Below are 57,671 nucleotides of genomic sequence, written 5' to 3'. Positions count from 1 at the left end.
CGTAACCGCGCGCCAACGCCGCCTTGCAGGTGCGGCTGTCAGGTGCCTTGCCGACGTGCCAGTCACCAGTTCCGGCCGAGGCCACATGCACCTTGTCGGCAAGCCCGGCGGCCTGCAATTGGTGGCGCAGCACGCCTTCGGCAGTGGGCGAGCGACAGATATTACCCAGGCACACGAACAGGACGCGCATCAAGCCTCCAGCAAGCGCCGTACGCGCTCCAGGTCTTCAGGGGTATCCACGCCCACGGCAGGTGCCTCGATGGCGTCCTCGACGTGGATGCGCACGCCGTGCCACAACGCCCGTAGCTGCTCCAGCGCCTCGGTCTGCTCAAGCCAGCAAGGGCCCCAGCTGACAAAGTCTTGCAGGAAGCCGACGCGGTACGCGTACATGCCAATGTGGCGACGGTATGGCACGTTCGGCGGCAGCAGGCTGCGGTCGCTGGCAAAGGCGTCACGCGCCCAGGGCAGCGGCGCACGGCTGAAGCTCAAGGCCAGCCCGTTCTTGTCGCTGACCACTTTGACCGCATTCGGGTTGAACACGGTTTCCGGCGTGTGGATCGGCTCGGCCAGTGTGGCGATGCCAGCCTCTGGGTGGGCGGCCAGGTTAGCGGCCACCTGGTCGATGATCACCGGCGGGATCAACGGCTCGTCGCCCTGCACGTTGACCACGATGGCATCGGCGGGCAGGCCGAGGTGTGCGGCCACTTCGGCGAGGCGGTCGGTGCCGGACTCATGGTCGGCACGGGTCAGCAGCACTTCGGCGCCAAAGGCCTGGCAGGCTTCAACGATGCTGGCATCGTCGGTGGCGATGACCACACGGCTGGCGCCGCTCTTGCGTGCCTGCTCCCACACATGCTGCACCATGGGTTTGCCGGCGATCTGCAGCAATGGCTTGCCCGGCAAGCGTGTGGAACGCAGCCGGGCAGGAATCACCACGGTGTAATCGAGGCTCATTTGTCCAGACGCTCGTCGTCGGTAAGGGTGCGCGCCTCGCTTTCCAGCATGACCGGGATGCCGTCGCGAATCGGGTAGGCCAGGCCGGCGCCCTTGCTGATCAGCTCGGTCTTGTCGGCGCTGAGCTTGAGCGGGCCCTTGGTGATCGGGCAGGCCAGGATATCGAGCAGTTTGGTGTCCATTGAAGGCTTCCTTTAGGCCAGGTGGCCGGAAATTGAAAACGGGCTCAGGGCTTGCGCAGCAGGCGCTGTAACTGGTTGTCGAACCAAGCGCTGAACGCCTGCGAGGGCTGCGCCTCGACGGCCAGGTACCACCAGTCGTCGGCGGCGAAGGCCCGGCACTTCACCGCGTCCTTCTCGGTCATGACCAGTGGCAGCGCCGGGCTGAAGGCCAGGCTCTGGGCGCTGAACTGCGCATGATCGGCAAACGGGTGCGGCACCGGCTGCCAGTTTAGCCCTAGCAGGGTATTGAAGAAACGTTGGGGGTTACCGATGCCCGCCACCGCATGCAGGCGCTGGCCTGGGGGGAAGTGGTCGAGCGTGCGCCGCTCGCCACTGCGCAGGTTGACCAGCGCCGACGGCTGCAGGCAAAAACCGAAGCCGTCGCTGCGGTCTTCGCTGGCGCCGTTGAACAGCACCGCATCCGCATCGTGCAAGCGCTCCGCCGGCTCACGCAGGGGGCCGGCTGGCAGGCAAAGGCCGTTGCCCAGCCCACGGGCGGCGTCGATCAGTACCAGTTCCAGGTCACGGGCCAGGCGGTAGTGCTGCATGCCGTCGTCAGACAGGATCAGGTCCAACGGTTCACTGGCCAGTAACGCCTGCACGGCTCGTGAACGGTCGGGGTCGATCATCAGCGGCACACCGGTGCGCTGCACGATCAGCAGCGGCTCATCCCCGGCCTGTTCGGCAAGCTGGTCGGCCTGGACGCGCCAGGGCAGCTGTGGCGGTTTGGCACCATAGCCACGGCTGACGACGCCAACATTCAGCCCTTGCTGGCGGCAGTGCGCGATCAACCAGAGGATCATCGGCGTCTTGCCGGTGCCCCCCACCGTGATGTTGCCCACCACGATGACCGGTACCGGGGCCCGGTAGCTGGCACTCTCGCCACTGAGAAAGCGCGCCCGCTTGCGCATGACCACACGGCGGTACAACGCCGCTAGCGGGCGCAGCAGCGCCAGCGCTGGATGCCCGGCGTACCAGGCAGCGAGCAAACGGTCGGCAATGGCCATCAGGGCGTGCCCTGAGCCGCCTCGACCGTGGTCATGCGCAACTGGCTGAAACCGAGCTTGCCGGCAGCATCCATCGCGGTGACCACAGCCTGGTGCGGGGTCTTGCCGTCAGCACTGATGGCCAGCGGCAGCTTGTTGTCGCCGCCGGACTCACGCTCGATGGCCTCGCTCAAGGTGGCCAGGTCGCTCTTGGGCAGCAAGTGGTTGTTCACCGAATACACGCCTTCGGCGCTGATGGTGATTTCTACCAGCTTGCCCTGGTCGGCCGGCGCCGGCTCGGCGCTACTGGCTTCGGGCAGCTCGACGCGAAGTTGCGTTTCGCGGGTGAAGGTGGTGGTCACCACGAAGAACAGCAGCAGGACGAACACCACGTCGATCAACGACGCCAGGTTGATGTCGACGTTTTCCCGCTGCCGATTACGCCGGAACTTCACGCCTTGCCTCCGGCCACTTCCACTTCACGGTCGCCCTGGATCACTTCTACCAACTTGATTGCTTCCTGCTCCATGCCCACCACCAGTTCATCGATGCGGCGCAGCAGGAAGCGGTGGAAGAACACGGCCGGGATACCAACCATCAGGCCGGCAGCAGTGGTGACCAGCGCTTTCGAAATACCACCTGCCAGCACTGCAGCGTTGGCGGTCATCTGCGAGCCCATGAAGGCGCTGAAGATGTCGATCATGCCCAGCACGGTACCCAGCAGGCCCAGCAACGGGGCCATGGCGGCGATGGTGCCCAAGGTGCTGATGTAGCGCTCCAGCTCGTGGATGACGCGCGAGGCAGCTTCCTCGATGCACTCTTTCATGATTTCGCGACCATGGCGCGAGTTGGCGAGGCCCGCTGCCAGGATTTCGCCCAGTGGCGAATCGGCCCGCAGCGCCTTGAGCTTGTCACTGGTCAGTTGCTTGTCCTTGATCCACATCCACACCTGGCCCAGCAGGTGGGGCGGGGTGACGCGGCTGGCGCGCAGGGTCCACAGGCGCTCGACGACGATAGCCATGGCAACGATGGAACTCAGAATGATCGGCAGCATCATCCAACCACCGGACTTGACCAATTCCCACACAGTAAACGCCCCTTCGGAAAAAGGCCGCCACTCTACCATAGGCGCGCCGGGGGCTCATCTGCCGGAGGTCAGGGAATTGGGGGTGGGGCTGACGGGTGCTTGGCGCTAAACCTGTAACGCCATACACCCACCAGCCCCCCCTAATCCCGTTGACCCCGCCAAAACCGCCGCTGCCCCCGAACGAACTCAACGTCTCCCTGCCGCCCCAACACCAACCGCAACGCCCCCTCCACCGCCGTGTCATGCACCGCCAGCCCATGCCGCTGATACCGCTCCATCACCTGCATATGCGGGTGCCCAAAGCTGTTGTTGCGCCCTCGTGAAATCAATACCCCCCGCGGCGCGGTCGCCCGGATGAACGCCTCGGTGGACGAACTGCGGCTGCCGTGATGCGGCGCCTGTAGCCAGTCGATACGCGGCGCTTCAGTCTCTGCCAGCCAGGCCCGTTCGGCCGCAGCTTCCATATCCCCCGCCAGCAGCAGGCGCTCGCCCTGCGCCTCTATCAACAGCACACAGGAACGGTCATTGCTGCTCTGCCCGTCCGCCCAGCGCCACAGCGAAAAACGCACGCCATCCCAGTCCCATTGTTCGCCACTGACGCAAGGTTGCAATTGCACAGCATCCAGCGCTTCCCCGCCGATCGCCCGCCTGACCGGCAGACCACGTTGTATTGCCGCAGCACCGCCGGCATGGTCGGCATGTGCGTGGCTGATCACCAGCAGGTCAAGGCTGCCCACCGCCAGCTTGCGCAGCGTCGGCAGCACCACCCGCTCCCCCAGGTCGCTTTCCCCCCTGGCCGGCCCGGCATCGTAGAGCAGGTTGTGATGCCGAGTCCGCAGCAGCACCGCCAGCCCCTGACCGACATCCAATTGCCAGACCTCGACCTGGCCGAACGGCACCGGCTCCCTGGGTACCCACAGCGCCAGCAACATGACCCCACCCAGCCCGCGCAAAGGCACGCCACGGGGCAGCAGCACCAGCAGCGCACCCAGCACCACCAGTAGCCAGGCCCACCCTGGCAGCGCCGGGGGCACCCACGCCGGGCGCTGCTGCGCCACCAACGCCAGCAACCGGAACAGCCCGTCCAGCAGGCCACCCGCCAGCCACAGCAACGCTTCCCCTACCCCACCCAGCGGCAGCAGCACTGTACCCAGCAACGCCATCGGCAACACCGCCAGGCTGACCCATGGCACCGCGACAAGATTGGCCAGCGGCGCACTCAGGCTCACCGGCAACCCCGTGGCCAGCAACACTGGCAGCAAGCCGATGGCGATCACCCATTGCGCACGGGTCCAGGCCTGCCAGGGCCGCCAACCGCCCAAACGGCCGCTGAAGCAATAGATGAGCGTGGCCACGGCGGCAAACGACAGCCAGAACCCAGGCAGCAGCGCCGCCAGCGGCTCGACCAGCAGCACCACGACCAGCGCCAGCAGCAGCGGCAGCAGCGCACCGAGGTGGCGAAAGCGCAGGCGCCACAACAGCACGACTGCCAGCATCAGGCAGGCACGCTGCACCGGCACACCCGCCCCGGCCAGCCAACCGTAGGCCAGCGCAGCCGCCATGGCCAGGCCACAGGACCACGGCAGCCAAGGCAACCGAGCGGGCCACAACCCCCAACGCGCCAGCCCGGCGACCAGGCCGTACAGCAAACCGGCCACCAGGCCGATGTGTTGGCCCGAGATCACCAGCAGGTGCACCGTACCGGTGGCCTGCAACGTCTGCCAATCCTCTCGGGCCAGGCCCGCGCCGTCGCCAAGCACCAGTGCCACCAATGCGGCCTGCCGGCCATTGGCGTCGACCGCCAGCAAGCGCTGGCGCAGTGCATCGCGCCAACCACCCGTTACCGGCGCCAGCATTTGCCCGGTTTTTACCGTACCGGTGGCGCCCACCCGACGCGCCAGCAGTTGCGCCTCACGGTCGGGGCCATGTGGGTTGAGCAGCCCGGCCGGGCGCTGCAAGGTCACGGCCAGCCGCCACTGCTCACCCGCCCGCAGTGGCGGCCCGTCGAACCAGTTCAGTTGCAGCCGTCGCGGCAGTTCGGCCCGCCGCGAGCGTGCCGCCTCCAGTTCGAAACGCACGCCCTGCGCAGTTCGGGCTGGCAAGCCCACCACCCGCCCCTCCAGCCACAAGGTACGGCCATCCAGGCCGGCAGCCAGTCGATCATCGAGGGCCTGCTGTGCAGACCAGCACGCCCAACACAGGCCCAGCAGGAAACAGCCCAACGGCCAAGCGCGGGTAAACACGCTGACGGCAGCGCAGGCAGCCAGCGCTATCAACCATCCGACCGATGGCAATGCGGGGAGGAAGCCCAGGCAGATCAGCCCGAGCGCGAGCGCAAACATCCCTGTGCGCATGTGGTAGAGCTCCAGAAGGCAGATCACCTGCTGAGGCATAGCCCAATTGCCGACAAAGCTCGCTAAACAATTGTCACAAACTCTAAACAAGGCTGATCGGGAATAAGGGCATACTGCCCGGATCAACGCTCCGGGAGCCTACATGCCGCGCCGACTGTTCAAACGCTACATGCCGGACCCGACCAGCATTCGGGAACACAAGTCGTTACGCTTTTTCGGCAGGTTGCTGCACGACCCGAATCTCTGGCACCTGAACCGCCACTCGGTGGCACGGGCCATGGGCGTAGGCCTGTTCGCGGCGCTGATCCCGATGCCGGCGCAGATGCTGCTGGCCGCCGCGTTGGCCATCCCGTTGCGCGGCAACCTGCCGATCGCGGTCAGCCTGGTGTGGCTGACCAACCCGCTGACCATGCCGCCGGTGTTCTTCGTCACCTACATGACCGGGGCCTGGCTGATGCAAGTACCGCCGCGCACCCTGCCCGACGCGCTGACCTTCCAGTGGATCACCGACCAGCTGTCGACGCTGTGGCAACCGTTTCTGCTCGGCTCGGTCGTGTGCGGCGTGGTGCTGGGCATCCTTGGCTACTTCACCACCATGCTCTACTGGCGCTGGTGGGTGGGCCGGCAGTGGCGCCTGCGCCAATGCCGGTGCAAGGTTTCAGGCACGCATGCCGCGGCCGCTGACCAGCAAGCGAACGCACAGCATGTAGAGCACCGCAGTGGCCACCAGCATGAAGGTGATCGCGGTGCCAATGCTGATATCCGACACCCCTAGAATCCCGTAGCGGAACGAGTTGACCATGTGCAGCACCGGGTTGGCCAGCGACACGGTCTGCCAGAACGGCGGCAGCAGGTTGATCGAGTAGAACACCCCGCCCAGGTAGGTCAACGGCGTCAGCACGAAGGTCGGGATGATCGAGATATCGTCGAAGTTGCGCGCAAACACCGCATTGACGAAGCCCAGCAACGAGAAGATGGTGGCGGTCAGCAGCACAACGACCACCGTTACCCCCAAGTGATGCACCTGCAGGTCGGTGAAGAACATCGACAGGATGGTCACGATCACCCCCACCGCCAAACCACGCAGCACCCCGCCCAGCACATAGCCGACAAGAATGGTGTGCGGCGATACCGGCGATACCATCAACTCTTCGATCGAGCGCTGGAACTTGCTGCCGAAGAAGCTCGATACCACGTTGCCGTAGGAGTTGGTGATCACCGACATCATGATCAGCCCCGGCACGATGTACTGCATGTAGGTGAAACCACCCATGTCGCCGATCTGCCGGCCAATCAAGTTACCGAAGATGACGAAGTACAGCACCATGGTGATCGCAGGCGGCAGCAGCGTTTGCGGCCAGATGCGCAGGAAGCGCCGCACTTCGCGGTAGACGATGGTGTTCAGGGCGACCCAGTTGGTGCGCAGTTCCACACTCATACGGCCACCTTCGACAGGTTTTTTTCCACCAGGGACACGAACAGCTCCTCGAGACGGTTGGTCTTGTTGCGCAGGCTTTGCACTTCGATGTTCTGCAGTGCCAGCTGGCCGAACAGCGCGGTGATGCCAACCTCCTTGTCCACCTGCACTTCCAGGGTGTGCGGGGTCAAGAGCCGGCTTGGGTAACCCTGCAATACCGGCGCCGTGGCCAGGTCCTGCTTGAGGTCGAGCACGAAGGTTTCGACATGCAGCTTGCCCAGCAACTGGCGCATGCTGGTGTTCTCGACAATGGTGCCATGGTCGATGATGCCGATGTTACGGCACAACTGCTCAGCTTCCTCAAGGTAGTGGGTGGTGAGGATGATGGTGATGCCCTTCTGGTTCAGCTCGGTGAGGAAACTCCACATCGAGCGGCGCAGCTCGATATCCACCCCCGCGGTGGGTTCGTCAAGGATCAGCAGGCGTGGTTCGTGGATCAATGCGCGGGCAATCATCAGGCGCCGCTTCATGCCGCCGGACAACGAACGCGACTGCACATCACGTTTGTCCCACAGGCCCAGTTGGGTCAGGTACTGCTCGGCGCGTTCCTTGGCCAGCTTGGGCGGGATGCCGTAGTACCCGGCCTGGGTCACGACGATGTCGAAGGTTTTTTCGAACTGGTTGAAGTTGAATTCTTGCGGCACTACGCCCAGGCAACGCTTGAGCGCTGAGGGCTCGCGGTCCAGGTCGTGACCGAACACGTTCACTGTGCCGCTGGTCTTGTTCACCAGGGTTGAGAGAATGCCGATGGTGGTGGATTTACCGGCGCCGTTGGGGCCGAGCAAGGCGAAGAAGTCGCCTTCGGCAACATCGAGGTCGATGCCTTTGAGGGCCTGAAAGCCATTGCCGTAGGTCTTGGTCAGCTGTCGGATGGACAGGGCAGAACTCATAGCGGGTCGCTTACCGAAGAAAAAGGTGCAGGGACACGCCAGGCGAAGTCACTGGCGCAGTGAGTGCGGCCCATGGTGCAAGGCCTGGCCGCACAAGTACAGTCATGTGTATTGATAGTGACTATCGAACCAGCCGCGGTGTTCGATCAGGTGAGTGCGGTCATCACGGCTGCCTGGTAGGCCGGGCGGGCCTTGAGGCGCTCGTACCAGGCCTGCAGATGGTACATGGCCGGGCGCTCGATGGGCATTTCGAACCAGGCGTAGATAAAGCTACCCAGTGGGATGTCGCCCATGCCGATCTGGTCACCGGACAGATACGGTTGCGTGGCCAGGGTTTCGTCGGCGATGGCCAGCAACTGGGCGCACTGCTTGTGCGCGGCATTGATCGCGACCCAGTCGCGCTGGTCTTCCGGCGTGCGCAGCAGGCCCCAGAACAGCGGGCGGAACGGCGTGGCGAAGGACGACGTGGTCCAATCCATCCACTTGTCGGCCAGGGCGCGTTGGCGCGGGTCTTCCAGGTACCACCCCTGCTCTGCGCCGTATTCGGCACACAGGTAGCGGACGATGGTGTTGGACTCCCATAAGGTCAGGTCGCCGTCCTCCAGCATCGGTACCAGGCCATTGGGGTTGCGGGCGCGGTAGTGCGGCTCGTTGACCACACCAAAGGCGCCACCGGCATCGATGGACTCGAAGCTAAGGCTCAGTTCGTGGGCGATCCACAGCGCCTTGCGCACATTGCTCGAGTTCTTGCGGCCCCAGATCTTCAGCATGGCAACGTCCTTTTGAATGCGGAGGTGGCACAGTCTACTCCAGACTTTCACCGCCTGTACTGGCCTCTTCGCGGGACAAGCCCGCTCCCACAGGTCCAGAATTGATCAAGCCAGTTGTTTCCCGAGGTACTGCATCAGCCTCAAGCCTGCGGGGTTGGACTGGACTGTGGGACCGCGCTGGATTCTAGAAGTTGAGGTGAATGAATGAACTGAAACTCCCACCGCCACACCCTGTCACTGTTCTGAACATACTGTTCACAGCGTGGCGTCTAAGCTGTCTGGGACGGCTCAAGCCCTTGGTTCCAAGGAGGACCGATTATGTTGCTGTTGTGGTTGGTAGTGTTGGTGATCGGCGCGGCGTACCTCACGCACCGGCGCCTGGCGCCCTTGCAAATTCTCGGCATCATGGCGGCCTATGTGCTGCTGATGGGCATTTTCAGCAGTGCCCCCGGCTGGCTGCTGGCCCTGATCTGGGTGGTGCTGGCCCTGAAGGTCGCCCTGGTTGCGCTCCCACAGTGGCGACGCAAGGTGTTTACCGCCCCGGTATTCCGCTGGTTCCAACGCACCCTGCCGCCCATGTCGCAGACCGAGCGCGAAGCCATCGACGCCGGCACCGTATGGTGGGACGGCGAACTGTTCAGCGGCCGCCCCGACTGGCGCACCTTGCTGGCCTACCCGGCACCCAAACTGACTGAAGAAGAACAGGCCTTCATCGATGGCCCTACCGAAGCGCTGTGCGCCATGGTCAGCGACTGGCAGATTGGCCAGGACCTCGACCTGCCGCCCGAAGCCTGGGCCCATATCAAGCAACATGGCTTTTTCGCCCTGATCATCCCTAAAGAATACGGCGGCAAAGGCTTTTCCGCCTACGCCCACTCCCAGGTGGCGATGAAACTGGCCACCCGCAGCGGCGACCTGGCCTCCACGGTAATGGTGCCCAATTCCCTGGGCCCAGCCGAACTGTTGCTGCACTATGGCACCGACGAACAACGCAACCATTACCTGCCGCGCCTGGCCCGAGGCGAGGAAATCCCCTGCTTCGCCCTCACCGGCCCACTGGCCGGCTCCGACGCTGGCGCCATGCCCGACACCGGGATCATCTGCAAAGGCCAGTGGCAAGGCGAAGAAGTGATCGGCCTGCGCCTGAACTGGGAAAAGCGCTACATCACCCTTGGCCCGGTCGCCACCCTGCTGGGCTTGGCGTTCAAGGCTTACGACCCGGACCACCTGCTGGGCGATGAGGAAGAACTGGGCATCAGCCTGGCGCTGATCCCTACCGACACCCCCGGGGTGGACATCGGTAAACGCCACCTGCCACTGGGCGCTGCGTTCATGAACGGCCCCAACAGCGGCAAGGACGTGTTCGTCCCGCTGGACTTCCTCATTGGCGGCCAAGCCATGCTCGGCAAAGGCTGGATGATGCTGATGAACTGCCTGTCGGTAGGCCGCTCCATCTCACTGCCTGCCGTGGGTACAGGGGCCGCCAAGTACACCAGCCTGGTCACCGGCCAGTACGCCAATATCCGCGAGCAATTCAACGTACCACTGGCTGCCTTCGAAGGTATCCAGGAATCGCTGGCACGCATTGGCGGCAACGCCTGGCTGATGGACAGCGCCCGCCTGCTGACCGCCCAGGCCGTGGACCTGGGCGAGAAACCCTCGGTGCTGTCGGCGATCCTCAAGTACCACCTGACCGAGCGTGGCCGCGAATGCATCCAGCACGCCATGGACGTGCACGGTGGCAAGGGCATCATCATGGGCCCGAACAACTACCTGGGCCGCAATTGGCAAGGGGCGCCGATCTTCATCACGGTCGAGGGCGCCAATATCCTTTCGCGCAACCTGATGATCTTCGGCCAGGGTGCCATCCGCTGTCACCCGTTCGTGCTCAAGGAAATGGCATTGGCCGGGCGTGAAGACCACGATCAGGCGCTTCAGGCATTCGATGACCTGCTGATGAAACACATCCTGTTCGCCGCTGGCAATGCGGCCAGCACCCTGGTGTTCAACCTGGGGTTGGGGGTTTTCGAAAAAGTACCAGGGGACACGCTGAGCCAGGGGTACTTCCGGGCCCTCAACCGCCAGGCCGCGGCCTTTGCCCTGCTGGCGGACCTGTCGATGATGCTGCTGGGCGGCGCGCTCAAGCGCCGGGAACGTCTGAGTGCTCGGCTGGGCGATGTACTCAGCTACCTGTACCTGTCCAGTGCCGCGCTCAAGCGCTACCACGATCTCGGTTCGCCCGAGCACATGCAGCCCCTGCTGCGCTGGGCCATGGAAGAAAGCCTGGGCCAGGCGGAGCACGCCCTGGACCGGTTGCTCGAGAACTTCCCCAACCGCTTCGTCGGCTGCGCGCTACGGGTGTTGGTGTTCCCCTTCGGTCGCCGGCACACCGGGCCGAGCGATGAGCTGGACGCCGAGGTAGCCGCACTGATCGGGCGCGGCAAAGGCGACCCTGCACTTGAGGAGCTGCTGGCCGGTTGCTTCCGGCCGCAAGCTGACGCCGACCCGGTGGCAGCCCTGCAACGGGCCTGCGACCTGCTGGCTGAGGCGACGCCGCTGCGCCACGCGCTGCATCAGGCGATCAAGGAGGGCAAGGTACGGCCCGCACCTGGGCAGTCGGTGATCGATGCGGCAGTCGAAAGCGGCGTGCTTCAGCCTGATCAGGCGCAACGCCTGCATGCTGCCGAACAAGCGCGCCGTGCCGTGATCGATGTGGATGCCTTCGACAAGGCGCAGTTGCTGCCCGAAGCCGGCAAGGTCCGCTGAGCCAAGGGGCCGCTTTGCGGTCCCTTCTGCAACCCGCGTATACTCCGCCCCCGTTTCAACCACCGCGAGGACCTGTCATGGCCAACCCCCACCTGGAATATCACCTGCAACTGCTCAACCACCTGCGCACTATCCTGGTAGCGTTGGGTGAGGCCGAGCAGGTACCGGAGGAAAGCCATGCCCTGTTCCTCGACCGCTTCGACGAGCTGCTGACCCTGCTGCCGCAAAGCCCGCTGGAAAGCCAATACCTGGGCCAGGACCTGATCTGCCAGGTCATCCAGCGCTACCCGCAGATCGCGCACCTGGTGCCCCGTGACCTGCTGTGGTTCTTCGCGGGTGACTGCCTGCACTACATGCCCGATGAAGAGCTTGAGCTTTACCAGCAACTGGAGGAGCTGCGCTTTGAAGCCAGCGAGCGCGGCGAGCCTTTCGACTGGCACAAACAAAAGCAGCTGCTGAGCCTGCCGCGCAACAGCCAGAATCACTGAGTTCGGCAGCCTCCCTCCAATGGCAAGGGGCCTTGTCGTAAATGCCCATCGATTTGCGCGACTCGGCTTACAGCCATACACCGTCGCAATCCCTACCCTGAACGGCGCACTGAAAGCATCCAGTGCCGTGCGTATGGCGCACGCCAACCAACAGCGTAGGACGTACTTCAATGAAAAAAGCCCTCATACCCCTGGCCCTGGCGTTTGCCAGTAATGCCGCCCTGGCCGCGCCAGCACCCGGCATCATCAACTTCTATGGTGGGGTGCAGCCTGCCGGTCCCTGCCCCATCGAGGTAGTCGACCCGACCACGGGCATACCAAGCCAAGTCGAGCTCGGCTTCCCGTATGCGTCGCAATTCAAGAACGAAGGCGACAAAACCCCAGCCAGGGATTTCGCCCTCAAAATCACACCTGTTGCCGGCGTGTGCGATATCGGCCCAGGCGTAGAAGTGGCTGTGGTGTTTGAATCCGTGGGGGGGGCCACAGGCTCGGGTAACGACCTGTACAAGCTACTGCCAGGCTCTACACCGGACCTGGCAATCTCGATCCTTGACAAGGACGGCAATCGGCTTGCCCCAGGGACCGCCTCGGCGATGTACCCGGTGGCCCAACTGGGAGACACTCTAATGCCATTTTCCGCGCATTACGAGGCAATCAAAGTACCAGTCACGGACGGATCTGCACTGGCCAACGTGAAGTTCGTTGTCAACATTCCTTGACGCTGCACCCCGGGTGTAAAGCACCCGGGCCCATCTCTGTTCATTGCCAGGCCTACACCATGCCCCCCATCTCAACCTGTATGCGCGCAGGCGCATGCCTCCTCGCCTTGCTCGGCTGCCTGAACAGCGCGCACGCAGCCCTTACCCTGAGCAACAGCCGCATCGTTCACGAAAGCGACAAGAACAGCAGTTCTGTCACTGTCGGCAACCCCAGCAAGAAAACCTATGCGGCTCAGGCCTGGGTGAACACCGAGGCGGACGACACCACCACAGCCGCCCCCCTGATCGCCTCACCCGCCCTGTTCCGCATAGCGCCGGGCGATGAGCAATCGGTGCAGATCAACCGCCTGCCCAACGACCTGCCGCAAGACCGTGAGTCGCTTTTTTTCTTCAACCTTCAAGAAATTCCTCAGGTCGATACGGATAGCGAGCGAAATGGCCTTAACATTGCCCTGCGCACCCGCATCAAGCTGTTCTACCGGCCTAGCCAGCTCAAAGGCAACCCGCAAGTCCACCTCAGGGACTTGAAGTGGTCAGTGCAACGCATCGAGGGCAAACAGCACTTGGTGGTCGACAACCCCTCGCCGTTCCACTTCACGTTCGGCGTACTGGAAGTCAGCGGCAACGGCAAGACAGAACAGTTGAAAGGCCGCGAAATGCTGCGCCCGTTCGATCGTCAAACCTTCGCCCTTGCCAGCACCACGGCGGTGGCCAACCTTTCAGTGACGTTCACCACCTTCAATGACTATGGCGGCAGCACGCCAGCAATCACTCAACCACTGCTTACCGCTACACCCTGAGGTGGCCATTCATCTGATAGTCAAACTGAGCATGCCGCAGTTCGGGAGAAGCGGCCAGGTTGCCCCGTCGTCATAGCTGATCTTGACGGTGACATCCATTGGTGTGTCTTCTTCCAGCTGGCGCAGGTACGATAGAGGAATGGTCACATTCCCTCGACTGCCTATACCTTCGGCAACATCTGTAGTGGTCAACTTGTAATTGGTCAGCACAGGGTAGTTTGGCTGACCAGCGGATACGCCCGATGCCTGTATCGATACCCGCTGATCGACCCCCATATGCTTCCACCCTTCCAAGGTAACTGCAGGAGCCGACGTTAACGCTCCAACGTCGAGGTCACCCCCGGATTGCCCATTGGCCTGTGGCGTGGGCATATGCGCCACAGCGATGGGCATCACTTTCACTTCACGCACAGCAGACTTCAGCGTGGTGCCGAGCGATATGACCCGGTAGTACAACTGCGCCACCTTGCCGCTCATGGCTACCACATTGCGCATCGGCACAACGAAGTCTCGCTGCCCCTCCCGGCCAGGCTGCGTCCAGCTTGCAAAGCTGCCCTCCTCGCCCCAGACCAGCTCGAAGTCCTCTCCCGGATGTATGACCGCGGCCTGCGGTATGCTCACATCGAGCGCTTTGTCGAATGTCCGCAGGTCCAGATCGACCGACGGAAGCGTGCCCAACGAAGGGGTTTCCAAGGCCGGAAGCACACGCGGCACCGGTTGCGCAGCCACGTTCAGGTCCAACGGCTGCGCGACCTGGCTGGCATTGCCAGCACGGTCCTCGATGACATACTGCGCGTAACGCACCCCGTCCCCCCGTTCACGGATCACATCGCCCGGGTAGGAAAACTGCAGGGGTTTGCCGATGTCATCGCGGGTCAGCACCCATCGGTCAACCTCGTTGTTTTCGAACAGCTTGCTGTCCCAGTAATGGATGATCACATCCCCCGGCGCAGCGTCTACATAGTCGGGTACCAGGGCTTGCAGGCGATCGTCGTGGGTGCTCAGGAAATAATCCGTCAGGTCATTGTCGCCCAGCTCGGGAAACTGCAAACGCCCATTGCCGACACCCAGGCTCGGTGAGGTCTTGTCAACCGTCAATGTCAGCACCTCCGAGTAACGTACGGTTTGGTTATAAACATGCCCGACACAGTGAAACTGCAATCTGCCCTGGGTGAAGTGGGTGGAAGGGATATTCACGAAGCGCTCGCTTTCCGGCAGGGGTTGCGTCCATGCTTTTTCGCCTACCTTGTTACCATTGCAGTAGATCTCTATCGATTCCTCGTCATCCGGTGTCGGCACGGAAATAGGCCACAGGGTGAACTCGATTCGCACAGGGCTGGTCAACGCGCTGATGGGCATCAGGTTAGGCTCACCACCCGGAATGTCCGGCAAGGCCGCTGGCGCTACGGGAGCGGGATCATCAGCGACGAAACCCGCACGAATGTCGTTTGTGTCCTGCATGGCGCTCTCCCGATCCAAAGGCAAAAAAAAGGTAGGCCCAATGCCTACCTTGTGGTGAGGTACTACCAGCTGTAGCGCACCCCGACATTCGCCCCCCAGGGCTGCTCGATGTGTTCGCCATTGCTGTAGTCGAAATCGGCGTGCAGCTGCAACCGATCATTCAGCGATACAGCCAGCCCTGCACCCAGTTCACCGCGCGAACCCGACAGGTCGTTGTCGAAACGGTTGTCATTGACCTTGACGTCATTACCGTTGACGAACTCATGGGCGTAAGCCATGCGTACGTAAGGCTGGGCAAAGCGCCCCTGCCCCAGGTCAAACGTGCGACCCACGGTGGCGCCGACCTTGCCCAGCAAGGAACGGGTATCGTCACTCTGCGCCTGCAGGCCGTTGTCCAGACGGTAGTCCTTACCCTCGATGGTGACCGCCGACCACTGGGTATAGGGCTCGACGAAATAGCCATCGCCCAATTCAATGTGGCGGCCGAATTCGGCAGACACGCCCAGCCCGAGGTTGTCGTAGTCCCCCTTGGCACGTTTGCCATCGCTGAGGGTCACATCGGATGAGTTGTCAAACCGGTTGAGCTTGACGACACCGTCGAAGTAGTAACCGCTGGCTGCATCGAGCCACGTGGCGTAAAGGCCCAGGTAGTAGCTTTTCACATCGGCCGAAGCGCCTCGCTCAAGGTTCAGGTCCGAATTGCTATGGCCCGCCATGACCCCGGCAAGCCATTGCCCATCACCTACAGGCAACTGCGCATCAGCCCCGATAGAGAAACCTTGCTGGGACTGTTGGTAGTCACTGCCGGCTGCGGACGAGACGTTGAACTTGTTGCCATACGCCCTGGCCCAGGCGCCCGCCTTGCCTTGGTCCCGGCGTACTTCGCCCATGCGGCTGCGCAAGGTGGTGAGTTCGCCGTACCAGACGGTCGGCGCGGTGTTGGCCAAGGCCAGTACCGAAGCCGTGCCTGGGCTGATGACCTTTCTCGAACCATCGAGGAACCAGTCATTGCCTCGTTGCACCAGCTGATAGGAAAACGCGCCCAGATCGACCGAGCCGTTGACCAGCGAAAACTGCGCATCGCCACTGGCGGTGTGAACCAGGTGCAACTGGTTTTCCGTCACCGGGTCCGCGCCGCTACTGCCGACCAGCAGGCTGTGCTCGCCCGTGGCAGTGCCCGTCACGTCGAGGAAGTCGGTTTGCCCGGTGCTGAAATCGGCATCCATGATGAAGGTGCCACGACCACTCAGCTCTCCCACCGTCAGGCGCTGGTACTGATCGGCCTCGCCAAAACGCACGGAGCCTGCATTCATGGCCAGGCTGCCCACGCTGCTGTCTTCGACCATGTTCCAACGCGCCTCGTTGGCCAAAGACAAAGCCTCGACGTTTATCAGGCGCCCGGTCAGGCTCGCCCGGTTGTCGAGGCTGATGCTCGCACTGGAACCAGCCTCCACGTTCACATCGCCAACCAGATCACTTCCGTCGACGGCCATGGTCGCGGCCGAGTTGCCAAGCACTTCCAACAGGGTGCCATTGCTGCCGATCAGGCGCGAACCCGGCCCGACCTGGATGTCCGCCTTGGCAGGCCTGCCAGGGAAGTCACCCACGACGATAGCCGACCCGTTCTTACCCTCCAGTGTACTGCCCACCAGGTTGACCTTTGCCGCGTCGGCGAATGGGCTGTCACCGATCACCTTCAAGCCAGCGCCTGCCCCCGTCAGGGTACTGTCCTGAGCGTTCAGCACGGCGTTGCCGAACAACACGGCAGCGTTGGACGTACCTGCTCCTACCAATGTGCTGCCTTGCAGGTTCAGGGTCGAGTTCCCCGACAGCTGCGCCCCGCCTTGTGCGCCCTCTACATGGCTGCTGATCACTGTGGCCGTGGACCCCACCAGGTCGCTACGCTGCAAACGCAAGCCTGCTCGGGCACTGACAATCTTCGAATTGCCAGAGATGCTGGCAGTGGCACTGACCAACGCCACGCCGTCGGTGACATCGCTCGTAACCGTGCTGCCTGACATCTGCAGGCTCGCGCCGGCACGCACATCAATGCTTTCAATGGTGGCATTTTCGGCGATCAGCTTCGCACCCGGGCCGACCCGGTAGCTGTCAACCGGCGTACCTGCACCGATGCTCAGCTCGTCGTCGACCACTGTCAGGGCATGGGCGACTTGTGACACCGTGAATGTCGAGGCCAGGAGTAAAGCCTGGGCGAGCGGATGCATTCCTGATGATCCAAGAACCATTGGTAAACCTCGTTAATAAACTGTTACGACGAAGCCGCCAGAGTACAAGCCCAACTCTGAAATACCTGTAGGAAATTTCTGATATGTAGAGGATTCACCTCACAAACTGGCCTTACATATCGTCCCAGTCCACATCATGGTTTAGGCCTCAACGGGCAGCTGCCGCCGCCGTCGTGCATGGAAACGATGGCCTCCTTGGTTTCGGACTCATACGATTTACCACCCAAGCTAAAGGAATACTTCACTCGGCCGCGGCCATCAGGCCTGTTATTCGCTGGATCATAAATTTGTTTCACATTGGTTTCGAATGGCACTTTCCAGACAAAACCTTTTTCCGTGGTCGCGTTCAACACAATGGCCTCATCCAGGGCAGCACCAGCAACTACATCCTCACCGGTACGACCATGAACTGCAGACCAGTGCAGGGTCACAGTGTCTCCACTCGCCAGACCATACTGGGTCAGGTCCTCCATCTGCACACTGACGGCTGCCTCGGTATCGTGCTCATCTTGGTAAATCGATGAACAGTTCAACCAACCATTTATAGCCCCAAGGTACTCAGGTGCAGCGGGATGAATACCCACAGCTTCTACCAGCACGTCGGTACCGCGCGAACGAATCGGATTTGGATTACCGGGTCGTTGCACCCAATAATGAACGGGTACGGTGTCATTGCCTCGCGCTTTGATGACATCCCAGGTCACCGTCTTGGTGATTGTCGTGCCGGGCTCACCATCTGCGACCGTATGGTCGATGCCTTGAATATGCTCGTCATCCCAATAGAACGTGAGCTCATCGTCCTTTTCGAGGGCAAGATTGACTTCAAGCGTCAGCGTTGCATCTTTGAATTCGTCTTCAGGATCTTTCAGGTGGTTCTCCACGCCAGCAGACCCCGTGATCGTCACTGTCTCCAGTCGCGGGTTTACCGGGCCTGGCCACTCCGGGTCCGGGTCCGGATCTACCGGGCCGATGCGTTCCAGGTTGACCGTCACAGAGATACCCTTGTTACCTACCGGCGCGGTGCCGCGCTGAACCTCGTAAGCCACTGGGATAGTCTTCTCTCCCGCAGTGTCGGGGCCATACTCAGCAAACAGGGTGGATGCCTGGATAGCGAATTCCTGAGGAAACGAGCCCGTATCACTGATCGGGCGCCATTGCGAGGTGTAACTACCCCAAGTGACGCGCAGCTGGTCCGAGGGCTTCCAGTTATCGAACGCCGGAACCTGCACGATGACCCCATCAGCGGCATCCTGCTGATTGATCAGCCCATCCACAGCCAGCGGCACCACAGGCTCCTTGAGGTTGCTGGGCAAATTACCCAATGCAACCGCGATATGGGTGATGTCCGACATGTGACTATTGTTGCCTGCCTTGTCCAGCAAGACGTAGACAGCCATGACACCACCATCGCCAACCTGGTCGATCGTAGTGGATGGGACAGGCAGCTTCTGGGAGCGTGCCGTGACGTCTACAAAATCTACAGGCGAGGCAGCCCATGGATCCTCCGGAATTTCCGCTAGCCACCAGTAGGCGACTTTGTCACCAGGCTGATAATCAGGATAGTCAGGCAGTTCGAGTTCGACTGTGCCTTTATTGACATCCGTGATCGTAGCAATACCCGGCATTTTGTCAGGCGCAGTCTGGTTATAAGGCGCGGCACGGTCGAACATAAGCGTCAATTCAGGTGAAACACTGTGACCGAAATTGTAGTGCTCAACCTCATAGTGAATCGTATTTGGCCCATCCCCCCACGTACTGACAAGATCTTTCGGCAGCTCAAAATGGTATGGAAACTTAGCCTCATCTCCAGGATGGAATTCTATAGTCTTGAATAGATTTCCACCTGTTTGCTTATGGTAGAACTTCACTGTATCGAAGTCGCCAGGGAAGGACGCCATCTCATCCCAGGGAGTCTCAATGGTAACAACCATTGGAAACGCCTCATCCCTGAGATATTTGGCAAGCACCGTATTATCGCTTTTGTCCCCTAGCAGTTCATCTTTAACACTCGGCGCGACCACAATTGCCCTGGTTTGCAAGCCGCCTGTCAGCACGCGGCCATCGGAACCTGACTTTCCTTGCGTTTTCATAGGTAACCTCGTGGGGAAGACTGTTCTTTTTAGGGGGCGACAACCAGTAGAATCTTTCATCAATCTTCCTATCCCCCTCCCGCTCGAGCAACTAGCATTTTTATCAGGTTGACAATACTGTCCAGACAGTAAAAAGCCCGCCATTATCGGCGGGCTTCATTCAACATCGATCGACACCAATCAATATTGCTGGCTGGTCAATCGGTCCAGGGGGTCATAACCATACTTCGCAGTTTCAGCGTCGTGCAGGGTGGTGCACCACAACAGCCTGCCACCCGCCTCACGCACGGCTGACAATGCTTCCCCGTTGGGGCCAAGCATGGGCTCCACATCACTGGCCGGATGCGTTGCAGCTGGCACATCGACCCGGATCACGTTGCCTTGCTGGTCAGCAGTAAGCCGTCGCCGGCCCTCATCCCAGACGCGATTGCCATGCTCGTCGTACGCCTCGCCAATCGGCGCGGGGAGCTCGACACTGATCAATCGCCCCAGCCCGTCATACGCCAACGTGCGACCCGCATCGTCGAGCGTGAGGTTGCCGTCAGGGTCATACTTGAGCTCGATCAGTGGCGGGTAATCCGGATGGCTGTTTTCAATGGATTTCAATTGCGCAGGGTCCTGCTCATCGAAGAAATACCTGGCGACGTTGGGACCTCCGGCGAATGCGGTATTGACTCGGATAATGTTATCCAGGGCGTCAAACCTGAAGACTTGCTCATTGATGACCTTACCGTAAGGGTCTTCAGGGCACAGGCTACCTTCGCAGTTATACTTGTACATCCGGCCGCGAAGGTCGTATAGATAAGTTTCGCGGCGTAGCAAACCTGCACTTTCGCGCAATTCCTTCCAGACGATTGCATTTTCAACATCGTAGCCCTGCGTCAGCGACTGCAGCGTACCGCCCATATTGAATGTACGTTCTACTTCCCTGTCGAACTCATCGAACGCCAATACCGTTTCCAGATAGTGGTCCCCCTCCTGGGTCGTCGTCTTGTACATCCGCCCCAAGTCATCGTAATCGAAGGTGGCAACCGTTGTGCCCAGGGTCGTCTGCCTCAGCCTGCCCTCAGTATCGTACTCATACGATTGCTGGCCGCCGAGCACATCGATGTAACCCAACTCGCGCCCCAGCAAGCTGGTCTGGTAGTGCATGGTGTGGGATTCGCCCTGATATTCCCGGGTTTCGCTCTTGACCTTCCCGTGGGTGAAATACTCGCGCGCCAGTGCCAACCCTTGCTCTTCGCAGTGCACGAGGCGCGCGTTCCGGGAATCGTGCCGATAGTCAGCCTTGATCCCCTTTTCGACAATCTGCCGCATCTGCGGCTCCTCGGTCAGCTCAGGCTTATAGAGGTATTCGATCAGCTGGTCACTTGGGGTCAGCACCGTACTGGGCTTCATCTGTCCTGGTTTGAAGTCGAATTTGCGCACGCGCCCGCCGGTTTTCGACTCGATCATGCGGTCCAGCCCGTCGAAACGCTGTTCTCCCAACACCACGCCGTTCACGCTGATCAATATGGGCAGGTCTTCGCTGCTGTGCTCGGCATAGTCGCGATGCACCACATCATCGGTGGCCAGGGTTTCATCCACCAGGCGATCGAACACATCATAGGCAAAGCGCTTTTCTTCACCACGGGCGTTGACCTCACGCGCCTTGCGCTGCAAGCCGTCATACAGCGTCAGGTTAATGCTGTACGACTCGCCGTTGGCGTCGAACCTTTCGACACGTGTTGGCTCTTCGAACAGTGTCATCCAGGTGATGGTCTTGCCACTGGCCTGCTGGCCATCAGCGGATTCGCGCCACTGGGTTTGAGTGGGCCCTTGCAAGATCGAGGTACCGATCGGGTCGTGCCGTTTATAATGGCGCACCTTGTCGACCGCGATTTCGCAATACTGCTGCCCCCACCCATCGAACAACATCTCTCGCGTCAATGCCAGCTCACGGGGCGCCTGCCCCGGATAGTCCAGCCAGTCGAAATCAGTTTCAGCGATCAGGTTGCCCAGTTCGTCGTATTGGGCAGCATAGGTCGGCCGCCAGGCAGCGCGTTGTTTCTCATCCGCGTTGTCGGCGTCCTGGCGTGACTGCGCCACTGCGCGGTTGAGCCCATCGACCACGGTGCGGGTTATGACGCCGTTGACATCCTTGCTCGTTTGCGTGGCTTCCCCGCCGGTCTGGCTGACCAAGGTATAGGTGTACTCGCGTTCAGCTTCGAAATCGCCACCTGGCGAGACCGTCTCCTTGGTCACGCGGCGCAAGGCATCATATTCGTAAGCTATTTCTACCTCGTTGTCGTCGAAGTTGAGCAGTGGCTGGTTGATCAACACATTGTGGTGCAAGGTATTGACCTTCTGCACGTGGCGAACCGCGCCATTGCCAAGGTCCTCGCCATGGTTGAAACCGGTCACGGTGCGCACTTCATTCAGCACAGCGTCGCCCAGGTCGGCGCGTTTGGTGAAAGCGTACTCGGATTTCGTTTGGTGGCCATTCATGATCTTCGTCTGCAAGGTCATGCGGCCGTGCTGGAGTGCATCTCCAGGTACGTCCTGGTATTCACGTCGGGTGTATTGCCGTTGGCGATCATCCCCACCGGCTAGCGGCAGAAGGTCTTCTTCATGGGCCTCGAGCCAGCCCTTGCCCACCGTTGCGCCTTGAAGGGCTCGCAGATACTTGTAACGGAAACGGGTCTCCAAGGTAGCCGCCTGACCTTCGCCATGGGTGGCTGGGTACACGGTGCTGGTCTTGCGGCTGCGGGTGAACAGCTGCGGGTCGGGCGGGCAATCGGCGTCGTTATGGGTAGACGGGTAATAGGTATGACGGGTATGGACCGTGGTGGCCAGGGTGGCGTCCTCGTCGATCGCATCGCCCTTGTACACCGGCGCTGCGGCCTTGGACTCCAGGGCCAGGTTGCCATGCTCGTCGTAGTAGGTGATCAGCACTTCTTCACGCAGCCGGCTGACATCCTCCTTGATCTTCCAGCGCTTGAGCTGGTGCTTGGGCATCTGGAAGTAGTTCGGCTGCAGCTTGAACTCCTCGTTGGTCTCGTGGTAGACGGTCTCGAGCTCATGCAGGCAGGTTTCGCGCCGGGGCTGCGTGGCGTGTTCGTCGTAGACCTCGTGGGCCTGCTCGGTCACTTGCAGGGTCAGCAGGTGGAAGCGGTTGAAGCTGCGAGTGATGGTGCGCGGCGTAGTGCCAGCCAGGTAAGTCGCGGTCGAACCGTAGCTGAAATCGGTGCCGGTGAACTCGTAAAGATTGTCCTCGCCGTTGTCGCGCCAGGTGATGCCGCTGCCCCTACCGAGGAAGTTGTTGCTGGTGTAAGCGTAGGTGGTGACCATGTCGGGCTGCTCGGCGCCCGGCTTGATGGTGTGCCTGGTCACCCGGGGCAGCGCCGTACGCGCGTCGCCGGGGAAGAGGTGGCCGTCATCGTTGTACTCGATGGTCTCGACGCCGCCGACCGGGCTACGCACTTTTGTCAGGCAGACCACCTCACGCACCTTGTCGTAATCGAGTTCCCAGCTGGCCTTGTCGTCGCTGGGCAGGACAATGGTATGGGGCAGGCGCACCGCCGGGCTGAAGCGGCGGTCGTATTCCAGGGTGTAACTGGCCAGTGGGGTAAAGCCGGGGCCGGATTCCGGGTGCAAATCGACGGTGATTAGGTCGTCGGTGTAGGTGATGGCCAGCAGCTTGAGCCCGGTGTCGTCCTCGATGCCGACCAGGCATGGGGCCTTCTGGAAAATGTTGTAGCTCAGGGTGATGCCATGGCCCGAAGGCGCCTCGACCCGGGTGGGCACGGCGATAAGATTGTCGCTGGGGCCTTTCAATTCGAGCAGTTCGACCAGGCCGGCCTTGTGCTCGACGCGATAGCCCGCGCCGTGATCATGGAAGTGGAAGCTGCGCAGCTTGCGCTCTTTGAACACCTTGCCGGTGCCGTCGCTGGCATCGCTGCCGGTGACCTTGAAGCTTTCACCGGTGTGCAGGTGCAACAGATTGGTGCCGGGGTCGTATTGGGTGAGGTTGAGGGTCCAGCCCATGCCAAAGCCCGAGTCCTGGGTGTTCATCGGGTTGAAACCGATGTGCAGAGGCAGCGAAGGGCCACTGAGGTTATTGGCGACCAGCTCCGGCAACTCGATGCCCAGGGTGTACTGGCCGGTGCGGGGGTCGACGCTGTTGTTGAGGAAACTGAGGAAGTTGAAGGCGTTGGAGTGCAGTAATGATTTAGTGGTCATAGCCAGAACCTTTTAGAGGAAAGCCCCGCCCCGCTTGACGAGGCGGGTGCAATTCATTGAATGGATAACACCACCTGGTTGCGACCATCTTGAATGCTGGCCGGCGGGAAGCCGATACGCAACCGATGCCGGTTTCCTCGCGTATCGCGGAGTATGAGCATCATCGGTTTATCCAGCGCGGCCCTGAACATCTTGGTTTGATCACCGTTTGCATGGACGTCACTCCAGAACGGCATGTTATCCACGCGATGCAGCACGATGAACAATTGCCCAAACCCTGGCTCCTCCCCTTCGATCAATGCCTTCTCGATGCCGGTATACTTGAGCTGTGCGGCCATGGCAGTCAGCATCGCGTCTTCCTTGAGCTCAGCGGGCTTGTCCGGCTGCCCCGGCACCGGCGACTCCCTGAAGGCACAGCACATGTAACTGAAAAACACCTCATCCCCCTGCTCGCTTTCCCAACGTACGGAGGCGGCGCCCCCCTCGAACTGAAGCGTGGCGAAGTCGATGTTTTGCATCGCCTCCGTGTATTGCAGGTGCCAGTAATCGATCGACTCCAGCATGTAACCGAAGGGATCTTGGGGCTCTTTGTCGGGTATGAAGCCGCGGATATTGGCTACGCGTTTACGTGTAAGCTTGTAATCATCTTTCCCCGGGTCCGTGGGTGCTATGGCTTGGAGCTTGACAACACTCTTTTTGTCAAGCGAATTCCACCACACGTCGTCGTCAGACTGGAACCTGGCGTAGAACTCCCGCTCCTCGGCTATGCCGCTTTGAACCCAGAGAATCCTGGCCTTGCGTGTATCTTCGGAGCGCACGGCTGGGCCGTCGCTGGATGCCGGAGCACCGTAAGCTTTGAAACGGTTTGATTTCACGTGAGTGGCCCAGCTCGCATCTCCATGTGCCAACCCGTCGTCTTCCTTATCGATAAACGGCACCTCGACCCCGGTGTTACGGTGAACCAGCCTCATGCTGGAGAGCTCGGTCGGTGTCAGCGGGATCGCCAGTTTTTGACCCATGTAATCAACTTCCGTGGTTTCCACCACAATCTCTAGCGTGATCTGCTGCATGCCATTGGCCAGGCAGATGGGCTGACCTCGCACTTGGATTTCGAATGCAGTAAGTTCAGTCCAACGGATGGGGGGGTCCTGATAATTGTGCTGGACAATCGCATAACCGCTGAACCTGTTATCGATATCGGCCATGACCACGCTGACGGGCGCTTTGGCTGGGCTCGGCGGAATATACACATTGCCTTGAACCTCTCCCTCGCCAAAAACCTTCCAGGTTGCAAGGTCGTGCATTTCTGCTGGCAACCTGAATTCAATCGGCTCGTTGCCTCTGAGCACTGGCACATGAAAAGGCGTGACCGTGAGGGTTTGCGGGTAGGCAAAAATAACCACCGTGGCGGTACCGCTGGTGTTCTTCGCCTTATTGGTGACGCGAATGTGCTGCAAGCGCACTTCAGGCACGTAGTCATCCGGTTTGAACGGTTTGAATATTCGCCAGTTGGGTTGCTCGGGATCAGGCACCAGCTCCCCGTGAACAAGCCCATCGTCCTGGATCAGCGCCCAATCCAAGTCGTCGGTCAACGAGCCGGCACGCAGCGGGATGTCCGCCATGCCAGCTGACCAAGTAGTCACACGAGGAAGCACGTTGACGCCTTGCAGGGATTCGATCAGCAACCCCGTGCGTACCTGCTCCCCGGCCGCAGAAGGAAAACGGCCGGATACCAGTATCAATTGCTGGTCACGCTTGAACTCCTCTGCCGGTAATGCCTGATAGGTCCCATTGGTCATGCTCCCGGCCGACCGCGGCAGATCCAATGCCGAAACCTCCCATTGTGCTTCGACCGCCTGCCCTTGGTTATCGATGATGAAAGGCTGGCGGCCCTCCGGTAACAGGGCGCTTTGCATCGGCTCGACGAAGAACGACTGCGCAGTGGGTTCGACACCGCCGAAAATCACATGGTCCAGCGGGTCATGACGATCCACCATGCTCACCTGGTGTGCATTGGGCAGCTTGAGCTGACGCAAGATACCTGGCGCTTGCTGGTCATCGACGAAATGGCGCAGCGGTGCAGCGATCAACGCCGTCGTGCTATAGGCAGAGGCGCCTTGCGGAGTCAGGTCGTCAGGTATCAGGTAGGGGAAGGAGCTCCCTGGCGTGTCGCCGCGTGTTTTGTTCATGCGCAATTGGCTGAACACCACGACCGCCCCTTTGCCATATTGGGTCGACTGCGGATTGTTACCCTCAGGCGCCGGCTGGGTGAGCACGCGGAAGCTGACCGGGCTCAGAGGCCCATAGTCGCTGAAATCCAGCATCGCGAAGCTATAGAGTTGCCGGTAGGCTGGGTGCGCCTGGATCTGCTCGCCCAGCTTGGCGCCGATCGCCAGCCTGGTTTCGTCAACCAACCCAAGGTTGCAGCTAAAGTGCTCCCCCACCGAAAGGTCCAGAATCACTCTGCCGCGCTCTTCCAAGCTGCCCACTCGCACGTCCAGCGCAGCAGACATTTCAAGCACAAGGCCCATCTCTTCAGTCAGCATCTGACTATGCGCCAGGTAGGGCGGACGACCAGGCAGGTGAATGGTCGAAGAATAAGTACCCGCAAGGATATTGAGCTTTACCGTGGCTTTGGAGTTGGTAAAGGTCGCGCGCTCGAATGAGAGCTGCGGAGCACCGAGCACGATATTGCTCAAGGTTATATGTTCCGCATCGCCAATGACGACTTCATTGCTGAATGGCAACAGGAAGTTCAGATCGTTGAACGCTGCCATGTACTGCTCCCGCAGCATGCGGTTGACCTGGTCGCGGTCGAACGCCAGGATGGCGCCCCAGCCGTACATGACATTGCCCTGAGCCAAACGCTCCAAAAGTTCAGCCTTGGAATTGGTTTTCATAGCTCGCCCCCCTCGTTAAATGCTGGATCGTCCGGTTCCGTCAGTTTTTCAATCAATACCTCGGGAGTAACCAACGGGAAGGGCAAGATGACGAAGGACCACAGCCAAAAATGATTGTTGGTTTCCACCGCCACTATCACTGCGTAATTGCTCAAGGGCTTGCCATCCGTTGCGACCGGGGTATAGAGGCCATCCTTTAACGTACCGTTGCCAGACACCAAGTACCAAGTCGTGAGATCAGCAGGTACTTCATACTGACCACTTTTGTTTTCACCCCAAAACTTAAGCCGCACACCGTCCCCTTCAGCCTCGTGGATGAACCAGTGGGTTTCAGGCTTCAACGGCAGCAGAATCGGAATCTGCTCCTTCCCCCCCGATTCAGTAGTCACTTCAACGGTGTCGATTGCCAATACTTCCGCCAGATCGTCCTCAATGCGCCAAGCCGCTGTAGCACGCAGGCGTCGCCAGGCTTCGCTCTTGCATGGATTCGCTTCATAGCTGCTAGCTGCCGGGGGCGCGATGTAGAGCATGCCCTGCTGTACTTCGGGATCGGGCGCAGGGTCTGGCGTCAAACTGCCTTTGGCACCGGGTAGCAGGGTGAAGGTCACCGGCTCCCGTCCTAGGGCCGCCGCCGATAGCTTGATCGTGGCACCCGTATTGACCGCCCTGACCAACGGTGCGACCGCGATGCTGCGAAGGTTCACGCTGAGCAACGCCTTGCTGTAACTTGAGCCACTGGTGGCGGTGACAATGACCCGTTTGTTGCTGCGCAACACTTCGCTGGAGGGCGGCGCGGTGTAAACCCCCGTCGCCTCATCGATCGAACCGGGGTTGTCGTCTTCTTCACCTGGCAGGTTCTCCACGGTCCATTTCATTGGAAGATCCGAACCAGCGGTGGTAACGAACTCCTGTTTCCCCCCGGCCACCACCACGGCCTCGCTGGGCTGCACCTCGAATTGCGTGCGGGCCGGTGCCAGGAACCCAGGCAGGGTCAAATCACCAGGGAAACGTACCGTCGAGGGTTGTACAGCTTCCTTACCGCCGCGGAAGAGCAAGCCGTTGAGGCGAAATGCGTCGATCTCCTCGGCCACCGTGGCGATAATACCGATCGTAGTAGCGAGATAACGGTCTATCTTGTCTTCACAAAAATTGACGAATTCTTCCATTTCGTCACCCCACAGGGTGTTCAAATCAGCATCGGGCGAAACTCTTTGGCGAAGTGTTGGCGTCCCGAACGGCTTGAGCGACAACTTACCTATCTCGTCACCGCTTGTTTCAACCACGAACTCGTAATCGATCGTATACTCCCAACGGCAGACTGCCCTCCCACTCGCTACGCGTTCAGTCTTTGTGTTGATGGTCACGGGCGAAGCCTGTTTGCCATACCATTCGAATCTCAGTTTTTCATTAACGGCCTTGACTTCGAATCGGGTAAAGTCGTCTGCCTCGTCACCTACAAGACTTAACGTCAGCCCTTGGGGGAATTCAATGGAAACGAGATTCGCCGTCGACCCTGCGACGGGTACGACTACCTTCCCCGCCGTCGCCTGAATACCGGTTATATGCGTGCTTACCCCATCGGTGGTGTATTTGACCTCAAACGGACCGACCAGAGCCGGGAATTTTTCGAGACCACGCGTCACCATTCGTGCGATCAGGAACTTGTTTCCTAGCAAAAAATTCATCGTGTAATCTACGACCGCATTGGGCAGTAGGTAATGCATCTCTTCGGGTATACCCGCGTCTCCGTTGTCGCTGCCTTTCATCGTTACGAACAGCAACACGGCACCTTCGCCGTATTGGTCTGAACCCCGTACCTTGCCAGACGGAGCAGCATCGGTTCGAACCACAAATTTTTCCGGTTGCAGAAAGTCGGTTTCCATCATCTGCAATTTATTCAGGACATAAATCTTCTTTTCATCCGGCCAGCTATCGAAAATCCGCTTGTAGCGCTCGCCTCCGATCATGTTCTCTTCGTCAGTGTCGGCAAAGCTCAGGTAGAACGCACTGGCCTTCTTCAAGTCGATGTACACTGTACCCGCTTGGGTGACCGATCCTGAGGTGCTGTCCAACTCTATTCGCATGTGCAAGGCCGGGCCATCGAGCGCATCGCCCATTTTAACCCCGGAAACTTTCTTAACGGCAGCGCCGGACGCCTTGTCTAGCGTCAGTTGATTGCCACCGGTAATTCGCATGGTCAAGTCAGCCCTTGAACTCGACAGGCTGGAATTTTCGAAGGAGAGCCGAGGCTTATCCAGCAAAAAATCAATCGACTTTTCCCAGCGGACGCCCGGTGTGATGACCGTACTGAACGTCACAGGCTCGAAGTATTGGTCACTGTCGAAACGGTCGATATACTCTTGCAGCAACAATGTGTTGGCACGAAAACGGTCATACGCGAGAATGGCATCATACCTGTGTGTGGATGGCGCTTTCTTTAGAAACTCCACCAGCTCTTCCAGCGTTTCTTTTTTAGCCATGATTGCACCTCTAATAGTTACATAAACACGTACATGTACTTACTTGCGTAGCGTCAATGACATTTCCGGGAACAGCGTCCAACTGTCATCGAACGCGTCGCCCTCGAAAGCAATACTGACTGTAAATACCAATGGCGAGTCATCATCGAGGGACTCGAGCGTTGTCTTCAATACCTTGGCGGTAACGAGTTTTGCTTCCACTTCAGGCTGGGACACCATTTCATCGCGGATGGTAAAGAATACGTTCGCGCCGCCGCGAGCACCCTTCAAGATAATCCCCAGGCGTTGCTTTTCGCTCATGAATGGCCAACTGGCCAGCGTGAGATCGGCGTGCGGGCCGACGATATCGGCCAGGTGGATTTCGGTGTCTCTGCGCGGGTAGCACTGCAGTGTGGGATAACTGCTTCTAGCCAGCGGAAGAATGCGCAAATGCAGCTTCTGAGACTCATGCCCCACGGGTAATATCCGGTAGTAGACCGGGAAGCGTTTTAGCGAGGTGTCGCCTAACTCCATGTTGGCTGCGACCGCCGCTGCCGGTATAACCAAGGGCTCAGTGGGTATTGTGCTGAACGTGAACTTTTGGTTACCCAGTGCGGAGCGGCCCTCCCAGTAAACTTCCAGCGTCTCTGAAGCGGCCAACTCGATATCCGACAGGTCAATTAATGCCCCTGATAATGCCTTGCTCGCGGGCAGATACGCACTCACCCCGGCTTCGCTCCCTTCACTCTCAGCGAAAAGCACTTTCAACGGCGCATCTTCACGACGAACCACCAAGTCGACCTGCCGCTCTGTCGCACGGTACGCAACACCTTCCCGAGCGACCTGATAGCCCAGCGTGATACTCGCCAGACCTCGAAGTCTTTCTGCGGGCAGGTTGAATGCAATCACCCCACTTTCAAGGCAGCTCAAGTCGATACGCAGTTGTTGCTCACCGAGTACTTCATTGAAGTTGAGCAACACCCAGTCACTCACCATCAGCTCTTCATTGGCGGGCACGCGCAATACCAAACCATTGGGAAACTTTTCCGGGTCGAGCGGGCCGCTGGAATAACCGTCTATTTCCAGTTGCGGGAGCAGGGGCGGGGGGTTAACAGGTATCGGATCGATGCGGAAGGTCTGCATGGGTGCTGTCAATGTAGCCGGCAAGTCGGCAAACGCGATTTCGTAGTGAACTTCAGCGCGCCCCCCGCCAAGGAAGGCGAACTGATCAGGAGGTACTTGCCACCGCAATACCTTCCCGACGTCCTGCTCCCCGACTTCTGTTGTCCTTGACCAGGTTGTATCTTCCGTGCCGTCGCTTTCAAAGCCCACGAATGTGAGCGTTACCTTGTCTTTCGCTTGCATGGCCTGATAGGCCGGCACCAAGAACGTAGCACCTGCACCGCCCAGCGAGCTGGGATCGATGAACAGGTTGTGGGACTGCGGCGCCTGGGCCACCGGCATATGCTCCAGCCGCCGCGGGCGCACCCCCACGAAACAAAATGCGCGCAGCGAAGGCTCCAAAGCCGGTTGCATGGGCTCGAATGCCACAAATGCATAGCCATTGGTAGCCGCCACGACGAACCTGTTTGACACCGAAATACGCGCCCGTAGGGTTTTGGGATCGAAATTGTTGTCATCAATATCTACAGCCCCTTCAAAACTCGATGCCACACCGTGTTCATCCGCGCCAATCCATTCAACTCGAACTATTTGACCTGGGCCAATAGTGTCGTAAGTTATATAAAAAACCAGGTCTTCATCCCCCAGCTTATCTAGATCAACCTCATCGTACGGCGTGAGGCCTTCAATTGTGGGGCGCGGGGGTGGCGCCGCGTTGCTCCGCTCGGCAGCTGGGTGCGTATTCATTTATTCAGCTCGGCATTTGGGTGAGAGATGCCCACACACTAGCGCCCGCCCCAGGCGCTGCCTACTGGCAAAAATAACAGGTGGGTTTCGATCGGGCTGCTGTGATAGATCGCGCACCGCACTTCAGCACGCGGGGTACCTAGCATTTTTGCTAGCTGTCGCACGCTGAGCCTTTCGCTAGACTCGGCTGGTGAACTTCTTACAGCGCCAACGAGGAACCTTGATGAATACTCAACGAAACTTACTTACCGCTGCAAGCTTACTGTTTCTTATGTCCAGTACGGCGCACGCTGCGGTCGCAACCATACAAAAGGACACTAGTTGGACCCGGTTCGAGAAGGAATCAGCTCATGACTTCAAATGCCCTGACAACAAAGTCTTGGTAGGCCGCGGCCACGACGGCGACGAAAATCAGCCCACCACGTATTTATGTGGAACCGTTAGCCAAAACGGTACTGTACTCAAAAAATTCAATGAGCAAAAGATTTCCAGTGATTGGCTCGGGATGTGCCCTGCTGGAAAAGTCATGACTGGCCGGGGTAGAAGCGGCGATGAAAATGAGCCTTTCTGGGTTTATTGCGCCGAGTTTCGGGACGCGTGGGAAGACAATTTGGTGGTTACCCCCTCGCAAATTCTAGAGGGCGATGAAAGTGACCACAAACTGGAGTGCGCCACTAATGGGGTATTCTGGGGAACGGTACATGCCGGTGATGAAAATAAAAATACCTCTTACTTTTGCGCCAAATTATTCTAACCCACTTCCCGAGACCCCACCATGCAGACCTCAATAAAACTTGTCACCCTTGCCCTCCCCGTGCTGCTGAGCATTCCGCATGCTGTGTACGCGGAGGAGAATACCGGCTCAATATTATTTTTGGACAAAGACAATGGTCAGTGTGTAATCGCCGCTCCCGGCGAAGGCACAGGCAAACGAATCCAGAACGAATTCCATCACACGGACGGCTACTCCGAGTGCAAGGGTTTTGCAGCGCGAAAAATGTCGCTCGATGGACTTTCCTCTGCCGTCCAAATACTGATCACCGGTGATTCAAATTGCAGTAAAGAACCTGCACCGGGCAAATGGTGGATGGAACTTCGAACCACCCGAAGGTTCACTTCCACCGAATGGTTCGAACTCGATGACCTTGCTTCCCGCGAGAATGGCAAAATTATTACTCCCGGCTTAATAATGGTTGACAAAAAGGTCGAGCCTTCCAGCGCTGCCAGGGATAGCACTGCCTGCGTACGCGTGATCGCCGGGAGGGCCGCAGGCAGTGCCCCCAAGGACACTGAAACCGCCAAACCGAATAAAATATTCGTCTATGAGAACATTGATCCAGTCGGGGTATTCACCTGCAATGCCGACCAAATAATATGGGCGCGCGGGCACGAGGGCGATGAGAATGACAAAAAAACCACTTACAAGTGTGCGACTTACAAGCATGGCTCAACTGAGCTTAGTATAAGCGATAACGAGTGGACGCCCTGGATCCATGAACACTACGACGAATGGTTCATGTGCCCGGAAGATACCGTCATGACGGGCCGCGAGCACGAGGACGATGAAGAAGGTAAAACCCGCTATAGGTGCGGCAAACTAATGAAAGGGACTCAGCAAATGTCGATTCACAAGTTCACTGAGTGGTCTGGCGATACAGATGAGCCTGACCATTTTTACTATTGCGACCTCGAGCGGTTCATGGTGGGCCGCTGGCATAAAGGTGATGAAAATAAACCGACCCGATACCGCTGTGCAACGGCGTGGATGCAGGGAGCTGAATAATCATGACTACTACCTCGAATACAGCATCCAACGCCTTCAACTTCCTGAGCTTCGTCAACAACAGTGTCGACCCCCGCACCGGGCAGTACACCCTGGGCATCGAGTTGCCGGAGCTGGTCGCCAATAACCTCAGTGGCCCTTCGCTGCCGCTGCACATCGGCTTCAACCCGATGAACACCGAGGACTCGGGCTTTGGCATGGGCTGGACGCTCAACCTCACCCAATACGACCCCGGCACCAATCTGTTGCACCTGCACACCGGTGAAAGCTTCAAGGTCACCGGCAGCGATGCCAGCGACGGCACCGGCAAGCAGTTCAAAGAGCGCAAGCTGCGCAGCTTCCACTTTCATGACCACGGGGCGGGCTATCGCGTCGAGCACAAGGCCGGCCTGGTCGAACTGCTCGAACTGAAAGGCCCCAGCGACAATCTTATCGCCGTGCCCACCCGGGTCGAGACGCCTTCAGGCCATGGCATCACCCTTAGCTACGACACTTTCCAGAAGGCCCCATGCCTGGTCGGCATCGAGGACGACACCGGGCTCAAGCTGCTGGCCATCACCTACACCGACGACCTAATCACCGTCGATTTGCACCCGGAATCCGGTCCCGGCTTTACCCCACTGGCCCGTTACACCCTGGAATACGACCGCCGCTTCAGCCCGGCGGTGCGCCTGCCCCATACCATTGTCCTGCCCAGCGACGACAAGGCCAGCTGGGGGCTCGATTACGACAAGGTGCGTGAGGTGGTCTGCCTGACAAAAGTGCGTAGCCCGGTCGGCGGCGTCGAGACCATCGAGTACAACGATGACGGCCACCTCTTCCCCGGCGACGTGCGTGACGCGCTGCCCCGGGTGACCAAGCACACCATCAAGCCTGGTGCCGAGCAGCCCGACATGGTCACCACCTACGCTTACACCAGCAACAACTTCCTTGGCAGGGGCAGCGGCATCACGTGGCGCGACAACGGCGAGGACAACCTTTACGAGTTCACTGGCACCGATTTCAGCTACGGTTCGACCGCGACTTACCTGGCTGACGCTACCCCTCTGCGCACCATCACTCGCAGCTTCAACCGCTTCCACCTGCTGACCCGGCAAGTGACCGAGCAGGTCCACGAGGTCTACGACGAAGGCGCCACGCAGCCCCGGCGCGAAACCTGCCTGCATGAGCTCGAGACCGTCTACCACGAGACCAACGAGGAGTTCAAGCTGCAGCCGAACTACTTCCAGATGCCCAAGCATCAGCTCAAGCGCTGGAAGATCAAGGAGGATGTCAGCCGGCTGCGTGAAGAAGTGGTCATCACCTACTACGACGAGCATGGCAACCTGGCCCTGGAATCCAAAGCCACAGCGCCGGTGTACAGGGGCGCTGAGATCGACGAGGACGCCACCCTTGCCACCACGGTCTATACCCGGCATACCTACTACCCGCCTACCGACAATGGCGACGATTGCCCGCCCGACCCGCAGCTGTTCACCCGCAGCCGCAAGACCAGCACCGTGTACCCGGCCGCCGATGGCGAAGGCTCGGCGGCTACCCTGCGAACCCGTTACCGTTACCAGCACATTGCGGCATTGAGCAGTGCCAAAGGGGCCATGGGCTACGTGGTCGCCCATAAGGAAGACGCGCTGCAGGTGGACGGCGACCAGGAGCAACTCCTGCACAGCACCACGCGCCGGTTCTTCACGGAAGCCACAGACGGTAAGTTCCTGCATGGCCGCCTGGATCAGGAGACCAACACACTCAAGCACGCGAGCGATGCCAGCAAGGACAAGACCTCGACATTGACCTTCTTCCATTCGCTGGTCGAAGACGACAACCAGAAGAAGACCTTGCTGCAGGTGCGCGAGACCTTCAAGGGGCATGACCTGGCAGAGCGGGTGACGGCCAGCGCGACGTCCATCCATAACGGCCTGGTGTGTCGCACCCAGGATGCCGACAGGGTCGAAATCCACTTCCGTTACGATATGCTCAAACGTTTGATTTCCGAGACCGTCGCCCCCGGCACCGCCCACGCCGCGACCCGGGAACGCACCTACACGCTGGGCGGGCAAGCGAACGAAACAGCGAAAGATGTCAACGGCGTGGTCACGCGGACCTGGTTCGATGGCTACAACCGCCCCATCCGGGAAGAGCGGGAAACCCTGGATGAGCAAACCGCCCAGCGCAACTGGCGCGATGTGCAGACCACGCAGTACGACAGCGCAGGCCGGGTCGAGTCGGAAATCACTTACGACTACCTGGAAAGCGAAACACTCACACTGACCAGCCAGTTTACCTATGACGGCTGGGGCAACCGTGTCACCAGCCTGCTGCCGGACGGTGTCGTGGCGTGCACCGAGCGCTCCCCCTTCGGCAAGGAAGGGTTCATCGTACAGCAGTGGCAAGAGCGCGCGGAGGACGCCAGGCCACGCAAGCGCCGCCAGTTTACCAGCACCGAATTCAACCGTTTCGACAAACCCCTCAGCGACAGCCGACTGGACCTCGATGGCATACTGGTGGGCAGCAAGCGCTACTATTACGACGGGGCCGGCCGCTGCGTACGCGAGGTCCAGCAACTGCGTGACCCACTGTTCCCCGATAAAACGCTGGAGCAGACCACCCAGTTCGGCTATGACGTGTTGAGCCGCATGACCAGCACCACACGCCCTGACCGCAGCGTGCTGCGACGCCGCTTCGCCAGCCACAGCGTCGCTGAGCTGACCACCGAACTGGAACTGACACCAGCAGACGGGGAAAGCACGATTATCTGCAAGCGGGCATTCGATAGCCTGGAACGGCTCACCAGCCTGACCGTCGGCAACCGGACCGAGACGTTCCGCTATCAAGGCCAGACAACGCTGATCGACGAACATGACAAGCCTTCGGGACGCACGTTCAAGTATACCTACACCCCCGAACTGACCGGGCAACCCACCTCGATCACCCTCAAGGGCGCAAAGGCCGCCAACGGCGAAACCACCTTCGGTTACGCCAGGCCCGATGCGGAAATCACGTTGGCAGACAATGGCGCTGGCACACGGCACTATGCCTATACCGACCAGGGGTACCTGAGCAAGGAAACCTGGACGGATAAACAATCGGGTGAGAACTACACCATCACGCACACTGCATCGCTGCTAGGCCGCCCAATCGAACGCAAGAGCAGCGACGCCCCCCTCACCATCACCCGGTACAGCTATAACGACAAAGGGCAGCTGCAAACATCGACGCAAGGCGATCTTGGCGCAACGTTCACCTACGACCTGGATGGTCGCCTGCACACCACCACCACCGTTGACAGCGTCAGTAAGCGGCAGTGCGTCAGCACCGTCCTTTATGACGACCTGGGCCGTGAGTGCGAACGCACTGTGGCGCTGGATGACGGCAGCACGCGAACGGTAAAAATGGTGTGGCGAGACGACGACCTGCTGCATAGCCGGGCCACGCTGCGAGACGGCGAGAAGCGCTTGGTCGAAACGTTCAGCTATGACCAACTGAACCGGCTGAGCACCGTAGACTATACCCTCGAGAACGCGAGCGATGCCGAAGACTACCTGCCGCGTAACCGGGCCGGGCGCTCCATCAAAGGCCAGATTTTCCGCTTCGACGACTTCAACAACCTGACTCGCTGCCAGACCGCCTTCCATGACGGCGCAACGGATGCCGCCAAGTTTGTTTATGGCGCCGCGAGCGCGAACGACCTGCATGACATGTTCCAGTTGCGCGAGCTGACCCACACCTTGGCGCCGGACTACCCGCTGGCCCAGACCTTCACCTATGACCCTGACGGCAACCAGAACAACGATGAATGGGGACGCCAGCTGACCTACGATGACCATGGTCGTCTGCAACAGGTGAGCAGCAAGGATGGCAATACCGTGCTCACGCGTTATCGCTACGATGGGCATGACCATCTGGTGGGCGTGACCTACGATCAACAAGCCGAGCAACTGCGCCGCTACGAAGGCTACCGCCTGAGCACCGTGAGCCAGGGCGATGAGCAGATCAACTACCTGCATGGCGACACGCATCCGCTTGGGCTGCAGAACTCGGCCAATAAGCAGGACACACGCCTGCTGCTGACCGACAACGCAGCTTCGGTCACTGCCGAATACGGCGCTGCCGGGGTCAGCGAGGCGCACTTCAACCTGTATGGCGAACGCGGTGATGATGACACGCTGCGGAGCCTGCTGGGTTTCAATGGGGAAATACGCGAACAGCAACTTGATTGGTACCTGCTGGGACGGGGCTACCGTGCCTACAACCCCGGGCTGATGCGCTTCCACAGCCCCGATTCGCTGGCTCAGGAAGACGTTGGGGTAAACCCTTACCTGTATGCCCTGGGCAACCCGGTGAACTGGCGCGACCCGACCGGCCACAGGTCATCGCCGATACCGAGTCGAGATCCAAAGCCGCCCTATATCGACCCGGTAGAAGAGCCTAAAGGACCAGGCTTGTGGCAAATACTTGGGCTTACAATCGGTTCTATTGTGGGCATGTTACTCGGGGCGGTCGCTGGCGCCCTTCCCGCGACAATTGCGGTGGTGGGTGGCGTTATGGCGGTGGGGGCCGGCATCGGCGCAACGGTGTGGGCTACCAAGGTGGAAAATGAAGTCGTTTCGGGCATCATGATGGGCTTGGGGTCACTCCTCATAACAGCTGGCACGGGGGCGGTCCTGAGGGGGGGATGGAAGATGTGGAATGCCCGCAAAGCTGGAGCGCAAGGGGGTAAGCTTAGTGTGTCAGATCCTTCTGGTGAGCCACCAATTAACACTCCGCGAAACTCGATACATAACACACCACAGAACACACCACAGAACACACCACAAAACATACCACAGAACTCACCTAGAACCAGTGTACACAATAGTCTAGACAATTCACCTCGAAACCCACCTCCACCCCAGCCGATTGGGGAGCCTCAACCAGACTATTCTCTTTCAAGTCAACGCACTAGTTTGGATCAGCCCGTACCTAATCGAGTTCCAACTCCACCGCCGCCTCCGACATCAAACGCAAGACTTCTACGCGGCGACTGGACACTTACGAGCAACGGGTACCGATACAGACCCAGGGCATATGAATTTAGGGAGCAACAAATAATATTGAGCCGCAGTTCACACTAAACCTACAAAACCCCATGTACATCATGGGGTTTTTTTATTGCGGCCAAATCCCCTCATATCTCAAGACTAATCCTACACCCCGCTAGGCCATTCACTTTTATCCTCCTCACCCGCCAGCCCTATGGAACTCGCCTGCAATCCGCAAGCGAGTATTGATAAACCGCCTGTCTCCAACCCTACGCTCTCCATCGCCGGGCATTGGATGAGGACTTCCGCCGTGCCACGAACACAATGGCCAAAGCATCATCCTTTAAGGGTGTGTCTGTTTTCCATGATGACCTCGAGCGCAATTGTTCCGTGGCAACTTTTGCCACGCACCGCTGCTGCCGAGTCTCAACCCAATCAATTCGACGCCAGCTTCATGCGCCAGGCCCCCGACCAGCCTGCCGAAGCCGGCGCCTTGGCCTTGAAATCCCTGGCTGCCGAAACCCCACTCGCCGCCGGCCGCTATCGCCTGCAAGTCTGGGTCAACCTGGCGTTTCTCGCCGAGCACGAGGTGCTGCTGCAAAGCACCGACAGCCAGCACACCCTGCAACCCTGCCTGAGCGCCGCCCTGCTGCGCCAGGCCGGCCTGCGCGAACAAAGCCTGGCGCAACCTTTGCCCGACGACGACCGCTGCCTCGACCTCGAAACCATCGCCCCCGGCGCCACCGCCAAGCTCGACAGCCGGCGCCTGCGCCTGGAGCTGTCCATCCCTCAAATTTTCCTCAGCAGGGATACGGCGCGCATGCCCAGCGCCGAGCAGTGGGACTATGGCATCAATGCCGCCTTCATCAACTACCAGGCCTCGGCGCAAATGCGCAGGCAGGCCTACGGTGGCAGTACGAGCAGCCAGGACCTGTACCTCAACAGCGGCCTCAACCTAGGCCCCTGGCGCCTGCGCAGCAGCCAGTCGCTGCGCGAGGACGAACACGGCAGCCGGCGCTGGAGCCACACCAACACCTACGCCCAGCGCGACCTGCCCGGCAGCTTCGGTACCCTCACGCTGGGTGAAACCGGCAGCAACGGCGAGGTGTTCCGCAGCCTGCCCTTCAAGGGCATACAACTGGCCTCCGACCTGGGCATGCTGCCCGATGTGATGCAAAACTACGCGCCCATCATCCGTGGCGTAGCGCAGACCCGGGCCAAGCTCGAAGTGCTGCACAACGGTTACCCCATCTACAGCACCTATGTCGCGCCAGGCCCTTATGAAATCGACGACCTCGCCGTGGGCAGCGGCAGCGGCGAACTGGAAATCGTCCTGACCGAAGCGGACGGCCAGGTCAGGCGCTTCATCCAGCCCTATTCCAGCCTGAGCAACCTGCTGCGTGAAGGCGTGTGGCGCTACAGCGCCACGCTGGGCCGCTACAACGGCGCCGAAAACCTCGACTCACCGCTGCTGTGGCAAGCGACACTGGCCCGTGGCGGCGCCTGGAACACCACCCTGTATGGTGGCGTACAAGGGGGCGACTACTACCGCGCCGGCACCCTGGGCGTCGCCCGCGACCTGGGCACCATCGGCGCCCTGTCCTTCGATTTGACCAGTGCCCAGAGCGACCTGGGCAGCACACTGGGCAAGGTTCACGGGCACAGCTTCGCCGCACGCTACGGTAAAGCCTTCGACACCGGCACCAACTTGCGCTTCGCCGGCTATCGCTACTCCACCGAAGACTACCGTGACTACGATGAGGCCGTACGCGAACGCAATGCCTACAGCGCCTACCACGGCAGCCGCCGCAGCCGCCTGGAGGCCTCTGTGCACCAGCGCCTGTGGAAAAGCAGCTCATTGAGCTTCACCATGACCCAAGACGACTACTGGCAAAGCAAGAAACAGTTTCGCCAGTACCAGTTGCAGTTCAGCACCAACCTGCACAATGTCACCTACAACCTGTACGCCTCCCAGTCCCTGAACGATCAGAGCCAGAACGACCGCATGTTCGGCCTGAGCGTGTCGTTGCCGCTGGGCTTCGGCAGCGCCTCCAGCGCCAACCTCGACCTGCAGTCACGCAACGGCGCGCACAGCCAGCGCGCCAGCCTTTCCAGCAGCGCCATGGACCATCGCCTGAATTATGTCGCCTCGACCAGCCGGGACGAACGGCGCACCCAGACTTCCGCCCTGTCGGTTGGCTACCAGGGAGCCAGGGCCAGCGTGGGCGCGGGCTACACGCAAAGCGACGATTACCGTGCGCTGTCGCTCAACGCCAGCGGCAGCCTGCTGCTGCATGAAGGCGGCTTGACCAGTGGCCGCTACCTGGGCGAAACCAATGCCCTGGTACACGTCCCCGAAATCGCCGGAGTCGGCGTGAAAAATGCCCCTGGCAGCCTCAGCGACAACAGCGGCCACATGCTGGTGCCTTACCTTCGGCCGTACCGTTACAACTCGCTCGAACTGAACACCGACGACCTCGGCCCACAGGTGCAGATCGACAACGGCGCCCAGCACCTGACACCGCGCCGCGGCGCCATCGTGCTTGCCGAATTCCAGGCACGCAAGGTCAGCCGGCTGATCCTCACCCTGCTCCGGGCCGATGGCCAGCCATTGCCTTTCGGCACCCAGGTCAACGACGCCACCGGCACGTCGCTAGGGGTGGTCGGCCAGGCCGGCCAGGCCTTGCTGGCGGTCGACGACAAAGCTCAGACGCTACACGTGCGCTGGGGTGAAGCCAGCGATGAGCATTGCCAGTTGCAGATCGAGCCCGCGCAGATGGACCAAGCGCAGGGCTATCACCAACAGACGCTGACTTGCCCCACCCCCCTGACCTAGCTCACCCGGCACCGGAACCTATCCCCATGAACGCTTCATTCATCCGACGCGCGATCCTGCCCCTGGCATTGACAGCCTTGTTGGCCAGCAGCAACGCACTTGCACTCTGCAGATGGGACGGCGGCCTCCCCAGCGGGCAACTGCTGTACAACATTCAACTGGGTAACCTTTGGGTACCGCGCGATGCGCCTGTGGGTAGCGTCATCCGAACCGCCAGTAGAATGTCGACGCCCAACGACACAGGCCATAAACTCCTCTGCCCGGTGGCTGTCGCGGGCGACCGTGCCGACGTGAACCTGCCGAACACAGCAAGCATCTTCCCCGGCCCGTTGCCACCCATCAGCGGTGTCGAAACCGACCGCGTGCTCGAAACCAACATACCCGGCGTCGGCATACATGTGCGCCTGGGGGCACCGTACGAGGGCGGATGGGACAACTATTGGATACCACGGACCCCGGTTTCCGTCCCCTACTCTGGCTACCAGGACAGGCCGTCCGGGCTGGCCATCACCACCACCTATCTGGACACCTACATCACCGTGATCAAAACTGGCGAAATACCGCCGGGGCCGCACAGCTTTGCCGGCCAGGAGCTGTTCACCGGCAATTTCACCGGCGTTGGCAGCGTGCTCAAGGCCAATTTGCATGGCACCGTGACGCAGGCGCAGTGCTCGTTGGGGGCCAACCCGGTCAGCGCCGACCCGGTAGACCTCAAACACCACGAGCTGAGCAGCTTTAGCGGCGAAGGCTCGACCACCCCTGCAATCCCGTTCCACATCAACCTCAACCAATGCGCTGACGACAGTGGCATGGCACGGGTGCACATTCAGCTGGACGTTACCAAGGGCGCGACCGTGATCGATGCCGACAAGGGCCTGTTCAGCCTCATACCCGAAGTTGGCAACGCCTCCGGCCTGGGCGTGCAAATACTGCGCGCCGACGGGGTGACACCTGCCAAGCTTGGCGAGGAGCTGGACGTAAGCGCGATCACCCCCGGAGACATGCGCATAGACTTCAATGCCCGCTACTACCAAGTGGCGCCCCAGGTTACGAGCGGCCCCGCCAAAAGTGCACTCAACTTCACGATCTATTACAAGTAGGACGGGCCAGGATCATGGGTGCAAGGGGCAGGTCTGGCCCCTTGCACGACCGACTGCCAGTGAGGGCAAAGAGAAACAGGCGTGAAGAATCGAACGCAAGTCGCTTTGTTCATTTCTCGATCCGGAGCGGGCTGGCATCGGCCACCCGCTCCTCCCCCGTCAACTTGCAGACGCCCCGGATGACTGCGGCAGCTCGACATTGTCCGCCTCACGCTGGGCGCCATCCTCTTCCAGCATTGGCACGGTCAACGCCCACATCAGCTGACGCCGTGCAGCCTCACGCTCGTCGCGAACGCGGTTCATCTCTTCCAAGCGCTCACCGTCCAAAACGTTGCGTTCATCCATCAGTGCCCCCAGGCGGCTGTGGAAAGGTGCATCAAGCGCTTCCAGCCGGTCCCCCTGCGTACGCTGTAAATAGCGCTGCCAGAAGGCTCTCTCCACCATCGAGGTCGCAACGCTTGCTGGAGATTCAGCGTCCTGGACCTGCGCCAGTGCAGCCGCCGTTCTTCGTTCGTCTACACCTGAAATCTCACCAAACAGCATGTCGCTGGGTTGCGCAGGCAGGTCCAGCGCATCACGCAACGACAGCCGATAGGCTAAACCCACCTCGACTTCGTCCGGGTTACCGCCTGCCTCACGCCTTGCCCGGATGTCTTCCAGGGCAATGCGGTCAACCTGCTCCAGGCGCCACAGCTGCCTTCCCAGGTGCAACAAGCCATCCGCCGGATGGTCAGAACGCTGCTGCGCCTGCCATACCAACATGCGCACCTCCAGATTACTGAAGCACAGCGCCGCATCGTCCTGGCAATTGACCTCAGTCACCTCAGAGAGCACCTCCTCCCGCAGGCTGGACCATTCAGCCATGGCCTCAACCATGGTACATACCCGGTCAGCCAATGCCTGGGGCGCGCGCTGAAACTCCGCTGAGCGCAAAAGTGTCGTGAGCACGGCCAAAAACGCACTGGTATCAGGGTCGCTTTGCAAGCTGTCCCACCTGAGCGAGAACTCGCCGCGTCGCGCCCGTTGGCAAGCATCCAGCCATTGCCGCCTCGCGTCAGAGGGTTGAACCGTCAACGCCTCTTGCAAGGTACCTAAGGGCCCCAGCGAAGCGTCCCAGCGCTGAAGCTCCACCTCGGCCAACGGGTTGCCTCGAACCAGGATGCTACGCCGAACCCAGCCGGGAGCCCGGTAGAATGCTTCAGGTATTGCCGCTATCTGATTATCACGAAAATCTGCGAGCATCAGATCGGGGCGAATCGCCAGCGCATTTGGGAAATCGTTGATGCCGGTACTGCGCATATGCAGATGGCGCAACCGGCTCAAGCCACTGACAGAAAAAACACGCCCTAACGGGTTGTAAGACAGGTTGATATATTCTAACGATTCGCAGCACGACAAAATCGTCGCCTGCCCAGCATCCAAGGTAATGTGGTTACCAAACGCGTCCAGGCTACGCAAAGACCTGATCTGCATCAGAGAAGACGGCAACCGCGTCAATTGATTACCAGGCAGTTCCAATGTTCGCAAATGTGGGAATGCCTCTATAAACCGCTCTGGCAACGACGTCAGCCCCAACTCGAACAACGCCAACTCGGTGACGTGGTTGAAACTGACCCTGGCGGGTAGCTCGGGTAGTGTTGGCAAGGACAAATTCAAAACAGCCCAGCGGTAGCTCTGGCTCTGATCACTCGCTGATCTGGAGAAGGTAATACGTCGCTGCCAGCACCCCCGCAACGCCTCCCTGAACGCGCGCCTGGCACTGCGCTCAGTTCCCATGGGTGTTTGCATCTGCCACTGGTAAAGCGCTGTGCTCAATGACTGCAACTCCCTCCCCTGCCTGTCAAGCTCTGCTTCAAGATTCAGGCCCGATGCCTGGATGTCCGCTAGCCAGGCATCGGCCTGCGCCACTGTGAACGAGGGGTACAAGGCACGAACCATGGCGAGCAACGCTTGCGGCCTTGGTCCTTGCGAGCTCCCAGCAGCTCCACGCCCACTCAGCGGGTAACCCACACGTCCATCGCTCAACCGACGAACAGGCTTGAACCAGGCATTGGCATCGTGCTGTGGTGCAAACAGGTTCTCGACCTCCTGCCGCCGCAGTTGAATCTGCCTGCCTAACAAAACCCGAAGATGGTGTGCGCAGGGGTCTGCGATACCCAGTTGCTGCCGCTGCTCTAGGCTATAAGCAGCGGACATGGTTTCGAATAATTCGCCGGGAGTGCCGATGGCATTACCCTGGTCATCCAGCAACTGGAACTTCCCGGCACGGTGAAGCAAGCCTCGTGGCAGGCTGCCCAGTTCACCCTCCGTCAAGACGATATCGGCACCACTGCCGGCGTCGAGCAAACGCCAGCGAATCCCTGCGGCGGCGTTGGGTAGGTGTTTCAACATCGCCACCGCCACGCGTGCGGTATCCGCATCCTGGGGAGATTCAATCAGATATGCTTCGATCACCCGCGCAACGCGGATACGCTGCACGCTACACCGCGCAGCCTCGGACAATCGCAAAGCAATGCGGGTGCCGCTCTCGACCAACCGCTGGTCGGCCACGCTGGCAGCACGCAACAACCCTCTTGCTGCAGCCCCGTGCAAACGTGTGAACGCCCGGCGAAGAAACGCCACGCCCGGTGAATCGCTCTCCTGGGCACCGTCGTACAAGCGCTGGAACAATTCACGACGGCGAACCGAAATCCGATCGGCCAAGTCAGCACCATGGAGTGTGGTGCTTTCCAACAAGCGCTGTGCCTGCTCCACCAGCACCTGATCGGCTACCTGGGCACCCTCCCGCAGATCACGAATGGCGCCCTGAATTCGCTGGTCGATCTTGATGCGCAATACCGTGTCCATGAGCTCAGGATCTACCCGTTGACCATAGACATGCACAGCGCGCAGGTGATCCGCGCTCATACCATGCGCGGCCAAGGCATGGGCTATCTGTTCATCCTCCAGTGTTTGGGCATCACCTCCCAAACGCCGGAACATCGCAAAGGTATCGTCCCATTGAGCAGGCTGCTCACTCCACAAGCGCCAGGCACCGGCGCCGTTGTGGCACAACAACGGTGCATGTCCATGCTGCGCAACCAACTTCCACTCACCCGTCGACGCCTGCTGTGCAACAGCGTAGAACCCATCATCGAGCTTGATCCATGCATGCTCCCCTGCGCGGTAGATCCCCTGACTATCGCGAACGGCCCCTGCCCCCGGCGCCGCGCGACGAAACGATGACAGGTCCTGGTTCCACAGTTTGACAGTACCGTCTTCAAGGTGGGCAGGCACCAGCTCGTCCACCACCGTCGCCCCTTGCCATAGGCGCCGCGTCAACAAGAGACCCGCCGAGGTCGCCGCTACCGCTGCCACATCGCCCCCTACATTGATCAGGTGGCGCAGCGCCTCGTTATCATCACCCTCGCGCCATGCTTCCAGGCCATGGTAAACCTCACCCAGCAACTTCCACGCCGTAACCGCGAGCAACCCCGCACCAATGATGGGTACGAACAGCCCCGCCAAATTCAGCAGTGTCCACCCTTCTGCAGCCATGCGCCGGTTATGCGCAGCTTCGACCTCCCGGTCCAGTTTCGCTACAGGGACGGCGATCATCGCCGCGTCATCTTTGATCTGTTCAATACGTGCCATCGCCAGTGTGTTGAACAGCGGCATTCGGTACGGCTCGAGCTCTTCATCCAGATCGTAATTGGCCGTCATCACCAGGTCTGAATAGGCCGGAATGATTTCGCCGAAGAAAGCCTGGCTGTCGCGTCGTCGTACAAAGCGGCTGAAGAACCGTTGATAGCCAGGGTCGCGCAACCGTCGGCCCAAGGCATTCGCGAAGGTGCGCAAACTTTCGAAGGCGCACCAAGCACCATGACCATCGCCCGGAATATGCACCAGCACCCGCTTGATCGTATTTCGAAGCAAGCCTTCATCCATGACCGCAAGCACCACCACCTGCTGTATCGTGAAGCCCAATAGCTGGAGACGGTTAGCGACTACAAGATCACCCTTCAGTCGCCCCAGCGTATTGTCGGCACAAAGGCTTACGATGAGGTGAAGCTCGGCCTGCGTGAGTTGTCCATTCAGCTTGGCCTGGTAAGCGTCGACCAATAGCGCCTCTCGATGAGCCTCTGCCAATAACCGTGGAGCACCTGTGGAATCGTCGAAACCGGCAGCAGGCTGAAGCACTGCGTCCAGATGACGCTGGTATTGCCCGCCAAGATCCACCTGACGACAGAACCGTGCAAAATGGTCGGCACTGGGGGGCGTAACACTTCCCTGTCGACGGTTCTGCAAGCGGTTCCCCCTGGGCTGGGCGCCCTCCCGGGTTCTATCCGAAGCACACTCTGCCTCAGTGAAGTTTCGCAGGGCTGCCTCCACAAGTGGTATCGGCGCATACTCCACTTCGGTAAGGTGCGCGCCTACGGGTACCGTATTGATCACCACTTGCCGGTTGCCCACCAGCATCTCCCAACGGCGTACCTGATACTCATGCCCGAACTGCACCAGCATCTGCGACTCCAGCAGCGAGGTCGCAAACGTGTCGATCCCTTGGATGCGTGCCATTAGCTTGGACAGGTTGCGGCGCGTCTCCAGGCTGCGCTGCATCGCCCCGCCCAGCTGCTGCAGTTCCTGCTGTGACGCTGCCTTCAGCCAACCTGGCAGGCGCTTGGCAATGAGGTTGTCTTGGTAAGCTTGCGCTAGAACAAGGGGGTCAGGAGCAGTCGTTATTTGGTCTGTCTGCATGGCATAAGCCCGATGGATGATTGGGCAATCAACCTATCGAGGCCCAGAGATCAGAAGCTCTAAACATGTAATACCTGTTTGAGCCTTTCTGCCGCGCGCATGACTCAAGCACTTGGCTGCAACGGGCGCAGGCATCTGAATAGCTCAGTCGCGGCTTGCCGATTGATCGGGCATCGCGAACAGTAGTGCTCGCGAATCGCCTTTGCTGATCGCAGCCAGGCTGACCCAGTTCCGCATCATTGTACGTTCGATCTCCGTCACAGGGCCGCTGGTGACCCACCAGACTCTTTTGTAGCGGTGCTCCAGTGTTCGTGGGTCATTGACCACCCGTTGTGCGACGCGCGGATACAATGCAGTGGCAGGATCGGTGTAGTAAGGTTTGTAGACCAGCGGTGCGGTACCAGTCTTGTTGTAGAAATCAATAGTCAATGACCAGACTCTGTCATCGGCGAGCAGTGCATCACCTTGCAGCCATCGTGAGTTGACTTGAGCCATGACAGCGTCGAGCCGGTTGTCGACCCATTCACTGCCGCCCCGCAGATTAAATTGCCGACAGTATAGATTTACCATGCCTGTCGCTTCGAAGAACACGCAAAGAACCAGTAACAGCACACGCCAGCTCTGACGGAGTTCAGCCAGTGCACTGGCCAGCAGAATGGGTAAGCCCAGCAAGGCAAACAGCAAATAGCGCTCCATGAACAATGGTTTCACCCAGGAAACCAACCAGGTCACCAGCAGCGGGATGAAACAGTAGATGACGAGCATTGATCCGGGTCGGGACAATGCGAGGTCCCGCCACCAGAGGCGCGTTGCGCTAGCAAGCAGAATCAATGTAAAGGCCACTGCCAGCAAACTGGCGCCTGCCATGTCGGTGTCTAATGCGAATGCTCGCAAAAAAGCAAACGGCACCGTCATCGGTGTCGCTGCGGCTATCCACGCTATCAGATTGGGGCGACCGGTCTGCTCGATCAATGTGGGTAGCCAGGGCAAAAAGGCCAACGCAATCCCCACGTTGTAGATCCACCAAGGCCTCGACCAGATGAGCAATCGCCCGTTCTGCCCCCTGGCCAACAGTACGTACAACCAAAAGGATAATGCACACAGTACCGCAAAGTAGTGTGTGTACAATCCCGCGACCATCAACAGGCTATAAGCGAGCAAGTATCGATGCCGCTGCTGCTGCCCCCAAAGCAGTACCGCATACAGAGCCGAAAGCATGAGCAAGCCGAGTAGCGAGTACATGCGGATTTCCTGGCTGTAGTAGACCCCAATAGGGAAAACCGCCAAGAGCAAACCCGCCATTGCACAAGTACGCCAGCACGCAAACTGATGTGCAATCTGCATCCCCATGGCGACAGTGGCAACACCTGTCACAGCACTCAGACTACGGACGGCCACAACACTATCACCAAAACAGTCCATCCAGACATGCAATATCAGGTAGTACAAAGGGGGATGCACATCGCGCGCGGTAAACAGGATGACTTGCCTTGGGGACATTCTGGACAGCCACACACTGTAGGCTTCATCGAACCAGACGACCTGCAGTTCAATCTGGTAAAGCCTGACCGCGAGCGCAAGGAGCAAAATGCAAACGACTGCTAACCCATGGGCAATGGATTTACGCTCGATTTCTAGGCGTATCATCAATCTTCCTTTAAAGGATGACGAGCCTTCTGCGACGTGCGCCCCCCTGCCATACCTTTGACCACATATCGCGGCCGGTGCTTGGATTCCATATAAATTCGCCCAATGTACTCGCCCAATACACCGATGCCGATCAATTGCACACCACCCAGAAACAAGATGGCTGTCATCAGCGAGGGATATCCCGGCACCGGGTTGCCGAAGAGCCATTTGTCGATAACCTGCCAGGCCGCTGAAGCCAGCGCGAGCAAGGCGATGGTGCCTCCCACGTACGTCCAGATTCGCAAGGGCACGGTACTGAAGGAGGTGATCCCGTCCAGAGCCAGGTTCCACAGTTTCCAACCGTTGAAACGGCTTCTTCCTGCCGTTCGCGAGGAACGCTCGTACTCGACCACTGCGGTCCTGAACCCTGGCCATGACAGCATGCCTTTCATGAAAAGTTGCTGTTCGGGCATCGACTTGATTACGTCCACGACTTGACGGTCAAGCAAGCGGAAGTCACCGACATTCTCCTCGATACGAATCTGCGATATGCGATTCAACAGGAAGTAGAAAATCGCCGCCGTATATTGCTTCCAGTAACTGTCACATGAGCGATCACGGCGTTTGGCAAGTACGACATCGAAACCCGCCCGCCATTGTTTGATCAGCTGTGGAATGACCTCGATCGGGTCCTGCAGGTCGACGTCGATTGGAATGACTGCATCGCCGCTGGCCTGATCCAGCCCAGCGAACAACGCGGCCTCCTTGCCGAAGTTACGTGACAGGTCGATCAGCGCAACATCGGGGTCCCCTGCGATCAGTTGGCGAATCTGCCGTTCAGTTCCATCCTGGCTGCCGTCATTGATGAAAATCAGTTCGACCTGATCAGCCTCATTGGCAAGCGCCCGGCGCACCGCGTCATAGAACGGCCTGATCGCCTTCTCTTCATTGAACACCGGCACGATCAGCGAAATATGCATCCGCGCTTCTCGATGAAGACCCAACGGGAGAACAAGAAGCCCAGCACCAAGCTGAGCAAAGAGAACAGCGTTACCGTGAACATTGGCTGCCAATCCAAACGGTCGCCGAGATAGCCCAATGCCACGGCGAGGCTGCCCATCCCACCCACGAACCTCAGGTAGCGTGGCAGAGACACCGAGGCCTTGAAGGTGAACCTAGCATTGGCCAGAAACGAAAATGACAGCGCCATGATGAAGGCGACCAGATTGCTCACAGCCTGATTGTTGCCAGTCATCAGCATCGCGATGAATACTGCTACATGGATGGCAGTGTTGCAGACGCCCACAAGCACGTACTTGAAGAACGCAGCCATGGATCAGACCTTTACGTTTTGACTAAAGGCCAACATAGATAAAGCCAATGAGATGCACCACTGGCAAAAATACCAGTTGACGCTGCGGGTCAGCGCGCGCTCGAGGGAGCTTCTGGGATACCCATGGATCCTGATAGCTTTGACTGAAACGAAAAAAGACGCCGAAGCGTCTTTTTTTGAGCGACTTACAGACTTCCGTGGAACTCTGTAGATCGATATGTGGAGCGGGAAACGAGACTCGAACTCGCGACCCCGACCTTGGCAAGGTCGTGCTCTACCAACTGAGCTATTCCCGCAATTTGAAGCTTTACCACTATCGGCGTGAAGCGCCTTTACAGCCTTCACCACCACTGCACCGCATAGACGCCACAGTATTTAAACTGGAGCGGGAAACGAGACTCGAACTCGCGACCCCGACCTTGGCAAGGTCGTGCTCTACCAACTGAGCTATTCCCGCATTTGGCGTCCCCTAGGGGACTCGAACCCCTGTTACCGCCGTGAAAGGGCGGTGTCCTAGGCCACTAGACGAAGGGGACACACAACACTTTTCAGTGCACCAGAACATGAACCTCACGATTCAGCCTGGATTTTCTTTTCCTGCCCCGCCGTTAAGCAGTGCCGGAGAAACTGGAGCGGGAAACGAGACTCGAACTCGCGACCCCGACCTTGGCAAGGTCGTGCTCTACCAACTGAGCTATTCCCGCATTGGCGTCCCCTAGGGGACTCGAACCCCTGTTACCGCCGTGAAAGGGCGGTGTCCTAGGCCACTAGACGAAGGGGACACGCTGCTGGCATTACTGCCTGCTTTCACTCCCTGCCGCGTTTCGCTGTGTGCTTTACGCTGCAAGTGGCGCGCATTCTATGGATGGTTCGGGAAGGCGTCAACCCCTTTGTAGAAATTTATTTAAATCAATGACTTCCGGGTACACCCAGCGCTGTTTCGGTAAGCCTGCAAGGGTTTGGCGTTGATTTTCTGGCGTCAAGTCAGCATTAATGTGCCAGCATCCAGCCATGGCACAGTTCGCCGATAGAAAAAGAGAATGGCTGTCAGGGCCTCTCGCGAGCAAGCTCGCTCCTACACTCAATCATGCAAACCTTTTCATGAGGCATTAACGGTGACACCACTTCTGATCACCCTGCTCATCGTGGCGGGCATCGCGTTGCTGATCGTGATCGGCTACCTCAACAATGTGGTCGAGAATGGCAAGCTGGACCGCGCCCGGACGAAGGTCGAGCTGGCCGACCGCCTGCGCCGCTGTGGCGAGATCACCGAGACGTTCCCGGGCCAGTTCATGACCCCGGCTCTCAAACTGCTACTGGCCCGCCTGGAGCTGAACCTCAACCAGCGCCTGCTGGCGGTGGACAAGCGCAATACCGAACTCAAGGCGCGCCTCGCCGAACTGGAAGGGTTGATTGCACTGGGCGAGAAGATCCCGGTCAACAACCCACCCAACCCGATCCACACCGAGGTCAAGGCCAAGGATGTGCGCTTCTTGCTGGAGGCGCTGCACAATCAGGTGACCCGCGCAGCCCAAGAGGGCTTCTTGCCCGCCGTCGAAGCCAAGCATTGGGTCAAGGAAATCCGCCATATCCTGGTGTTGCTGCACATCGAGTTCTTCAACAACCTTGGTCAGCAGGCCCTGCAAAAAGGCCAGCCCGGCCAGGCGCGCCTGGCCTTCGAGCGCGGCGTGCAGTATTTGCGCAAACAGCCCGAGCCGAAAGTGTATGAAGAGCAGCTGACGTATCTTGAGAAGCTACTGGCCCGGGCCAATGGCCAGGTGCTGGACCGCATGGCCCCCGCAGAGGACGAGCACAACGAATTGACCGATGGGCTCAAGACCGATGAGGAAGAGACCTGGAAGAAGAAGGTGATCTACGACTGATTGATTAACCGGTACCGGCCTCTTCGCGGGCAAGCCCGCTCCCACAGGTTTATGAATACCGTTGTAGGGGCGGGCTTGCCCGCGAAGAGGCCGGCACAGGCAATATCGATCAGCAGTCAGTCAACGCCAGAAAGATCGCTGCCAACCGCTCCAGCCCCACCTGGTCCGCCTCGCTGAACCGCCCGACCGTCGGGCTATCCAGATCCAGCACGCCAATCAAGCTGCCGTCCTTCACCAACGGGATCACCAGCTCGCTGTTGGAAGCGCTGTCACAGGCAATGTGGCCCGGGAACGCATGTACATCCTCAACCCGTTGGGTCTGCCGCGTTGCCGCCGCAGCGCCGCACACGCCTTTACTGAACGGGATGCGCACGCACGCCACTTGGCCCTGGAACGGGCCCAGCACCAACTCTTCGTTGCGGTTGAGGTAGAACCCCGCCCAGTTCAGGTCGTCCACCTGGTTATACAGAAACGCCGAAAACTGCGCGGCATTGGCGATGAAGTCACGCTCGTCGGCAAACAGCGCCTGCACTTGCGCCGCCAGCAGGTCATAGCCGTCGAGGCCGGCGCCACTGGCATTGAGGTCGATCATTTACTTTTGCTCCAGCAATTGCAGCCCGACCCAGTAGCGGGCGAACTGATAGGCACAACGGCCATTACGGTTACCGCGGCCGGTGGCCCAGCGCACGGCGAGGATGTCGAGTTCTTCAGTGCGCTGCCACACAAGGCCCGCAGGTTGTGCCAACTGGCCAATCCAGTGCTGCACAACATTCAGGAAGTGCTCCTGGGTGAAGGGATAGAACGACAGCCACAGGCCAAAACGGTCCGACAGGGCAATCTTGTCCTCCACCGCTTCGCTGGGGTGCAGCTCGCCGTCCACACGCTTCCAGTTCTCGTTGTCGCTTTCTTTCTCGGGCACCAGGTGGCGGCGGTTGGAAGTGGCGTACAGCAACACGTTGTCCGGGGCCTGCTCCAGCGAACCGTCCAGCACGCTCTTGAGCACCCGGTAGTCACCCTCCCCGGCCTCGAACGACAGGTCGTCGCAGAACAGGATGAAGCGTTGCGGCAGTTTCTGCAGCTGCTCGACCACGCGCGGCAGGTCGGCCAGGTGGTCGCGTTCGATTTCGATCAGGCGCAAGCCGGCGCCGGCGTGTTCGGCCAACAGGGCGCGAACCAGCGACGACTTGCCGGTGCCGCGCGAGCCCCACAGCAGCGCGTGGTTGGCCGGCAGGCCGTTGATGAACTGGTGGGTGTTGCGGCCAAGCTGGTCGCGCTGCTGGTCGACGCCGATGAGGTCGCTGAGGCGGATATCCAGGCTGACTTCCAGCGGCAGCAGGTAGCCGCTGCGGCCGTCGCGCTGCCAGCGTGCGGCCAGGGTGGTGCCCCAGTCGATACTCGGGCGTTGTGCCGGCAACAAAGGTTCAAGGCGCGCCAGTACCGATTCGGCGCGGTCCAGAAAAGCAATCAAGCGAGCGTCCATGACGACTCCTAACAATTTCAGTTTTTTGGGGGCACAACGCGCCCACTTGGCGATCAACTGAAATGAACAGACAGACCCACCAGCAGCCGGGGCTATTCGGCTATGCTTGCGCAGCGCAAGGAACGTGAAACCGGCTCGGGACTCATGGATATCAAGTTCACCAATCGCCTGTCATACAAGCAAGCCCGGTTGACAGTCCTGGTCGGCTTCATCCTGGGAACATTGCTCAGTCTCATCCAGATCGGCATCGATTATGCCAGCGAAGACGCGTCCATCAACCGTGAAGTGCGCGCCTTGCTGCAAATCAGCCACAACCCGGCCTCGCGCATTGCCTATAACATTGACGCGGAGCTGGCCCTGGAGCTTACCCGCGGCCTGTTGCAATCGCCGGCGATCATCCGCGCCCGGCTGATCGACAACAACGAAACGGTGCTGGCCGATGTCGAGCGCCCGCCCTTGCAGGACCGCTACCGGCCACTGAGCGATTTCCTGTTCGGCGAGCAGCGCCAGTTCAGGGAGCGCCTGTTCCTCACTCACATGCCCGAGGATTATCTTGGCACCCTGTACCTGGACGTCGACACCTACGCCTTCGGCAGTCGCTTCCTCGACCGCGCCGGCATTACCCTGTTCAACGGCTTCGCCCGCAGCCTGGTGCTGACCGGCATCCTGCTGGCGCTGTTCTACATGATGCTGACCAAGCCGCTGGTCACAGTCATCGGTGCGCTCAGCGGCAGTGACCCGCGCAAACCCCGGCAAACCCGCCTGGAATGCCCGCACGGCCACGAACACGATGAAATCGGTGTGCTGGTGAAGGTTGCCAACCAGCAATTTGTCAGCATGGCCACCGAGATCGAACAGCGGCGCACTGCGGAAAACCGTCTGACTCAGTACCTGAACGAGCTGGAAGACATCGTCTCGGCGCGCACCGACGAGCTCAAGGCCAGCAACAGTAGCCTGAGCCTGTCCAACCAGGAACTGGAACAGGCCCGCAGCCGGGCCCTGGACATGGCCCAGGCTCGCGCCGCCTTCCTGGCCAACATGAGCCACGAAATACGTACCCCGCTCAACGGCATGCTCGGCATGATCGCCCTGGCGCTGGACAACCCGCTGCCCGGCGAGCAGCGCCAGCAACTGGCGATTGCCCACGATTCGGGCAAGGTGCTGGTTGAGCTGCTTAACGATATTCTCGATTTGTCCAAGTTCGATGCCGGCCAACTGGAGCTGGAGCGCATTGCCTTCGACATGGGCTCGATGGTCGAGGACACCGCCAACCTGCTGTCGCAAAACACCGCACAGAGCGTGGAGCTGACCTGCCTGATTGCCGGCGATTTCCCCAGCAGCGTGCTCGGCGACCCAACGCGGGTACGGCAGATCGTCAGCAACCTGCTGTCCAACGCCCTGAAGTTCACCCGTTTTGGCCGCGTCGATGTGCGCCTGGTGACGATCGTCGGTGGTGTGCGCCTGGAGGTGCGCGACACCGGTATCGGCATCCCCGAAGAGGCCCAGACACGAATTTTCCAACCCTTCACCCAAGCCGGGGCCGGTATCACCCGGCAGTATGGCGGCACCGGCCTGGGCCTGGCACTGACGCGCAACCTGTGCAAGGCGATGCACGGCCACTTGCACATACGCTCCGAAGCAGGCTTTGGCAGCTGCTTTACCGCCGAGCTGCCGCTGACCGTGCACACCGAAGCCATCGCACCGGCACCGCTGCACGGCAGGGTGGCCGCATTGAGTGCAGCCGGCAGCGGGCTCAACGAACTGCTGCAGGCACAACTGCCCGCCTGGGGCCTGGTGTACCAGCGGTACGACAGCGTCGCCGGGCTGGACGCCACAGCTTTCGACTTGTTGATTACCGACGACGTGGAACACGTCTTCGAACTGCGCCCGGCACTGAAAACCCCGATCCTGCTGGTGACCGCCTACGGCAACTTCCTGTCCAGCGAGCAGGCGCTGGCCCTGGCACCGCTGCATCAGCTGGCCCGGCCGCTGGCGCGCAATGCCTTATACCAGACGCTACGCCGCACCTTGCAGGGCCACGAGCCCGAACACCCGCTGGCCACCCCAGGCGTTACCCTGGAGCAAGGCCGGGCGCGCATCCTGTTGGTAGAAGACAACCCGGTGAACCAGCTGGTGGCCAAGGGCATGCTGGCCAAGCTCGGCTGCCAGGTACAGCTCGCCACCCAGGGTGCCGAGGCCTTGGAGCTGCTGGAGCAGGATGATTTCGACCTGGTGCTGATGGACTGCAACATGCCGGTGATGGACGGCTACGAAGCCAGCCGACGCATCCGCCAGAGCGGCCGCTGGCCCGAGCTGCCCATTGTCGCCCTTACCGCCAACGCCATGCCCGAAGAACGCGAACGCTGCCGGGCCGCCGGCATGAACGACTACCTGGCCAAGCCGTTCCGCCGCGAAGAGTTGCTGGCGCTGGTCGACCACTGGGTGCCGCTCAGCGGCTGAGCAGGCGCTCGATGTCAGCTTCCAGGGCCTGTGGTTTGGTGAACGGGGCATAGCGGCTGACCTGGCCGCTGGCCGGGTCGACCAGGAACTTGGTGAAGTTCCACTTGATCTTCTGTGAGCCAAGCACCCCTGGGGCGCGCTTCTTCAGTTCGACATACAGGGGATGAGTGCCGGGGCCGTTGACCTCGATCTTGCGAAACAGCGGAAAGCTCACGCCAAAATTGCGCTCGCAGAACTGGGCAATTTCGCGCGCCTCGCCCGGTTCTTGCTTGCCAAACTGGTTGCACGGAAAGCCCAGCACCACCAGGCCGCGCTCGCGGTAGGCCTGCCACAGTTGCTCAAGGCCCTTGTATTGCGGGGTAAAACCGCACTGGCTGGCGGTATTGACTACCAGCAGTGCCTTGCCCGGAAAGTCACCGAGCTTCTTGTGCTCGCCGCCCAGGGTCACGCAAGCGATCTCCAGCATTGATGCCGCCATGGTCAGGCTCCGGTCAGTCGCGAGGGCGCAGGTCGATGCACACCGAGTTGATGCAGTAGCGCAGGCCGGTCGGTGGCGGGCCGTCGGGGAACACGTGGCCCAGGTGCGCGTCGCAACGGGCGCAGGTGACCTCGGTACGGATCATGCCGTGGGAGGTATCGCGAATCTCGATCATCGCGCTGTCCTCGATCGGGGCGTAGAAACTCGGCCAACCGCAGCCAGAGTCGAACTTGGTCTGCGCATCGAACAGTTTCGCGCTGCAGCAGATGCAGTGGTAGATACCGTCGCGGCGCTCGCTGTTGTACTTGCCGCTGAATGGCCGCTCGGTGCCCTTGAGGCGGCAGACCTGGTACTGCTCGGGGTCGAGCATCGACCGCCATTCGTCCAGGGTTTTTTCGATCTTTTTCATGTAGGGACCTCGGCAGGCTGAAATTCACCCCGCACCGTCTTTTCCGGGGCGCGGGTGGCACGTATATTAGTTGGCTTCGTGTGCCAGGCGTTCAGTCTGGCACCCGCTTCCTGCCCTTTCAAACGTTTCGGCGGGGCGTAGCGCGTTTTCTCAATCGGGATCCCATCATGCAGTTCAGCAAATCGAACAAGCTCGCCAATGTCTGCTATGACATTCGCGGCCCAGTGCTCAAGCACGCCAAGCGCCTGGAAGAGGAAGGCCACCGCATCCTCAAGCTGAACATCGGCAACCCGGCGCCGTTTGGCTTCGAGGCGCCTGATGAAATCCTCCAGGATGTGATCCGCAACCTGCCCACCGCACAGGGCTACAGCGACTCCAAGGGCCTGTTCAGCGCGCGCAAGGCGGTGATGCAGTATTGCCAGCAGAAGGAAATCGAAGGCGTCACCATCGAGGATATCTACCTCGGTAATGGCGTGTCCGAGCTGATCGTGATGTCGATGCAAGCGCTGCTGAACAACGGCGACGAAGTGCTGATCCCGGCACCCGACTACCCCCTGTGGACCGCCGCCGTGAGCCTGGCCGGCGGCAAGCCGGTGCATTACCTGTGCGACGAGCAGGCCGACTGGTTCCCTGACCTTGAGGACATCAAGGCCAAGATCACCCCGAATACCAAGGCGCTGGTGATCATCAACCCGAACAACCCGACCGGCGCCGTCTACTCCAAAGAGCTGCTGCTGGGCATGCTGGAGCTGGCCCGCCAGCACAACCTGGTGGTGTTCTCCGACGAGATCTACGACAAGATCCTCTACGACGAAGCCGTGCACATCAGCACCGCCTCGCTGGCGCCCGACCTGCTGTGCCTGACCTTCAACGGCCTGTCCAAGTCGTACCGGGTGGCGGGTTTCCGCTCCGGCTGGCTGATCATTTCCGGGCCCAAGCACCACGCGCAAAGCTATATCGAAGGCATCGACATGCTGGCCAACATGCGCCTGTGCGCCAACGTGCCGGCGCAGCATGCCATCCAGACCGCGCTTGGCGGCTACCAGAGCATCAACGACCTGGTACTGCCACCGGGGCGTCTGCTGGAGCAGCGCAACCGTACCTACGAACTGCTCAACGACATCCCCGGCGTAAGCTGCGTGAAGCCGATGGGCGCGCTGTATGCGTTCCCGCGGATCGACCCGAAGGTGTGCCCTATCCTCAACGACGAGAAGTTCGCCCTTGACCTGTTGCTGTCGGAGAAGCTGCTGATCGTTCAGGGTACTGCGTTCAACTGGCCATGGCCGGACCACTTCCGCGTGGTGACCTTGCCGCGAGTGGATGACCTGGAAGCGGCGATCGGGCGGATTGGCAATTTCCTGAAGGGTTACTCGCAGTAAGGTTCGACGGGTTTTTTGAGTTGATGCGCAGATCGAGCGCCGCCCGCGCGGCGCATCGCGAGCTGCGCTCGCTCCTACCTTTGTTTATGGCCAGTAACGCCTGTGACAGGCGCGCGCGACCGCCTTGTTTGTATGACGCGATATCCCGTCATGCCCCAAGGCTTACGCGCGCAAATCCCGCAGGCAGAATTGGCCCGAAACAAACGTAGGAGCGAGCGCAGCTCGCGATGCGCCGCGCGGGCGGCGCTCGATCTCACAGGCGCCACAGCCCCCGCGCCATACACCCAGTGGCTTCGCCACAACCCCAAACCGAATGTTTCTTACATCCTGCAACGCTCTATCCCACAGCCCCCACGCCATCCTCTGCCATACTCCGCCGTACACAGTTTGA

The 57,671-nt window shown here is 60.0% G+C and carries 37 protein-coding genes, 5 tRNA genes and 1 pseudogene (1 of these 43 only partly in view); 13 read left to right on the top strand and 30 right to left on the bottom strand.

Annotation, left to right across the window (positions count from 1 at the left end):
* From OO258_RS22740 to OO258_RS22710, 7 genes are all read right to left on the bottom strand, one after another.
* Positions 1 to 190: the 5' end (the start) of a low molecular weight protein-tyrosine-phosphatase gene (locus OO258_RS22740; RefSeq protein WP_266032875.1), read on the bottom strand. 275 nt of this gene lie to the left of the window's left edge; only the first 190 of its 465 coding nucleotides appear in the window; it begins with the start codon at positions 188 to 190; the stop codon falls past the left edge of the window.
* Positions 190 to 954, bottom strand: coding sequence for a 3-deoxy-manno-octulosonate cytidylyltransferase (gene kdsB, locus OO258_RS22735; RefSeq protein ID WP_266032872.1), 765 nt, complete (start codon positions 952 to 954; stop codon positions 190 to 192). The genes OO258_RS22740 and kdsB overlap by 1 nt, the downstream gene beginning before the upstream one ends.
* Positions 951 to 1,136, bottom strand: a complete 186-nt coding sequence (locus OO258_RS22730) for a Trm112 family protein (RefSeq protein ID WP_003247142.1) — start codon at positions 1,134 to 1,136, stop codon at positions 951 to 953. The genes kdsB and OO258_RS22730 overlap by 4 nt, the downstream gene beginning before the upstream one ends.
* Positions 1,137 to 1,180: 44 nt before the next feature.
* A complete protein-coding gene (gene lpxK / locus OO258_RS22725) occupies positions 1,181 to 2,182 on the bottom strand; it encodes a tetraacyldisaccharide 4'-kinase (RefSeq protein WP_110744548.1) in 1,002 nt (333 codons plus the stop codon).
* Complete coding sequence (locus OO258_RS22720) at positions 2,182 to 2,616, bottom strand: ExbD/TolR family protein (RefSeq protein WP_266032869.1); 435 nt, start codon at positions 2,614 to 2,616, stop codon at positions 2,182 to 2,184. Before OO258_RS22720 ends, lpxK begins: the two co-directional genes overlap by 1 nt.
* Entirely contained in the window at positions 2,613 to 3,248 is a 636-nt protein-coding gene (locus tag OO258_RS22715) for a MotA/TolQ/ExbB proton channel family protein (RefSeq protein ID WP_003247132.1), read from the bottom strand. The genes OO258_RS22720 and OO258_RS22715 overlap by 4 nt, the downstream gene beginning before the upstream one ends.
* 140 nt (positions 3,249 to 3,388) lie before the next feature.
* Positions 3,389 to 5,602, bottom strand: a complete 2,214-nt coding sequence (locus tag OO258_RS22710) for a DNA internalization-related competence protein ComEC/Rec2 (protein WP_266032867.1) — start codon at positions 5,600 to 5,602, stop codon at positions 3,389 to 3,391.
* Between the two features lie 142 nt (positions 5,603 to 5,744).
* On the opposite strand from OO258_RS22710, the pseudogene OO258_RS22705 reads away from it, so the two are divergent.
* Positions 5,745 to 6,251 (top strand): annotated as a pseudogene (locus OO258_RS22705) (DUF2062 domain-containing protein); the annotation flags it as partial.
* Between the two features lie 9 nt (positions 6,252 to 6,260).
* Here OO258_RS22705 and OO258_RS22700 read toward each other — a convergent pair.
* The 3 genes from OO258_RS22700 to OO258_RS22690 form a co-directional block, all read right to left on the bottom strand.
* The gene (locus OO258_RS22700; protein ID WP_110744551.1) at positions 6,261 to 7,040 is read right to left on the bottom strand and encodes an ABC transporter permease; all 780 of its coding nucleotides are present in this window, start codon (positions 7,038 to 7,040) and stop codon (positions 6,261 to 6,263) included.
* The gene (locus OO258_RS22695) at positions 7,037 to 7,969 is read right to left on the bottom strand and encodes an ABC transporter ATP-binding protein (RefSeq protein ID WP_266032864.1); all 933 of its coding nucleotides are present in this window, start codon (positions 7,967 to 7,969) and stop codon (positions 7,037 to 7,039) included. Before OO258_RS22695 ends, OO258_RS22700 begins: the two co-directional genes overlap by 4 nt.
* 146 nt (positions 7,970 to 8,115) lie before the next feature.
* Positions 8,116 to 8,739, bottom strand: a complete 624-nt coding sequence (locus OO258_RS22690) for a glutathione S-transferase (RefSeq protein ID WP_266032862.1) — start codon at positions 8,737 to 8,739, stop codon at positions 8,116 to 8,118.
* A 318-nt stretch (positions 8,740 to 9,057) separates the two neighbouring features.
* On the opposite strand from OO258_RS22690, the gene OO258_RS22685 reads away from it, so the two are divergent.
* The 4 genes from OO258_RS22685 (at position 9,058) to OO258_RS22670 (ending at position 13,512) form a co-directional block, all read left to right on the top strand.
* The gene (locus tag OO258_RS22685; RefSeq protein ID WP_266032859.1) at positions 9,058 to 11,505 is read left to right on the top strand and encodes an acyl-CoA dehydrogenase; all 2,448 of its coding nucleotides are present in this window, start codon (positions 9,058 to 9,060) and stop codon (positions 11,503 to 11,505) included.
* 77 nt (positions 11,506 to 11,582) lie between these two features.
* Complete coding sequence (locus OO258_RS22680) at positions 11,583 to 11,993, top strand: PA2817 family protein (protein WP_266032856.1); 411 nt, start codon at positions 11,583 to 11,585, stop codon at positions 11,991 to 11,993.
* 170 nt (positions 11,994 to 12,163) lie between these two features.
* Positions 12,164 to 12,712 (top strand): fimbrial protein, encoded by a 549-nt coding sequence (locus OO258_RS22675; protein ID WP_266032853.1) that lies wholly within the window; start codon positions 12,164 to 12,166, stop codon positions 12,710 to 12,712.
* A 59-nt stretch (positions 12,713 to 12,771) separates the two neighbouring features.
* Positions 12,772 to 13,512 (top strand): molecular chaperone, encoded by a 741-nt coding sequence (locus OO258_RS22670; RefSeq protein ID WP_266032851.1) that lies wholly within the window; start codon positions 12,772 to 12,774, stop codon positions 13,510 to 13,512.
* A gap of 9 nt (positions 13,513 to 13,521) precedes the next feature.
* Here OO258_RS22670 and OO258_RS22665 read toward each other — a convergent pair whose 3' ends face one another.
* From OO258_RS22665 to OO258_RS22635, 7 genes are all read right to left on the bottom strand, one after another.
* Positions 13,522 to 14,973, bottom strand: coding sequence for a hypothetical protein (locus OO258_RS22665; RefSeq protein WP_266032848.1), 1,452 nt, complete (start codon positions 14,971 to 14,973; stop codon positions 13,522 to 13,524).
* Positions 14,974 to 15,035: 62 nt separating this feature from the next.
* Positions 15,036 to 17,198, bottom strand: coding sequence for an autotransporter outer membrane beta-barrel domain-containing protein (locus OO258_RS22660; protein ID WP_266032845.1), 2,163 nt, complete (start codon positions 17,196 to 17,198; stop codon positions 15,036 to 15,038).
* 155 nt (positions 17,199 to 17,353) lie between these two features.
* On the bottom strand, positions 17,354 to 19,309 hold the full coding sequence (locus tag OO258_RS22655; protein WP_266032843.1) for a hypothetical protein: 1,956 nt from the start codon (positions 19,307 to 19,309) through the stop codon (positions 17,354 to 17,356).
* A 180-nt stretch (positions 19,310 to 19,489) separates the two neighbouring features.
* Positions 19,490 to 23,530, bottom strand: coding sequence for an RHS repeat domain-containing protein (locus OO258_RS22650; protein ID WP_266032840.1), 4,041 nt, complete (start codon positions 23,528 to 23,530; stop codon positions 19,490 to 19,492).
* A 53-nt stretch (positions 23,531 to 23,583) separates the two neighbouring features.
* Complete coding sequence (locus tag OO258_RS22645; RefSeq protein WP_266032836.1) at positions 23,584 to 26,430, bottom strand: hypothetical protein; 2,847 nt, start codon at positions 26,428 to 26,430, stop codon at positions 23,584 to 23,586.
* Positions 26,427 to 28,910 (bottom strand): hypothetical protein, encoded by a 2,484-nt coding sequence (locus tag OO258_RS22640; protein WP_266032833.1) that lies wholly within the window; start codon positions 28,908 to 28,910, stop codon positions 26,427 to 26,429. The genes OO258_RS22645 and OO258_RS22640 overlap by 4 nt, the downstream gene beginning before the upstream one ends.
* Before the next feature lie 39 nt (positions 28,911 to 28,949).
* Positions 28,950 to 30,758, bottom strand: coding sequence for a hypothetical protein (locus OO258_RS22635; protein ID WP_266032830.1), 1,809 nt, complete (start codon positions 30,756 to 30,758; stop codon positions 28,950 to 28,952).
* 223 nt (positions 30,759 to 30,981) lie between these two features.
* On the opposite strand from OO258_RS22635, the gene OO258_RS22630 reads away from it, so the two are divergent.
* From OO258_RS22630 to OO258_RS22610, 5 genes are all read left to right on the top strand, one after another.
* A complete protein-coding gene (locus OO258_RS22630) occupies positions 30,982 to 31,512 on the top strand; it encodes a hypothetical protein (RefSeq protein ID WP_266032827.1) in 531 nt (176 codons plus the stop codon).
* Positions 31,513 to 31,533: 21 nt separating this feature from the next.
* A complete protein-coding gene (locus tag OO258_RS22625) occupies positions 31,534 to 32,541 on the top strand; it encodes a hypothetical protein (RefSeq protein WP_266032824.1) in 1,008 nt (335 codons plus the stop codon).
* 2 nt (positions 32,542 to 32,543) lie between these two features.
* On the top strand, positions 32,544 to 37,649 hold the full coding sequence (locus tag OO258_RS22620) for an RHS repeat-associated core domain-containing protein (RefSeq protein WP_266032821.1): 5,106 nt from the start codon (positions 32,544 to 32,546) through the stop codon (positions 37,647 to 37,649).
* Positions 37,650 to 37,920: 271 nt separating this feature from the next.
* Positions 37,921 to 40,392 (top strand): fimbria/pilus outer membrane usher protein, encoded by a 2,472-nt coding sequence (locus OO258_RS22615; protein ID WP_266032818.1) that lies wholly within the window; start codon positions 37,921 to 37,923, stop codon positions 40,390 to 40,392.
* Between the two features lie 26 nt (positions 40,393 to 40,418).
* The gene (locus OO258_RS22610; RefSeq protein ID WP_266032814.1) at positions 40,419 to 41,492 is read left to right on the top strand and encodes a fimbrial protein; all 1,074 of its coding nucleotides are present in this window, start codon (positions 40,419 to 40,421) and stop codon (positions 41,490 to 41,492) included.
* A gap of 159 nt (positions 41,493 to 41,651) precedes the next feature.
* Here OO258_RS22610 and OO258_RS22605 read toward each other — a convergent pair whose 3' ends face one another.
* The 9 genes from OO258_RS22605 to OO258_RS22565 form a co-directional block, all read right to left on the bottom strand.
* Positions 41,652 to 46,229, bottom strand: a complete 4,578-nt coding sequence (locus tag OO258_RS22605; protein WP_266032811.1) for an NEL-type E3 ubiquitin ligase domain-containing protein — start codon at positions 46,227 to 46,229, stop codon at positions 41,652 to 41,654.
* Positions 46,230 to 46,373: 144 nt separating this feature from the next.
* Positions 46,374 to 47,876: a glycosyltransferase family 39 protein gene (locus OO258_RS22600; RefSeq protein ID WP_266032808.1), complete on the bottom strand. Its 1,503-nt coding sequence runs from the start codon at positions 47,874 to 47,876 to the stop codon at positions 46,374 to 46,376.
* Positions 47,876 to 48,838 carry a glycosyltransferase family 2 protein gene (locus OO258_RS22595; RefSeq protein WP_266032805.1) on the bottom strand — a complete coding sequence of 321 codons (963 nt, stop codon included), beginning with the start codon at positions 48,836 to 48,838 and terminating at the stop codon, positions 47,876 to 47,878. Before OO258_RS22595 ends, OO258_RS22600 begins: the two co-directional genes overlap by 1 nt.
* Complete coding sequence (locus tag OO258_RS22590) at positions 48,823 to 49,191, bottom strand: GtrA family protein (RefSeq protein WP_266032802.1); 369 nt, start codon at positions 49,189 to 49,191, stop codon at positions 48,823 to 48,825. Before OO258_RS22590 ends, OO258_RS22595 begins: the two co-directional genes overlap by 16 nt.
* Before the next feature lie 220 nt (positions 49,192 to 49,411).
* A tRNA-Gly gene (locus OO258_RS22585) sits at positions 49,412 to 49,487 on the bottom strand.
* A gap of 85 nt (positions 49,488 to 49,572) precedes the next feature.
* A tRNA-Gly gene (locus OO258_RS22580) sits at positions 49,573 to 49,648 on the bottom strand.
* Between the two features lie 3 nt (positions 49,649 to 49,651).
* Positions 49,652 to 49,727: transfer RNA gene (locus tag OO258_RS22575), tRNA-Glu, on the bottom strand.
* Positions 49,728 to 49,819: 92 nt separating this feature from the next.
* Positions 49,820 to 49,895: transfer RNA gene (locus OO258_RS22570), tRNA-Gly, on the bottom strand.
* Positions 49,896 to 49,897: 2 nt separating this feature from the next.
* Positions 49,898 to 49,973: transfer RNA gene (locus tag OO258_RS22565), tRNA-Glu, on the bottom strand.
* A 333-nt stretch (positions 49,974 to 50,306) separates the two neighbouring features.
* Between OO258_RS22565 and OO258_RS22560 the strand changes: the two genes are divergently transcribed.
* On the top strand, positions 50,307 to 51,074 hold the full coding sequence (locus OO258_RS22560) for a hypothetical protein (protein WP_266032799.1): 768 nt from the start codon (positions 50,307 to 50,309) through the stop codon (positions 51,072 to 51,074).
* 109 nt (positions 51,075 to 51,183) lie between these two features.
* Here OO258_RS22560 and OO258_RS22555 read toward each other — a convergent pair whose 3' ends face one another.
* Both OO258_RS22555 and OO258_RS22550 read right to left on the bottom strand, forming a co-directional pair.
* On the bottom strand, positions 51,184 to 51,666 hold the full coding sequence (locus tag OO258_RS22555) for a GAF domain-containing protein (protein WP_266032796.1): 483 nt from the start codon (positions 51,664 to 51,666) through the stop codon (positions 51,184 to 51,186).
* A complete protein-coding gene (locus tag OO258_RS22550) occupies positions 51,667 to 52,554 on the bottom strand; it encodes an ATP-binding protein (RefSeq protein ID WP_266032793.1) in 888 nt (295 codons plus the stop codon).
* Positions 52,555 to 52,656: 102 nt separating this feature from the next.
* Here OO258_RS22550 and OO258_RS22545 point away from each other — a divergent pair, with 102 nt between their 5' ends.
* Positions 52,657 to 55,014 (top strand): hybrid sensor histidine kinase/response regulator, encoded by a 2,358-nt coding sequence (locus OO258_RS22545; protein ID WP_266032790.1) that lies wholly within the window; start codon positions 52,657 to 52,659, stop codon positions 55,012 to 55,014.
* On the opposite strand, the gene OO258_RS22540 is transcribed toward OO258_RS22545, so the two are convergent.
* Positions 55,004 to 55,492, bottom strand: a complete 489-nt coding sequence (locus OO258_RS22540) for a glutathione peroxidase (RefSeq protein ID WP_110744597.1) — start codon at positions 55,490 to 55,492, stop codon at positions 55,004 to 55,006. The genes OO258_RS22545 and OO258_RS22540 overlap by 11 nt on opposite strands.
* A 13-nt stretch (positions 55,493 to 55,505) precedes the next feature.
* A complete protein-coding gene (gene msrB, locus OO258_RS22535; RefSeq protein ID WP_016500928.1) occupies positions 55,506 to 55,901 on the bottom strand; it encodes a peptide-methionine (R)-S-oxide reductase MsrB in 396 nt (131 codons plus the stop codon).
* 167 nt (positions 55,902 to 56,068) lie between these two features.
* Between msrB and OO258_RS22530 the strand changes: the two genes are divergently transcribed.
* A complete protein-coding gene (locus OO258_RS22530; protein WP_012271123.1) occupies positions 56,069 to 57,280 on the top strand; it encodes a pyridoxal phosphate-dependent aminotransferase in 1,212 nt (403 codons plus the stop codon).
* The last annotated feature ends 391 nt before the right edge of the window (positions 57,281 to 57,671 follow it).

The sequence above is a fragment of the Pseudomonas sp. DCB_BI genome (assembly GCF_026240995.1).
GTDB lineage: Bacteria > Pseudomonadota > Gammaproteobacteria > Pseudomonadales > Pseudomonadaceae > Aquipseudomonas.
Note: the sequence above shows the minus strand (reverse complement) of the source record. Positions and strands in the feature narration are given on the sequence as shown.

What these genes read in the sequence shown, in the direction of transcription:
- OO258_RS22670 (WP_266032851.1), top strand. Translation starts at nt 12,772, where the DNA reads ATGCCCCCCATCTCAACCTGTATGCGCGCAGGCGCATGCCTCCTCGCC.
- OO258_RS22550 (WP_266032793.1), bottom strand. Translation starts at nt 52,554, where the DNA reads ATGGACGCTCGCTTGATTGCTTTTCTGGACCGCGCCGAATCGGTACTG.
- OO258_RS22650 (WP_266032840.1), bottom strand. Translation starts at nt 23,530, where the DNA reads ATGACCACTAAATCATTACTGCACTCCAACGCCTTCAACTTCCTCAGT.
- OO258_RS22545 (WP_266032790.1), top strand. Translation starts at nt 52,657, where the DNA reads ATGCTTGCGCAGCGCAAGGAACGTGAAACCGGCTCGGGACTCATGGAT.
- OO258_RS22635 (WP_266032830.1), bottom strand. Translation starts at nt 30,758, where the DNA reads ATGAATACGCACCCAGCTGCCGAGCGGAGCAACGCGGCGCCACCCCCG.
- OO258_RS22595 (WP_266032805.1), bottom strand. Translation starts at nt 48,838, where the DNA reads ATGCATATTTCGCTGATCGTGCCGGTGTTCAATGAAGAGAAGGCGATC.
- OO258_RS22690 (WP_266032862.1), bottom strand. Translation starts at nt 8,739, where the DNA reads ATGCTGAAGATCTGGGGCCGCAAGAACTCGAGCAATGTGCGCAAGGCG.
- OO258_RS22610 (WP_266032814.1), top strand. Translation starts at nt 40,419, where the DNA reads ATGAACGCTTCATTCATCCGACGCGCGATCCTGCCCCTGGCATTGACA.
- kdsB (WP_266032872.1), bottom strand. Translation starts at nt 954, where the DNA reads ATGAGCCTCGATTACACCGTGGTGATTCCTGCCCGGCTGCGTTCCACA.
- OO258_RS22660 (WP_266032845.1), bottom strand. Translation starts at nt 17,198, where the DNA reads ATGCATCCGCTCGCCCAGGCTTTACTCCTGGCCTCGACATTCACGGTG.
- OO258_RS22620 (WP_266032821.1), top strand. Translation starts at nt 32,544, where the DNA reads ATGACTACTACCTCGAATACAGCATCCAACGCCTTCAACTTCCTGAGC.
- OO258_RS22665 (WP_266032848.1), bottom strand. Translation starts at nt 14,973, where the DNA reads ATGCAGGACACAAACGACATTCGTGCGGGTTTCGTCGCTGATGATCCC.
- OO258_RS22630 (WP_266032827.1), top strand. Translation starts at nt 30,982, where the DNA reads ATGAATACTCAACGAAACTTACTTACCGCTGCAAGCTTACTGTTTCTT.
- OO258_RS22655 (WP_266032843.1), bottom strand. Translation starts at nt 19,309, where the DNA reads ATGAAAACGCAAGGAAAGTCAGGTTCCGATGGCCGCGTGCTGACAGGC.
- OO258_RS22530 (WP_012271123.1), top strand. Translation starts at nt 56,069, where the DNA reads ATGCAGTTCAGCAAATCGAACAAGCTCGCCAATGTCTGCTATGACATT.
- OO258_RS22695 (WP_266032864.1), bottom strand. Translation starts at nt 7,969, where the DNA reads ATGAGTTCTGCCCTGTCCATCCGACAGCTGACCAAGACCTACGGCAAT.
- msrB (WP_016500928.1), bottom strand. Translation starts at nt 55,901, where the DNA reads ATGAAAAAGATCGAAAAAACCCTGGACGAATGGCGGTCGATGCTCGAC.
- OO258_RS22680 (WP_266032856.1), top strand. Translation starts at nt 11,583, where the DNA reads ATGGCCAACCCCCACCTGGAATATCACCTGCAACTGCTCAACCACCTG.
- OO258_RS22700 (WP_110744551.1), bottom strand. Translation starts at nt 7,040, where the DNA reads ATGAGTGTGGAACTGCGCACCAACTGGGTCGCCCTGAACACCATCGTC.
- OO258_RS22555 (WP_266032796.1), bottom strand. Translation starts at nt 51,666, where the DNA reads ATGATCGACCTCAATGCCAGTGGCGCCGGCCTCGACGGCTATGACCTG.
- OO258_RS22730 (WP_003247142.1), bottom strand. Translation starts at nt 1,136, where the DNA reads ATGGACACCAAACTGCTCGATATCCTGGCCTGCCCGATCACCAAGGGC.
- OO258_RS22710 (WP_266032867.1), bottom strand. Translation starts at nt 5,602, where the DNA reads ATGCGCACAGGGATGTTTGCGCTCGCGCTCGGGCTGATCTGCCTGGGC.
- OO258_RS22615 (WP_266032818.1), top strand. Translation starts at nt 37,921, where the DNA reads ATGATGACCTCGAGCGCAATTGTTCCGTGGCAACTTTTGCCACGCACC.
- OO258_RS22540 (WP_110744597.1), bottom strand. Translation starts at nt 55,492, where the DNA reads ATGGCGGCATCAATGCTGGAGATCGCTTGCGTGACCCTGGGCGGCGAG.
- OO258_RS22685 (WP_266032859.1), top strand. Translation starts at nt 9,058, where the DNA reads ATGTTGCTGTTGTGGTTGGTAGTGTTGGTGATCGGCGCGGCGTACCTC.
- lpxK (WP_110744548.1), bottom strand. Translation starts at nt 2,182, where the DNA reads ATGGCCATTGCCGACCGTTTGCTCGCTGCCTGGTACGCCGGGCATCCA.
- OO258_RS22675 (WP_266032853.1), top strand. Translation starts at nt 12,164, where the DNA reads ATGAAAAAAGCCCTCATACCCCTGGCCCTGGCGTTTGCCAGTAATGCC.
- OO258_RS22640 (WP_266032833.1), bottom strand. Translation starts at nt 28,910, where the DNA reads ATGGCTAAAAAAGAAACGCTGGAAGAGCTGGTGGAGTTTCTAAAGAAA.
- OO258_RS22590 (WP_266032802.1), bottom strand. Translation starts at nt 49,191, where the DNA reads ATGGCTGCGTTCTTCAAGTACGTGCTTGTGGGCGTCTGCAACACTGCC.
- OO258_RS22645 (WP_266032836.1), bottom strand. Translation starts at nt 26,430, where the DNA reads ATGAAAACCAATTCCAAGGCTGAACTTTTGGAGCGTTTGGCTCAGGGC.
- OO258_RS22605 (WP_266032811.1), bottom strand. Translation starts at nt 46,229, where the DNA reads ATGCAGACAGACCAAATAACGACTGCTCCTGACCCCCTTGTTCTAGCG.
- OO258_RS22625 (WP_266032824.1), top strand. Translation starts at nt 31,534, where the DNA reads ATGCAGACCTCAATAAAACTTGTCACCCTTGCCCTCCCCGTGCTGCTG.
- OO258_RS22600 (WP_266032808.1), bottom strand. Translation starts at nt 47,876, where the DNA reads ATGATACGCCTAGAAATCGAGCGTAAATCCATTGCCCATGGGTTAGCA.